General features: G+C 59.4%; 37 protein-coding genes, 2 tRNA genes and 3 rRNA genes (2 of these 42 running past the window's edge). 16 read left to right on the top strand and 26 right to left on the bottom strand.

Features of this window, described 5'->3' with window-relative positions; genetic code table 11:
- From antA to HU773_RS04225, 4 genes are all read left to right on the top strand, one after another.
- On the top strand, positions 1 to 1,139 hold the 3' portion of the coding sequence (gene antA, locus HU773_RS04240; RefSeq protein WP_057960625.1) for an anthranilate 1,2-dioxygenase large subunit. Its footprint begins 253 nt before the window's first position; the window shows 1,139 of its 1,392 coding nt (coding positions 254-1,392); its start codon lies off the left edge, out of view; its stop codon occupies positions 1,137 to 1,139.
- A complete protein-coding gene (antB, locus tag HU773_RS04235; RefSeq protein WP_057439317.1) occupies positions 1,139 to 1,630 on the top strand; it encodes an anthranilate 1,2-dioxygenase small subunit in 492 nt (163 codons plus the stop codon). The genes antA and antB overlap by 1 nt, the downstream gene beginning before the upstream one ends.
- A 63-nt stretch (positions 1,631 to 1,693) precedes the next feature.
- Complete coding sequence (antC, locus tag HU773_RS04230) at positions 1,694 to 2,701, top strand: anthranilate 1,2-dioxygenase electron transfer component AntC (RefSeq protein WP_128593734.1); 1,008 nt, start codon at positions 1,694 to 1,696, stop codon at positions 2,699 to 2,701.
- Between the two features lie 71 nt (positions 2,702 to 2,772).
- Complete coding sequence (locus HU773_RS04225; protein WP_057439319.1) at positions 2,773 to 4,176, top strand: amino acid permease; 1,404 nt, start codon at positions 2,773 to 2,775, stop codon at positions 4,174 to 4,176.
- 399 nt (positions 4,177 to 4,575) lie between these two features.
- Here the strand turns inward: HU773_RS04225 and kynA are convergent, their stop codons facing one another.
- Both kynA and kynB read right to left on the bottom strand, forming a co-directional pair.
- Entirely contained in the window at positions 4,576 to 5,433 is an 858-nt protein-coding gene (gene kynA / locus HU773_RS04220) for a tryptophan 2,3-dioxygenase (protein ID WP_057960627.1), read from the bottom strand.
- Positions 5,430 to 6,080, bottom strand: a complete 651-nt coding sequence (gene kynB, locus HU773_RS04215; protein WP_057960628.1) for an arylformamidase — start codon at positions 6,078 to 6,080, stop codon at positions 5,430 to 5,432. Before kynB ends, kynA begins: the two co-directional genes overlap by 4 nt.
- Positions 6,081 to 6,443: 363 nt before the next feature.
- On the opposite strand from kynB, the gene HU773_RS04210 reads away from it, so the two are divergent.
- From HU773_RS04210 to HU773_RS04200, 3 genes are all read left to right on the top strand, one after another.
- Entirely contained in the window at positions 6,444 to 6,788 is a 345-nt protein-coding gene (locus HU773_RS04210) for a cupin domain-containing protein (protein WP_057439321.1), read from the top strand.
- Positions 6,789 to 7,233: 445 nt separating this feature from the next.
- Positions 7,234 to 7,434: a ribbon-helix-helix protein gene (locus tag HU773_RS04205; RefSeq protein WP_120731503.1), complete on the top strand. Its 201-nt coding sequence runs from the start codon at positions 7,234 to 7,236 to the stop codon at positions 7,432 to 7,434.
- Between the two features lie 402 nt (positions 7,435 to 7,836).
- Positions 7,837 to 10,725: a UDP-N-acetylmuramoyl-tripeptide--D-alanyl-D-alanine ligase gene (locus HU773_RS04200; protein ID WP_225923836.1), complete on the top strand. Its 2,889-nt coding sequence runs from the start codon at positions 7,837 to 7,839 to the stop codon at positions 10,723 to 10,725.
- 17 nt (positions 10,726 to 10,742) lie between these two features.
- Here the strand turns inward: HU773_RS04200 and HU773_RS04195 are convergent, their stop codons facing one another.
- The 7 genes from HU773_RS04195 to HU773_RS04165 all read right to left on the bottom strand — a co-directional run bounded on the left by HU773_RS04195 (position 10,743) and on the right by HU773_RS04165 (position 23,740).
- A complete protein-coding gene (locus tag HU773_RS04195) occupies positions 10,743 to 11,636 on the bottom strand; it encodes an alpha/beta hydrolase family protein (protein WP_120731500.1) in 894 nt (297 codons plus the stop codon).
- Between the two features lie 14 nt (positions 11,637 to 11,650).
- Positions 11,651 to 12,838 carry a beta-barrel domain-containing protein gene (locus HU773_RS04190; protein WP_178118078.1) on the bottom strand — a complete coding sequence of 396 codons (1,188 nt, stop codon included), beginning with the start codon at positions 12,836 to 12,838 and terminating at the stop codon, positions 11,651 to 11,653.
- Positions 12,839 to 12,867: 29 nt separating this feature from the next.
- On the bottom strand, positions 12,868 to 15,051 hold the full coding sequence (locus tag HU773_RS04185) for a type I secretion system permease/ATPase (RefSeq protein ID WP_120731498.1): 2,184 nt from the start codon (positions 15,049 to 15,051) through the stop codon (positions 12,868 to 12,870).
- Positions 15,048 to 16,499: a TolC family outer membrane protein gene (locus HU773_RS04180; RefSeq protein ID WP_169989843.1), complete on the bottom strand. Its 1,452-nt coding sequence runs from the start codon at positions 16,497 to 16,499 to the stop codon at positions 15,048 to 15,050. Before HU773_RS04180 ends, HU773_RS04185 begins: the two co-directional genes overlap by 4 nt.
- A 131-nt stretch (positions 16,500 to 16,630) precedes the next feature.
- Positions 16,631 to 20,203 carry a BapA/Bap/LapF family large adhesin gene (locus HU773_RS04175; protein WP_217883917.1) on the bottom strand — a complete coding sequence of 1,191 codons (3,573 nt, stop codon included), beginning with the start codon at positions 20,201 to 20,203 and terminating at the stop codon, positions 16,631 to 16,633.
- Positions 20,204 to 21,311: 1,108 nt separating this feature from the next.
- On the bottom strand, positions 21,312 to 22,199 hold the full coding sequence (gene mmsB / locus HU773_RS04170) for a 3-hydroxyisobutyrate dehydrogenase (RefSeq protein WP_120731496.1): 888 nt from the start codon (positions 22,197 to 22,199) through the stop codon (positions 21,312 to 21,314).
- Positions 22,200 to 22,213: 14 nt separating this feature from the next.
- A complete protein-coding gene (locus tag HU773_RS04165; protein ID WP_057439323.1) occupies positions 22,214 to 23,740 on the bottom strand; it encodes a CoA-acylating methylmalonate-semialdehyde dehydrogenase in 1,527 nt (508 codons plus the stop codon).
- 131 nt (positions 23,741 to 23,871) lie between these two features.
- On the opposite strand from HU773_RS04165, the gene HU773_RS04160 reads away from it, so the two are divergent.
- A complete protein-coding gene (locus HU773_RS04160; protein ID WP_057439324.1) occupies positions 23,872 to 24,819 on the top strand; it encodes a LysR family transcriptional regulator in 948 nt (315 codons plus the stop codon).
- Between the two features lie 106 nt (positions 24,820 to 24,925).
- On the opposite strand, the gene yfiB is transcribed toward HU773_RS04160, so the two are convergent.
- From yfiB to aptA, 13 genes are all read right to left on the bottom strand, one after another.
- The gene (gene yfiB / locus HU773_RS04155) at positions 24,926 to 25,441 is read right to left on the bottom strand and encodes an outer membrane lipoprotein YfiB (protein WP_057960630.1); all 516 of its coding nucleotides are present in this window, start codon (positions 25,439 to 25,441) and stop codon (positions 24,926 to 24,928) included.
- Entirely contained in the window at positions 25,422 to 26,690 is a 1,269-nt protein-coding gene (dgcN, locus tag HU773_RS04150; RefSeq protein WP_057960631.1) for a diguanylate cyclase DgcN/YfiN, read from the bottom strand. Before dgcN ends, yfiB begins: the two co-directional genes overlap by 20 nt.
- A complete protein-coding gene (gene yfiR, locus HU773_RS04145) occupies positions 26,687 to 27,259 on the bottom strand; it encodes a regulatory sequestration protein YfiR (protein ID WP_057960632.1) in 573 nt (190 codons plus the stop codon). The genes dgcN and yfiR overlap by 4 nt, the downstream gene beginning before the upstream one ends.
- Positions 27,260 to 27,398: 139 nt before the next feature.
- Positions 27,399 to 29,447, bottom strand: coding sequence for an exodeoxyribonuclease V subunit alpha (recD, locus tag HU773_RS04140; RefSeq protein WP_057960633.1), 2,049 nt, complete (start codon positions 29,445 to 29,447; stop codon positions 27,399 to 27,401).
- The gene (recB, locus tag HU773_RS04135; RefSeq protein ID WP_186625307.1) at positions 29,444 to 33,121 is read right to left on the bottom strand and encodes an exodeoxyribonuclease V subunit beta; all 3,678 of its coding nucleotides are present in this window, start codon (positions 33,119 to 33,121) and stop codon (positions 29,444 to 29,446) included. The genes recD and recB overlap by 4 nt, the downstream gene beginning before the upstream one ends.
- Positions 33,118 to 36,567, bottom strand: coding sequence for an exodeoxyribonuclease V subunit gamma (recC, locus tag HU773_RS04130; RefSeq protein ID WP_186625306.1), 3,450 nt, complete (start codon positions 36,565 to 36,567; stop codon positions 33,118 to 33,120). Before recC ends, recB begins: the two co-directional genes overlap by 4 nt.
- 155 nt (positions 36,568 to 36,722) lie before the next feature.
- Positions 36,723 to 36,838: ribosomal RNA gene (rrf, locus tag HU773_RS04125) — 5S ribosomal RNA — on the bottom strand.
- A gap of 172 nt (positions 36,839 to 37,010) precedes the next feature.
- Positions 37,011 to 39,904 (bottom strand): 23S ribosomal RNA (locus HU773_RS04120).
- A 248-nt stretch (positions 39,905 to 40,152) separates the two neighbouring features.
- Positions 40,153 to 40,228 (bottom strand) — tRNA-Ala (locus HU773_RS04115).
- 30 nt (positions 40,229 to 40,258) lie between these two features.
- Positions 40,259 to 40,335, bottom strand: a tRNA-Ile gene (locus HU773_RS04110).
- Positions 40,336 to 40,416: 81 nt separating this feature from the next.
- Positions 40,417 to 41,953, bottom strand: a 16S ribosomal RNA gene (locus tag HU773_RS04105).
- Together the 16S, 23S and 5S rRNA genes with 2 tRNA genes alongside form the textbook arrangement of a ribosomal RNA operon.
- 619 nt (positions 41,954 to 42,572) lie before the next feature.
- On the bottom strand, positions 42,573 to 44,066 hold the full coding sequence (locus HU773_RS04100; RefSeq protein WP_057958254.1) for a CoA-acylating methylmalonate-semialdehyde dehydrogenase: 1,494 nt from the start codon (positions 44,064 to 44,066) through the stop codon (positions 42,573 to 42,575).
- 74 nt (positions 44,067 to 44,140) lie between these two features.
- Positions 44,141 to 45,490: an omega-aminotransferase AptA gene (gene aptA, locus HU773_RS04095; protein ID WP_128593780.1), complete on the bottom strand. Its 1,350-nt coding sequence runs from the start codon at positions 45,488 to 45,490 to the stop codon at positions 44,141 to 44,143.
- Between the two features lie 125 nt (positions 45,491 to 45,615).
- Between aptA and HU773_RS04090 the strand changes: the two genes are divergently transcribed.
- The 6 genes from HU773_RS04090 to HU773_RS04065 all read left to right on the top strand — a co-directional run bounded on the left by HU773_RS04090 (position 45,616) and on the right by HU773_RS04065 (position 51,591).
- Positions 45,616 to 46,536: a LysR family transcriptional regulator gene (locus tag HU773_RS04090; RefSeq protein ID WP_057958252.1), complete on the top strand. Its 921-nt coding sequence runs from the start codon at positions 45,616 to 45,618 to the stop codon at positions 46,534 to 46,536.
- Between the two features lie 86 nt (positions 46,537 to 46,622).
- The gene (locus HU773_RS04085; RefSeq protein WP_057958251.1) at positions 46,623 to 48,017 is read left to right on the top strand and encodes a uracil-xanthine permease family protein; all 1,395 of its coding nucleotides are present in this window, start codon (positions 46,623 to 46,625) and stop codon (positions 48,015 to 48,017) included.
- 87 nt (positions 48,018 to 48,104) lie between these two features.
- Positions 48,105 to 48,764 (top strand): TetR/AcrR family transcriptional regulator, encoded by a 660-nt coding sequence (locus HU773_RS04080; protein ID WP_057437660.1) that lies wholly within the window; start codon positions 48,105 to 48,107, stop codon positions 48,762 to 48,764.
- A gap of 13 nt (positions 48,765 to 48,777) precedes the next feature.
- The gene (locus tag HU773_RS04075; RefSeq protein WP_057437658.1) at positions 48,778 to 49,359 is read left to right on the top strand and encodes an IMPACT family protein; all 582 of its coding nucleotides are present in this window, start codon (positions 48,778 to 48,780) and stop codon (positions 49,357 to 49,359) included.
- Positions 49,360 to 49,405: 46 nt separating this feature from the next.
- A complete protein-coding gene (locus HU773_RS04070; RefSeq protein ID WP_057437656.1) occupies positions 49,406 to 50,092 on the top strand; it encodes an SDR family oxidoreductase in 687 nt (228 codons plus the stop codon).
- Between the two features lie 140 nt (positions 50,093 to 50,232).
- Entirely contained in the window at positions 50,233 to 51,591 is a 1,359-nt protein-coding gene (locus HU773_RS04065) for an 8-oxoguanine deaminase (protein WP_115127321.1), read from the top strand.
- A gap of 85 nt (positions 51,592 to 51,676) precedes the next feature.
- Here the strand turns inward: HU773_RS04065 and HU773_RS04060 are convergent, their stop codons facing one another.
- Positions 51,677 to 53,002, bottom strand: a complete 1,326-nt coding sequence (locus HU773_RS04060; RefSeq protein WP_057958249.1) for an MFS transporter — start codon at positions 53,000 to 53,002, stop codon at positions 51,677 to 51,679.
- 59 nt (positions 53,003 to 53,061) lie between these two features.
- A complete protein-coding gene (locus tag HU773_RS04055) occupies positions 53,062 to 54,024 on the bottom strand; it encodes an alpha/beta fold hydrolase (RefSeq protein ID WP_057958248.1) in 963 nt (320 codons plus the stop codon).
- 133 nt (positions 54,025 to 54,157) lie between these two features.
- Between HU773_RS04055 and HU773_RS04050 the strand changes: the two genes are divergently transcribed.
- On the top strand, positions 54,158 to 55,093 hold the full coding sequence (locus HU773_RS04050) for a LysR family transcriptional regulator (protein ID WP_128593777.1): 936 nt from the start codon (positions 54,158 to 54,160) through the stop codon (positions 55,091 to 55,093).
- A gap of 6 nt (positions 55,094 to 55,099) precedes the next feature.
- On the opposite strand, the gene HU773_RS04045 is transcribed toward HU773_RS04050, so the two are convergent.
- Positions 55,100 to 56,188: a calcium:cation antiporter gene (locus HU773_RS04045; RefSeq protein WP_186626259.1), complete on the bottom strand. Its 1,089-nt coding sequence runs from the start codon at positions 56,186 to 56,188 to the stop codon at positions 55,100 to 55,102.
- 194 nt (positions 56,189 to 56,382) lie between these two features.
- Here HU773_RS04045 and HU773_RS04040 point away from each other — a divergent pair, with 194 nt between their 5' ends.
- Positions 56,383 to 57,336 (top strand): adenosine deaminase, encoded by a 954-nt coding sequence (locus HU773_RS04040; protein WP_032859755.1) that lies wholly within the window; start codon positions 56,383 to 56,385, stop codon positions 57,334 to 57,336.
- A 31-nt stretch (positions 57,337 to 57,367) separates the two neighbouring features.
- On the opposite strand, the gene HU773_RS04035 is transcribed toward HU773_RS04040, so the two are convergent.
- On the bottom strand, positions 57,368 to 57,671 hold the end of the coding sequence (locus HU773_RS04035; protein ID WP_057958245.1) for an ArsR/SmtB family transcription factor. The gene runs 395 nt beyond the window's last position; 304 of the gene's 699 nt are visible here — the last part of the coding sequence; its start codon lies beyond the right edge, outside the window; the stop codon is at positions 57,368 to 57,370.

The raw sequence follows: 57,671 nt of genomic DNA, 5'->3' as shown, positions 1-57,671 counted from the left end.
GCCAGCTCAACGCCCTGATCAACGCCTGCCAGCATCGCGGCACCACCCTGACCCGGGTCGGCAAGGGCAACCAGTCGACCTTTACCTGCCCGTTCCACGCCTGGTGCTACAAGAGCGACGGCCGCCTGGTGAAGGTCAAGGCGCCGGGGGAATACCCGGAAGGTTTCGACAAGGCCACCCGCGGCCTGAAGAAGGCGCGCATCGAAAGCTACAAGGGCTTTGTGTTTATCAGCCTCGACGTGCACGGCAGCAACAGCCTGCAAGACTTCCTCGGCGACTCCAAAGTGTTCTTCGACATGATGGTCGCGCAGTCCGCCACCGGCGAGCTGGAAGTGCTGCCCGGCAAGTCGGCCTACACCTACGACGGCAACTGGAAGCTGCAGAACGAAAACGGCCTGGACGGTTACCACGTCAGCACCGTGCACTATAACTACGTGGCCACGGTGCAGCATCGCCAGCAGGTCAATACGGAAAACGGCAGCGCCTCCGGCAGCACCCTGGACTACAGCAAACTCGGCGCCGGCGATGCCAATACCGATGACGGCTGGTTTGCCTTCAACAACGGCCACAGCGTGTTGTTCAGCGACATGCCCAACCCCAGCGTGCGCTCCGGCTACGCCACCATCATGCCGCGCCTGGTGGCAGAACACGGCCAGCAAAAGGCCGAGTGGATGATGCATCGCCTGCGCAACCTCAACGTGTACCCCAGCCTGTTCTTTCTCGACCAGATCAGCTCGCAACTGCGCATCATCCGCCCGGTGGCGTGGAACAAGACCGAGATCATCAGCCAGTGCCTGGGGGTCAAGCACGAGTCCGATGCCGACCGCGAAAACCGCATCCGCCAGTTTGAAGACTTTTTCAACGTGTCCGGCATGGGCACCCCGGATGACCTGGTGGAATTTCGCGAAGCCCAGCGCGGCTTCCAGGGCCGCCTGGAACGCTGGAGCGATATCTCCCGGGGCAGCCATCGCTGGGAAACCGGGCCGACGCCCAACAGCGAGGCCATCGGCATCCAACCGGCCATGACCGGTACCGAATTCACCCACGAAGGGTTGTACGTCAACCAGCACCGCAACTGGCAGACATTCCTGCTGGACGGGCTTGAGGCGCAATCGTTGAAACTGCACGAGGTGAAATGATGAACGCGCAATTGCAGTATCAGATCGAGCAGTTTTTCTACCGCAAGTCCGAACTGTGCGACGCCCAGGACTGGGACGCCTACGTGCAGTTGTTCGACCCGCAGAGTGAGTTCCACCTACCGCAATGGGACTCGGAACACGTCTACACCCGCGACCCCAAGCGCGAGATGTCGCTGATCTACTACGCCAACCGCTCGGGCCTGGAAGACCGGGTGTTCCGCCTGCGCACCGGCAAGGCCGCGTCCGCCACGCCGATGCCGCGCACCTTGCACCTGATCAATAACGTACGGATTGCCGAGCAGGCTGATGGCTGCCTGGAAGTGCGGCTGAACTGGCACACGCTGTTCTATCGGCTGGCGATGTCGGAGCAGTTCTATGGCCACGCCACCTACAGCCTCAAGCCCCATGGCGACAGTTGGCTGATCACGCGCAAGCATGCGCTGCTGCTCAACGACACCATCAACTCGGTGCTGGACTTCTATCACCTCTGACCGTGCCCCTGTGGCGAGGGGCAACCTCGCCAGTCATCAATCTATCTACGCGGAGTGCGGTGGATGAATCACAAAGTGGCCTTCAGTTTTGCCGACGGCAAGACCTTGTTCTTTCCGGTGGCCAGCAATGAAATCCTGCTGGACGCGGCGTTGCGCAACGGCATCAAGATCCCCTTGGATTGCCGCGAAGGCGTGTGCGGCACCTGCCAGGGACGCTGCGAGTCCGGAGACTACAGCCAGGACTATGTGGATGACGAGGCCCTGTCCAGCCTCGACCTGCAACAACGCAAGATGCTCAGTTGCCAGACCCGGGTCCAATCCGACGCGGCGTTTTACTTCGATTTCGACTCAAGCCTGTGCAACGCACCGGGCCCGGAACAACTCAGCGCCACGGTGTGCGAGGTGCAGCAGGTGTCGGCCAGCACCGCGATCCTGTCGGTGCAACTGGAGCGCGCCCTGGACTTTCTGCCGGGGCAATATGCGCGGCTGTCGATCCCCGGTACCGAGCATCAGCGTTCCTACTCCTTCGCCAACCGCCCGGGCACCCGCTTGCAGTTCCTGATCCGCTTGCTGCCGGACGGGGTGATGAGCAATTACGTGCGCGAGCGCTGCCAGGTCGGCGATGAAATCAAGCTGCAGGCACCGCTGGGCGCGTTTTATCTGCGGCACGTCACCCAGCCCCTGGTGCTGGTGGCCGGCGGCACCGGGTTGTCGGCACTGTTGGGGATGCTCGATGAATTGGCCGAGCGCGGCTGCGAGCAACCGGTGCATCTGTACTACGGGGTGCGCGGGGCCGAGGATTTGTGCGAGGCCGAGCGCATCAAGGCGTATGCACAAACGATCCGTGGTTTTCGCTACACCGAAGTGCTCAGCGACCCATCGCCGCAGTGGTCTGGCAAGCGCGGTTATCTGACCGAACATTTCGACGTGGCCGAATTGCGGGATAGATCGGCCGATATGTACGTGTGCGGCCCCCCTCCAATGGTCGAATCCATCAAGAACTGGCTGCAAGATCAGGCACTTGATGGCGTTCAGCTGTATTACGAAAAGTTTACCGAGAGTAATATCTGACCCCTCAGCAGTGAGGGGCGGATCTGGCGTGCAGGATCAACCCTGAAAAAAACAAGTAGAAGGGAATGTTAATGGCGGATGACATGGTTAACCCGGTTGGCCTCAAGCGTGGCCTGAAAAACCGGCATATTCAGCTGATTGCCCTGGGCGGGGCGATTGGTACGGGTTTGTTCCTCGGTTCGGCCGGGGTGCTGAAATCGGCGGGGCCGTCGATGATCCTGGGCTATGCGATAGCCGGGTTTATCGCATTCCTGATCATGCGCCAGTTGGGCGAGATGATCGTCGAGGAACCGGTCGCCGGTTCCTTCAGCCACTTCGCCCACAAGTACTGGGGCGGCTATGCCGGCTTCCTCGCCGGCTGGAACTACTGGGTGCTGTATGTACTGGTGGGCATGGCCGAGCTGACAGCGGTGGGCAAGTACATCCAGTTCTGGTGGCCTGAAGTGCCGACCTGGGTCAGCGCAGTGGTGTTCTTCGTTGCGGTGAACCTGATCAACACCCTGAACGTGAAGTTCTTCGGTGAGACCGAGTTCTGGTTCGCGATCATCAAGGTGGTGGCGATCATCGGCATGATCGTGCTCGGCTGCTACCTGCTGTTCAGCGGTACCGGTGGCCCGCAAGCCTCGATCAGCAACCTGTGGGACCACGGCGGTTTCTTCCCTAACGGCGGCATGGGCCTGCTGATGGCAATGGCGTTCATCATGTTCTCGTTCGGCGGCCTGGAGCTGGTGGGTATTACGGCTGCCGAAGCCAGCGAGCCGCGCAAGGTGATCCCCAAGGCGATCAACCAGGTGGTGTACCGGATCCTGATTTTCTACGTCGGCGCCCTGACCGTGCTGCTGTCGTTGTACCCATGGGATCAACTGCTGCAAACCCTCGGCGCGTCCGGCGATGCCTACAGTGCCAGCCCGTTCGTGCAGATCTTCTCGTTGATCGGTAACGACACCGCCGCGCACATCCTCAACTTCGTGGTGCTGACCGCGGCACTGTCCGTGTACAACAGCGGCGTGTACTGCAACAGCCGCATGCTGTTCGGCCTGGCCGAGCAAGGCGACGCGCCCAAGGCGCTGATGAAGCTCAACAAGCAAGGCGTACCGTTGCGCGCCCTGGGCATTTCGGCCCTGGTGACGTTGCTGTGCGTGGTGATCAACTACGTGGCACCCAAGGATGCACTGGTGCTGTTGTTTGCCCTGGTGGTTGCTTCGCTGATGATCAACTGGGCGCTGATCAGCCTGACGCACATCAAGTTCCGCAAGGCCATGGGCGAGCAAGGCGTGGTGCCGTCGTTCAAGACCTTCTGGTTCCCGTTCAGCAACTACCTGTGCCTGGCGTTCATGCTGGTGATCGTTGGCGTGATGCTGGCAATCCCGGACATGCGCCCATCGGTGTATGCGATGCCGGTGTGGGTGGGGATTCTCTTCCTGGCGTACTGGTTGCGCTCCAGGAAGAACAAGGCCCTGGCTGTCGCGCAATAACCTGTGTAGAAGCCGGCTTGTGCAGGAGCTGGCTTATGTGGGAGCTGGCTTGCCTGCGATGGCATCGACTCGGTCTAACTGAATGACCGAGCCACCTGCATCGCGGGCAAGCCCTAATGCCGATCAATTAAGCGAACGCAATGCTCAAAGCAGTGAAGATCAAATGTGGGAGCGGGCTTGTCGGATCGCCGCATCGCCGCGAAGACGTCGGCCCAGCAAACATTGATGTTGACTGACCCACTGCTTTCGCGAGCAAGCCCGCTCCCACAGGGGATCTGCGCTTAACTGACGGGCATTAGCGCAAGCCCGGCCCCCCATGAACAGGGTCACAATAGGAATGCATTGCCAACAAAAAGCCCCGGTACTCAATGAGTGCCGGGGCTTTTTGTTGGGTTTCAATCAGAGCGTCGAACGCACCCGCCACAACTCGGGGAACAGCACGGTGTCGAGCATCTTGCGCAGGTAACCCACGCCCTCAGTGCCACCGGTGCCAGGCTGGAAGCCAATGATCCGCTCCACCGTGGTCACATGGCGGAAGCGCCATTGGCGGAACGAGTCTTCCAGGTCGATAAACTTCTCGGCCAACTGATACAGGTCCCAGTAACGGGTCGGATCGCGGTACACCTCGCGCCACGCCGCCTCCACGGATTCGTCATGAACCGTAGGCGCCGTCGGATCGCGTTGCGCACGCTGCGGGTCAATCGCCAGGCCCGCCTTGATCATCAGGTTGATCGCTTCGTCATACAGCGACGGCGTGGCGATCGCCACTTGCAGCTCCTTGAGCAACTCCGGGCGATGGGCGTGGGGCCGCAACAGCGCCGCGCTTTTATTGCCGAGGATGAACTCGATTTCCCGGTACTGGAACGACTGGAAGCCCGACGACTGCCCCAGGTACGGGCGGATCGCCTTGTATTCCGACGGTGTCATGGTCGCCAGGACCGCCCAGGCGTGCACCAGTTGATCGAAAATCCGCGAGACCCGCGCCAGCATCTTGAACGCCGGCGCCAGCTCACCCAGGCGCACATGTTCGCGGGCAGCCTTGAGTTCGTGGAGCATCAGCTTCATCCACAGCTCGGAGGTCTGGTGCTGGATGATAAACAGCATCTCGTTGTGGTCCGGCGACAGCGGGTGCTGGGCCGTGAGCACTTTGCCCAGGTCCAGGTAGTCGCCATAGCTCATGGACTCGGAAAAATTCAGCTCGGCGTTATGCCATTCTTCCGGCGGCTGGTAATCAGGGGAGAAAGGACACTGGCTCATCGCGTGGGCTCCTTGAGCGGGCGCAGGATTGCTCGTACCGGGCTGGCATCGAGGTTGGCAAAGCGCAGCGGCAGCGCGATCAACTCGTAATCGCCCTGCGGGACGTCGTCGAGCACGATGCCTTCGAGAATCGCCATGCCATGACGGGCGACGGCGTTGTGGGCATCCATGGTCTTGGACTGTTGCGGGTCCAGGGACGGCGTGTCGATGCCGATCAGGCGCACGCCGAGGCTGGCCAGCAGCTCGATTGTTTCCTTGGCGACGGCGGTGAAGTTCGCGTCCCAGGTGGTCAACGGCGCCTGTTGATAAGTGCGCAGCAGCACGCGCTCCGGCAGGTTATCCAGGCGACCTTGCAACTGCTCGGGCTGCACCAGCGCGCCGCTGTCCAGGCAATACAGCACCCGACACGGCCCCAGGTACACATCCAGCGAGACTTCGCCGATGGGCGCACCGTCGACGCTGTAATGCAACGGCGCATCGACATGGGCGCCAGTGTGGGGCGACAGCGTAATGCGGCCGACGTTTACCGGGCATTCGGGGCCGAACTGCCAGACGCGCTCTTCCTGGAAGGGCGTATCGCCCGGCCAGGTCGGGGTGGCGGTGCTCAAGGGTGGGCTGATATCCCACCACGTTTTTATTGGGTTCATACGAGGCTCTCGGTCGTTTCTAAGGTGAATGATACGAGGGCCAGCGGTAAATATTCTTGCGAATTCCAGCGCGAAGGCTGATTTCTTTCGTAGTTACTGCGAAGAAACGCCTGATTATTGAATGGATCCATCAGCCACCCCAGATCAAATGTGGGAGCGGGCTTGCCCGCGATAGCAGTGGACCAGTGAAAAATGCGTCACCTGACACACCGCCATCGCGGGCAAGCCCGCTCCCACAGGGACGGTGTAGGTTTTAAGATCGTATTCCGATGCGCTTCTGGGCATCCCAGTGTCGAGTTCAGACCACTGGCATCCGACCTGGGGTTATAGGGTAGAACTTCATTTCCCTGCCTTGGAGCCATCATGTCCCAGCCGATCACCGTACTGCGCGATACCCATCCCCTACCGGTCCTGGATGCCTGCAAGTGGGAGAAGCTCGAAGGTGACCCGCACACCGTCAACCTCAACGCCTACACCAGCGAAGACGGCAGCAAGATCATGGGCACCTGGATCTGCACTCCGGGCAAGTGGTACGTGGAGTACGTGAAGTGGGAATACTGCCATTTCCAGGAAGGCTACTGCGTGATCACCCCGGACGGCCTGGAGCCGATTCACTTGCGGGCCGGTGATATTTTTGTGGTTGAGCCGGGTATGAAAGGTACTTGGGAGGTAGTCGAGACCGTGCGCAAGTACTTCGTTTTTGCCTGAAACGTACCGCCATCCTTAAAAAGGGGCCACCAGGTTAATGCTGGTCAGGTCCCTTTTTTATGCCTCGTAGCATGAGTAAAAAACTCATGCACACAGCAAAACAACCTCCTACCCGATCAATCATAAGCCACCCACCACTACTTTAGTGTTAGACACTATTCACTTTTGACTCCAGGTTCCTTTTCGTCTAACTTTCTTGAAACGCAGTTAATATAGACACCTCATACAGTTATAACGAAATGATAACAAATGACCAAAAAAAAGGTGGTTAACCTCACAGAATGGAAACTTTCCACCTGCTTCCATAGAAAATACGATTTGATTGATTTAGACTTTCAACCAATCAAATTACAACCTCATTGGTTTGTCTCAAGCGTTCTTCACTCCATTTAGCAATTACTTCATGCGACAGTCGAGGCCGCATTTTTCTAGAAGGATCAAGAAAATGTCAGAAAAAACCACACGCCTGACCATACTCATCGACTCCCCCACCAAACAGAGACTGGAGGCGCTGTCCGAAGAGATTGACCTTACTATTTCCCAGGTCATTCGCAAGCTGATCAGAGACCATCTCCAGCAATATGAAAGTCCAATAGTTCCAAAGGCAATAGAACAGGCACGTGAAGACTCATCCACCTACACTTGACATATAATTTGGATTAACAGTCTCATCCCCGAGCCGCTGGGTTTCATTTACCCTTTCTTTTATTGGCGGGTCAATCAGCTATAAAACACGCAACCGTCCTTGAATATTTTAATTAACGGACATCCTATGCCTGTGAAACAGCAATTGCTCGATTGTTATGCTCTCCTGAGTAAAGACACCGATGAGTTAGCTGTCTCATCGGGCACAGTACAACCCTGCGTGCTATTTTTCTCGATCAGTGACAGCACAAAACGTGCATATGTTTTCCATGTCATCGCTGACAACTTCGAAGCGGCATGGCAAACAGGGGCGAATGAACTACAACGAACTCATGATCAGCTGTTGATGCAGTCGGGTAATAACCCTGAATGTACGTGGATACGTATTGAACGTGCAGTTAACGTGAAGCCAATCACTTGGGCAAAGCTCAACGAACGCTTCAAGCACCACAAGCGTAATTACTTTCGCAGTGGCATCGCGCTCGACAGTAATCTGCAAATAGCGCTCACCGAACAGGAACTGAACGCTAACGCAATCCTCTACGGCGGCAGCGAAATTGCCCATGCAACCTTCAATACAGGCAATTTTTCTGTCTATGCCAAACGCCGTTTTGCAGGGTCAACGGCATCGAACGCAATTGCCACGTTGCAACCCGATACCTTGGTCTATCTGTTCGACACGGCGGGCGTGTTCTGCGCCGAAGATGGCGTGCCCCATAGACTCAACAGCAACGCCGCAGAGGTCGGCTGGCGCACCCTGGCGGCCCTGGAGCCTGACGACGTCAGGCGGCCCATCTGCACCGCTGCCACGTATCTGGGGGAGCAGGTGCAGGACAGCGGCCAATTCGTCTACGGCTACTTTCCGTGTTTCGACCGACCGATCAAGAACTACAACACCCTGCGCCATGCCAGCAGCACCTACGCGATGATCGAAGCCTGGGCCTTGAACGGCGACGAGACGTTGAAGTCCGCGATTCAACGGGCATTGGACTATCTGACCCAAACGCTGATCAGGCCCAGCCTGCTGCCCGATGGTAGCGTGGCCGCCTTCCTGGTGGACACAGGCAACGAGATCAAACTGGGCGGCAACGCGGTATGCCTGCTGGCCCTGGTCAAGTACAGCGAAGTGACCGGCACCCGCCAGTATTTACCACTGCTGGAAGCCCTCGCCAACGGTATGGCCTGGATGCAGGACCCCACCACCGGTGCTTTCGTACACGTATTGAACGCCCATGACTTGAGCCTCAAAGAGCCGTTTCGCATCATCTATTACGACGGTGAGGCCGCGTTCGGACTGATGCGCCTCTATGGGCTGACCCACAATGAACGCTGGATCAATGTCGTAGAAAAGGCCTTCGATTACTTCATCGGCAAAGAGCACTGGCGCGAGCATGATCACTGGCTCAGCTACTGTGTGAACGAGTTGACACGCTATCGCCCCGACGAGAAATACTTGCGCTTCGGCCTGAACAACGTCGCGGGCTACCTGGGTTTCGTCCAACAGCGCATTACCACCTTTCCCACCCTGCTCGAGCTGATGATGGCCGCACAGCAAATGCTGGAACGGATCGCACAACAGCCATCGCTACATCACCTGCTCCAGGACATTGACCTGCACGCTTTCTATCGGGCCTTGCACCATCGCGCCCGTTACCTGCTCAACGGTTATTTCTGGCCGGAGATAGCGATGTATTTCGCCAACCCGGCACGCATCGCCGGCGCATTCTTCATTCGGCATCACGCTTTCCGGGTGCGTATAGACGACGTCGAACACTACCTTTCCGGGCTGATTGCCTATCACCGGTATCTGCTGGATGGTGCGCCGCAAGTGAGCCAGCCTCCACCGACTGAAGCCACATCCGACTGGACCTGGGACGCCGTGACCGTGGCCCGTGTAACGCAAGGGACATGGGTACCACAGCCACCCTCGGACTGGAGGGCCACTGGCTTGACGCCCTCCATGCAGTTCTTCAAGCCGGGACGCATGCTCAATCGCCACCCCACCAAAGTCGGTCCGAACGAGGCGCAATCGGCCCTGCGCTGGGCACAGGCCAAGCCTGAGCGGCGGCCCTCGGCCTTCTTGTGCGTGGACCCGACCCCCTATCTGGACTGCGGCTTGCCGGCGCTGCAAGTCGCCGACACCAGCGAAGCGATGTTGCAGTTGGGCAGGCACGCCCGACAGCACTTCAGCGGGCAGGTGTTCGGCGTGACCGGCAGTTTTGGCAAAACCACGGTGGTGGCCATGCTCGCCCACGCGCTGAAACACTGGGGTGAGGTCGGACAAACCGAAGCCAACGCCAACCTGCCGCATGGCATTGCCTGGAACCTGGCAAGCATGCCCCCTGCAACTAGGTTCTGGGTTCTGGAAATGGCCGTGGGACGGATGCCTATCAACTCGGAACTGGTTCGCCCACACATCGCTATCGTCACCGGCCTGGCCCCCGCACACCTGGAATACCACGGCACGCTGGAGAACCTGGCCCGCAAGAAAAGCGCAATCTTCCGCTCCATGGCACCGGGCGGCCACGCGGTGCTCAACCGGGGCATGCCGTATTACGAGCTGTTCGCCCAGGCAGCAGAAACCGCGCGTCTGCAGGTGATCAGTTACGGCGAACACGTCGATGCGGATCTGCGCCTCCTGGATTGGCGCAGCGAATCGCAGCTGGTTTACGTCCGCGCGCAACGAGGCTCACAGGCACTCAACTTCACCCTGCAAGCCCGCGGCCGGCACATGGTACTCAACGCACTAGCGGTGCTGGCGTCGTTGTTCGCAGCGGGTCTGGAAGCTTGCCAGGCGCTCGAAATCCTGACTGGATTCGAACCCGTTGAAGGACGTGGCAATGTCATGCAGATCCCATGCGCGGGTGGTCATTTCCAGATGATCAACGACGCCTACAACGCCAACCCAGGCTCCATGGCCGCAGCACTGCAATCCATGGCGGACCTCCCTGTACCCTCACGACACCGGGTGCTGGTATTGGGGGATATGCTGGAGCTCGGTCCTGACACCCAGCGTTATCACCTGGAGCTGGCCACACCATTGCGTATGGCAGCGCCACGCCATGTGCTGTTGTGCGGCCCATTGATGCGCGCGCTGTACCTCGAGCTGCGCGGTGAACTGTCGGTCCAGTGGTTCGAGAATGCCAAAGCGCTGAACCTGGCCTTGATGCAGAACCCGGCGCAGTGGTTTCAACCAGCAGATTGGGTGCTGGTGAAAAGCTCGGGCGGGACCGGTTTGTCGCAAGTCTGCGAGTGGTTGAGGACGATGGAGCAGACGGTACTTGCCGAGTAACCCGCCAAGCGAAAAGCTTACTTTGCGCAACCGGCCGCCGTTTTAAGCGCGATATCGTTGCGCAATTGATGAAACGCCGGCGCCACGGCGTCAGCCTTGATCAATTGCGCCCGATGCCCCGCTTTAATCAGCGCCAGGAAAAAGCCTTCCTGCAACACGAACGGCGCCACCTGATCATCGACGTTGCCTATCACGAACAGCTGCCGCTTGGGCGCTGCGACAATGCCGTCAATGTGCTGGCCGGGATCATAGGGGTGGAGTAATCCATTGGTGTCGCGTCCCGGCCTGGAAGGCAGGCCTTTGCTCTGGCGAATCATCTGCGCACGCTGCACCAGGGCGAACGCGCCGGAGCTCATCACCGCGCATTTCACATCGTCGCGCCCCAGGGTCAATAACGCAGCAGCCACGGTCGCGCCACCGCTATGGCCCAACAAAACATACTGCCCAATGCCGTGGAGCTCACGCAGTTCATCCAGAGCGCCATTCAGCGCCATGAATTCCCGGGCCTGGCGCCGCTGCCCATGATTGCCGCTGGAGCCGTAGGTACCAGGCCGAGCCACAATCACCAGCGGTACGCCAGCCCTTTTGCTCAGTGCTTTTGCCGCAATTACCTTGGCGGCCAGGGTGTTGCCGCGGATCGCCTCGGGCGCCTGATGCATCTCGATATTTCGATCACCATGGAACATGACGATCACCACTGGCGCATGATCGAGGATAGCCCCTGCAAAGTAGCGGATGCATTCCTCACCCTGGGCAAACTCGACCCACAATGCCGAGTCCGGGTCGCTACATGTCGCCTTGTCGGCGGACGTGTTCCAAGGCAAAGGCGCTGAGCTGTCGTCGAGCGCCAAGGCACAAGGCGCGCCGACAACACTCAACCCTAGCAGCAACAGCCTGAGGGCTTTGCCCATCAGCACGTCCTCTGTCAGCGCTCGCGCAAAGCTTCACGCGCACGGTTCATGGGCTTGATCAAGTAGTCGAGGACAGTTTTCTGCCCGGTCTTGATATCCACTGAAGCAATCATCCCCGGCACAATGGAGAACGACTTGCCAGCCTTGTTCTTCAAGGTGTCGGCGTCGGTGCGGATAAACACCCGGTAGTAGAAAACCTCGGGTTTGACTTCGTCCTGGATGGTGTCGGGCGAGATGGTCACCACCTTACCGTCCATGCCGCCATAAATCGCGTAGTCGTAGGCCGTGATCTTGACCTTGGCCACTTGGTCGGGATGGATAAAAGCGATGTCCCGCGGCGAAATACGCGCCTCGATCAGCAGTTGTTCATCCAGAGGAACGATCTGCATCAAGCGCCCATTGGGTGGGATGATCCCGCCGATGGTGGTGACTTCGATGTCTTTGACGATACCGCGGACCGGAGAGCGCAAGGTCAAGCGAGTCACTGAATCCGAGCGCCCGCGCATGATCGATGACAGCGTCTCGACATCGGCATTCGCCTTGGCCAGTTCCTCACCGGCGCGCACCATGTAATCGGAGCGGGCCTGGGTCAGCTTCATCTCCAGCTCTGCCTTCTGGCGTTTGAGGCGCAGTACTTCAACACTGCTGGCGGCACCGACTTTGGCCAGGTTCTGGGTAATCTCCAACTCGCTGCGCACCAGCCCCAAGGATGAACGTAAACCCGCCTGGGTGTCCTCCAGCCCCTTGCGCCGGGTACTGAACAAATCGGTTTCGGCTCGGATCAACTCGGGGTGGCGCTGTAGTTCAACAGGAAACACCAAAGGTTTGCTGTTCACCTCTGCCTGCAAACGCGCGACGCTGGCCAGGGATGCCCGGAACTTGGAAGCGCTTTCATCGAAGTTGGATTCGGTCTTGGTCGGGTCGAGTTTCGCCAACGTCTGGCCACTGTTGACGATATCGCCCTCGGTCACGTTCAGTTCAGTGACGATGCCGCCTTCCAGGGACTGGATAATTTGCTCGCGGGAGGTTGGGATTACCTTGCCGCTGCCAGTCGAAACCTCATCGATCTCAAAAAAATAACCCCACGCACCAAACGCAACCAACAGGACAAACACCCAGAAAACCACCCGCGTCGAGCGCACTACTGTGTTGTCATCAACACCGTCGTTATAGGGTTGGGCGCCCTTGTTCTCGAGGCCCAACAGCGGAATTCTTTTGCGCTCATGGGTGTTCACTGATTCTTCCCCTTGGTTTTGGAAAGCCGGGCAATCGCGTTGTCCTTGGTGTCATCGACAAGGATCTGTCCGTTGTCGACGACGATGATCCGGTTCACCAGACTCAACACACTCATGCGGTGGGTCGCGATGACCAGCGTGCGGTGGGCCGCCCACTTGTCCAGGTTGTGGATCAATTGGCGCTCGGTCGCTTCATCCAGAGACGCCGTGGGTTCGTCCAACAGGACGATGTGCGGCTGACGGATGATCAAGCGCGACAGCAGCAACGATTGACGCTGCCCGCCTGACAGTCCGAGGCCGCCTTCCAGAATCATGTGGTCCATGCCGTCGGCGAACTTACCGATAAAGTCCGCTGCGCCCGTCAACGCCAGCGCCTGGAGGATTTCCTGATCAGAGGCATGGGGCGCACCCATGATCAGGTTGTCTCGCAGAGTGCCGTGGAACAGGCGCGAGTTTTGCGTCATCAGCCCGACATCCCGGCGCACGTCCGCCGGGTCGATATGACCGAGCGCGACCCCATCGAGACTGATGCTGCCGCTCTTCAGATCGAGCATGCCGGCCAAGGCCTGCAGCAAGGTGGATTTGCCTGCACCATTGCGACCGAGAATGGCGATGCGCTCACCCGGTTGTATCTGCAAGTCCGCCACCAGCAATGCCGGCGCCGGCGCATCGTCGGAATACTGGAATGCCGCCTGCTTGAGAACGTAATGGCCGCTCACCACTGGCAAGTGCACGCGCTTGCTGCCTTCGGCATGGTCCACCGGCAATTCCATGAGCCGGTTCAGGCTTTGCAGGGCCACCTTGGCCTGCTGCCAGCGGGTCAACACCTGGGTGACCTGCGACATCGGCGCCATCATGCGCGAGGCCAGGATCGAGGCCGCCACCAAACTACCGGTGGTCATGTCACTGGCCATAACCATCGGTGCACCGAACACCACCACCACGGCAAACACTGAACCTTGCACGTTGTTGGTCCAGGCCATCAGCTTGTTGGTCAACATCCGCAGCCGCAGGCTGGCGTCGCCACAGGTGGCGTTGTAGTGATTCCACTGGTGCTCGAAGCGCTGCTCGGCTTGCAGCGCCTTGATATCGTCCAGGCCCTGAATGGTCTCCACCAACATGGCGCTGCGCAACGAGCTTTCGCGCATGGATTGGTTGGCCAGCACTGCGAGTTTCTTCTGCGACAACACACCAGGCACCACCAGAAACAACACTGCCACCATCGGCACCGCTACCAGAGGCCCGGCGATCAGCCAGTAAATCACCAGGAACAACAGAAAAAACGGCAAGTCTGCCAAGGCCGTTGCCGTACTGGAGGTGATCAATTCACGCAGTTGCTCCAGTTCCTTGAGCTGGGAAATGAACGAGCCGGTGGACTTGGGCCGGGCGCTGTTACGCAGGCGAATGGCATGCCCGAACACCAGGTCGGACACTCGCATGTCTGCCCGCTTGCCAAGCATGTCAGTGATCCGCACGCGGGTGATGCGCATGATGAAGTCGAACACCAGCGCCAGCATGACACCACCAAACAACACATACAGGGTGGGCATCGACTCGGCCGGGATGACCCGATCGTACACCTGCATGGAAAACAGCACCCCGGCCAGTCCGAGCACACTGGTCACCAGCGAAGCCAGCATGACATAGCCATAAGGCCGCATGTCCCGCAGCACGATGCCTTTGAACCAGTCCTTCTCATAAGGTTTGATGTAGTCATCGACGCGAGTATCGCGTACGGCACTCATGGGTCGCAAAATCACGCTCTTGCGCGCCGAGTCGAGCAACTCCAGGCAACTGAGCCGGCTTTGCAGACCGCCATCGCCACTGTAGGCGATGCCCACGTGCTCGCCATCGCCCAGGGTTTCCAGGACGCCGACCTGGCCGTCACTGAACTGCAAGATCATCGGCAGTTGCCGCTGCATCAAGGTCGAGGCGTTGAAGTCGGCGATCGCACAGTTTAATCCGGCCTGGCGGGCCATCTGCCGCACCACGTCTTCCACCGAAGCGCCTTCGGTCCACTGCGCGGCAAGCCGGACACTTTGCGCCGAGCACTCCAGTCGGTAATGCCGGGCGATGCTCAGTACCGCCTCCAGCCACACCTCATAATCGAACGCCGGCGCCGGATCGGGTGCCGCGTCCACTGCACTCATGTCGCCCTCAAGCATCACGGCATCATTCATGGCCGAATCTCCACACCTTGCAAGGTGCTGTTATCTAGATGGAACGCCGCGCGCAACCCGCCGGTGTTGTAGAGACAGTCGATTTTCAGGCGCCGCAGGTCAGCCGCGGTGTTTTCCCGGTCCATGCGGGCCTGGTGGATTTCCTGCTCGGCATTGAGCAAGTCCAGCAGCGGCCGGGTGCCCAGTTCGAGGTACTGCTGACGATAAAGGTCGCGGGTCTCGGAAATGCTGCGCTCACGAAAATCCAGGGTGGAGAGCCGCTGGGCCAGACTCGAAATCTGATCCCGCGCTTCCAGCAGCCCCTGGCGTACAGCGAGCCGGGCGGCGTCGTTGGCCGCTTCGGCAGAACGCAGGGCTTGTTGTGCGGCGGACTTGCGCGCAGTAATGGCGCCGCCCTGGTACAACGGCATCTTCACGTTGAGGAACACACCGTAGCGGGTCCGGTCCCGACCGCCGGGGATGCCGGTGTCGTCGTTGTTGTCCAGATACTGAGTCACCGATGGGTCCAACGATACAGTCGGCAACGCTTGCGCCCGGGCCTGGGCGATCAGTGCCAAGGCATCGGTCCGTTGCGCCTGGGCAATCAACAGCGCCGGGGTGACCGCTTCATCAGGCGCCAGACCTTGACAGGATTGCTCCAGGCTCGCCGGAAAGTCCTGCGTAACGCTCACCGGAGACTGCGCCCCCAGCAAGCTGCTCAAGGCGCTGCGCCAGCGATTGAACTGCGCCTGCAGTTGTAACTGTGTCGCCTGCGACGCCTCGACTCGCGAACGGGCCTGGATCAGGTCTGAGCGGGTGCTGGCGCCCATGTCGCTGCGTTGCTTGGCCAGTTGCGCAATCGCCGAAATGCCCTTGATCTGGTCACCCGCCAGCGCCACCAGCAGCTGCGAACGCTGCAACTCGATCATGGCGTACGAGGTATCACGGGCCACTTGGTCGATTGACAGCAAAACCGCCGCCTGACTGCCACTGACCCTGGCCAGAGCACTGTCCACGGAACTGGACACCTTGCCGAAGTCGTAGAGCATCTGCGATGCCGACAAGGAAAAGGTCTGGCTTTGGCCGTTGCCACTCAGTCCGCTGTCGTAGCCGGAATTGAAACCGCCGCTCACTTGCGGGTAGTAACCGGAACGGGCAATGGTCACGTTCTCATTCTGCTGGTACAGCTGACCGATCGCCTCGGCAATGGCCGGGTGCCATTCCACGGCTAATTGAATAGCCCGTGTCAGGTCGAGGTTTTTCGGTATGGTCCGTTGCGGTGCCACCGGTGCGCTGACGCCCGTTGGACCACCCGGTAAATTCGTGCCCAAGTCACTGGGGCTGATGATGTTGACGCTTTCTTCGTCGTCGATAAACGACTTGGCCATGACCTGCCCTGTCGCCGGTGCAGTCAATGCCGCTGCCAGGAAAACCGCAGACAGCTGTTTAGCCAGGCTCTTGTACCTCACGTCACGTCCCCTGCTTGTTATCAACTTGTTGGGTACAACCATGGACCGTGACTGACACCTGTCACGGTCCATCGCTGCATTACCGTTGGTGAGGGAAACCGGGCCTTGCGGCCCGGCCGTCGGGTGCGTGGTTACACCACGCTGATGCCGCTTTGTATCCAGAGCTGATGGGTCTCATCTTCCTGGCTCGTGTAGATCACGTACTCCAGACCGTTCTCTACCTGAGTCGCACCAGCAGACCAGTCGCCTGTCAGATGAACGCTGTCCTGATCATCGCCCTGGATCATCAAGCGATCCGACTCGGGGCCTGTGATGGATACCAAGTCCTCCAGGCTCAACGTCAGTTCAACCGCGCTGACGTCGTTCAGGTCAATGCTCTGCACACCGCTGGCAGTGCCGATCAGGTCGCTCAGGTTGATGGCAGCATCACCACCCTCCCACAACCACCCCTCTGCCCCCGCGCCACCATCGACGTGGGTGAAGTCAGTGCCGTCGACTACCACAGGGTCGTCGCTGCCACTGTCTGCGCCGCCTTCAGTGCCCGTACTGTCATCGCCTGACGCGGCCTCATCCACCATGATGCTGGCGGCGGCGAAACCGGCGCCCTCAGTGGCAGGTGAACCAGGGTTGGCGTCGTCCCAGACCAGATCGCGGTCTGGCGAGTCGATGCGGATGTACAGATTGGCCGTGTCCTCCTGGCCGGCGGGTGTGGTGAGCTTGTAGGTGAATGTATCCACCTGGCCGATGTCCGCAAGCGCCAGACCCGGGGTTGGCGTGTAGCTATAGGAACCATCCGCTTGCAACGTCAGCGTGCCGTAGAGCCCCTGGACTTGCGCTCCAGCTTGACCGGGTATGACGTAGAGCCCGTTGACCAGCACACTCAGGACGGTCAGCGTCGAGCCGAGGCTGTCTGCTGGCGATAGATCACTGAGTTCAAGGACATTACCCGTTGCGGCGACTGCAGCCCCCGTGACGAACTCGGTCAGGTGGGTAGTGGACAACGTCAGGTCAACCGTCACAGTTCCGGCCGATACAAGCGCACCAGTCGTCGACGTCACTCGGTACTCACCCGCATCCAGCCCCGTGAAGGTATGAGCGGCCGTAGTCGTGGTCTGCTGCGTTGTCCAGACACCGTCGATCAGTTTCTGCAGGTTGATGGTCGTCGTAGGCAGCACACCGATACCTACGAAGCTGCGGCTGATTTCCAGCTCTGCCGTCGTATCGACAGCGACCACAAAGCTCTCGCTGGTATCTGTAGTGCTCCCGATTACTGGCGGCGAGTAGCTCAGCTCCGTCAGGCTTTGCGTGTCGACCAGGTTGTCGATATCGACCTGTGCAGCACCGATATCATCCGTGGCAACAACATCCACGACACCCGGTGCCGCTGGATCGGTAGGACTCCAGACAATCGTCGTATCGTTGCTGTCTATGCGGATGTACAGGTTGGCCGAAGCCACACCGCCAGCCGCCGTCACCAGTTGATAGGCGAAGCTATCGACCTGACCAATGCTCGCCACATCGCCATTTGGCGTGTAGCTGTAATCACCATTGGCAAAGATCGTCAGCTCACCGTACTGCCCTTGCAGGACCGTACCGACCGTCGCATCTGCATCGACAAACACGCCGCCGACTTCAACCTGTACTGTCGCATCACCCAGAGCCCCCGTGGAGTCCGGTTGCCCATTGAAACCTGGGTCGGTGATGACGTTACCTTCAACATCAGCGCCGGGTTCGACAATGAAGTCGGTCAGGCTTGCGTTATCGACACTCAGGCTAGCCGTTGCAGAAGCCCCAACCGCTACCAGGTTCGGGTCAAGGCTGAGCGTGAAGCGATATTCACCTGCGGCCAGACCGTCGATTTGCGCGGTCGTACCCGAACCGAACAGCCCCAGCAGATCGAGCAGGCCCGTACCACCGCTAGCCTGGTCGATACCGACCCAGCCGCCAGCACCATCGCTGACTTCAAGCACTCCAGTAAAGCCACCACCCAAGACAGACAACAGGTCCCCTTGACTGAAGGACAGGTTCAGCGTCCCGGAACTACCAGCATCCACAGAGAACTCTTGAGTCAGCGAAGGCTCCCCGACCTGGATACCACCGACTCCCAGCAACGTGAATACTCGCATATCGTCCAGTGCTGTCTGCGTAGTCACCGGCGTAACGATGAGTTCAGCAGTACCGACGTCGTCGGTTGCTTCCAGGTCGGCGTCAGCATCCGCGTCAGCGTCGGCATCGGCGTCCGCATCGGCATCGGCGTCCGCATCGGCATCCGCGTCGGCGTCGGCGTCGGCGTCCGCATCAGCATCAGCATCAGCGTCAGCGTCGGCGTCGGCGTCGGCGTCAGCATCGGCATCGGCATCGGCATCGGCATCGGCATCGGCATCGGCATCAGCATCAGCGTCAGCGTCAGCGTCAGCATCGGCGTCGGCATCGGCATCGGCATCGGCGTCGGCATCAGCGTCCGCATCAGTTTCATCAATGTCGTGTGCAACTACCGAGCTTGGGCCGGACTCGTTCCCCGCCGCATCCTTCAGTGTCACTCCCAGCGTTTCGCCGTTGACCTGAGGGATGTCCAGCGTGACCTGGAAGTTACCGTCAGTACCGACTGTGCCCGTCCCGATCACGTTGCCAGCGGCATCCTTGACCGTGGCGGTTGAACCCGGCTCGCCCTTGCCACTGACGGTGGTGCCATCCGTGCTGACGGCCAAGTCTGTTGGCGCATCGGGCGCTGTGGTGTCGCCCGCGCTGACAGTGCCAGTCGGCGACTCATTGCCTGCAGTGTCTTTGAGGCTGACCTGCAGGGTCTCGCCATTGGTTTGTGGCGTGTCCAGCGTGACCTGGAAGTTACCGTCAGTACCGACCGTGCCCGTCCCGATCACGTTGCCAGCGGCATCCTTGACCGTAACGGTTGAACCCGGCTCGCCCTTGCCACTGACGGTGGTGCCATCCGCGCTGACGGCCAAGTCTGTTGGCGCAGCGGGCGCTGTGGTGTCGCCGGCTACGACAGTGGCGGGCGGTGATTGATTGCCCTGAGCGTCCTTGAGGGTGACCTCCAGGGTCTCTCCATTGGTTTGTGGTGTATCCAGCGTGACCTGGAAATTACCGTCAGCGCCCACAGGACCGGAGCCGATCACATTGCCAGCAGCATCCTTGACGGTCACCGTAGTGCCCGGTTGCCCTTTGCCGATGACGCTCTTGCCATCGGCACTGACGGATAAACCAGTTGCTGCACCCGGTGCCGCCGTAACTCCCCCACCGGTACCGCCGCCACCACCGCCACTGCTGCTGATTGCGGCCACTGCACCACCCACGGCAAGGAGGCTAAGCCCCCAGAGTACCCAGTCCGGTACCGCGCTATCTGCCACTATGCCTGCCGCGGCCAGGTCGTCGAGCGTAGAGATCTCGCTGAATGTAAAGCCCGAATACGGCGATGAATAGTTGCCCAACAGCAACGTTCCGTCAGCGTTAGTCATTACCAGCTGGTTAGCCGCACCGTCAGCGCCAACTACAAAAAAATTCTGAATGGTGATGGTTTCTCCAGACTTTAGCGTCACCACCAAGTTCTGACCGGACTGCTGAAAGGACTGAACGCTTTCAGGCCCAACGGGTAGTTTGACAATGCTTGTGCCCTTCAGGCTGACATTGCCAAGCGTATGCTCCGTTGCCGCTCCCGTTGCTTTATCGACAATTGTTATATTTTTCATCTCACACCTGTTCTCTCTTCGATAAATGGACACACAGATTTCAGCGCGAGCGAATACTCCACGACGGTAATAACCGCCGAGCGCTCAACTTTATTTTTGCGTTATTGAAAACCAACCAGGTGCCAGTAGTTTCAGCCCACACCGGTCTCTTCACGGAGTTGCAGGCGCATTCCCCTTTGATTGCAAAGCGCGGGAGTCTCAAGGCGTGATGTGAACAGGGTTCTTGAAGGGCGTTGCGCTAGCACTTTTGTCGTGCATTGCGCCATTGTCATGAGGTCATGCAGAGAGATGCCGGACTGTCGTGGAGCCATTGGCAAAGGGCGACCGCTGGCCCAGAGGTGCAGTAACGAGCAGAGACGGCGGGCCAGTTTTTGTGCTCTCTCGAGCTCCCTGGCCTCGGCAACCTGTTCGGTTGCAAGCCCGAAACTATTTGATGTACGCATCCATTCATCAACCATCTCAGATACACCCGCACAACTTAGAAAAATTACAGCTATTCGGTTGTGACTTTCGAGGCACAACAACAGTGCCAACACTTGCCTGATCGATACTAGCGGGGAGGAAACTCAACATCAAAGGAGAAAACAAGCACGATGCAAACACTCACTAAACATAAGTGTTTGTTCTGTTAACCCATCGCATACCTACGTTAAATAACCCATACACCCGTTATCAAAGGATGATAATCACATGTAACTACAGGGCTAACCCCATGAATATTCGATGAACAGAATCACAAACTTTACTAAAATAAAAAGAAATTGTAATACTTTATTTCGCAACTTTAATAACCCACTAAAAACCCTTCCAACTAAATAGTAGATTAGTGATAGAAACCCTATATACCGCTGTAAATACGAAATAAATGGCAAGCGACAAGGCTTGCCACATTTAGTTCTTTCAGGATGGGGAGTTGGCCAGTATTTGATGAGCTGACCAGGCTGGCTCAGCCACGGACGACCGCTACGCACAAGAGGTGCTTCGGCTAACGCTGACCAACGGAGGGAGTTGAATATCTCGTTGAGAAACAACGGAGATGGAAGGGATCGGAACTGTGTACAGCGCCAAAAACCCGAGAACCCGCCCGACGCAAGTTCTCGGAAAAAACCTATTGGGGTTTGCGGTAGCTGTTAATGATTGCCGAGAAGTCCTTGCTGCCTTCCCCACGCTGGCTCATCGCCTGATACAACTGCTGGGCCACCGCACCGAGAATTACCGGCTGGTGCGCCTGACGCGCTGCCTCAGTGGCCAGCCCAAGATCCTTGAGCATCAGTTCCGCACCAAAACCACCGGTATAACCACGAGACGACGGTGCCGTCTCGATAATGCCCGGCCATGGGTTGTACGTGTCGGAACTCCAACAACGCCCGGTTGAACTGTTGATAATCCCGGCCAGTACTTTTGTGTCGATACCCAATGCATCGCCCAGGGCCATGGCCTCGCTGACGCCGACCATGGTGATGCCCAGCAGCAGGTTGTTGCAGATCTTGGCGATTTGCCCGGTGCCGACTTCACCGCAATGCACGATGTTGCGGCCCATCTGCGCCAGCACCGGTTGCAGGGTGGCGAACAGTTCCGGGGTGGCGCCGACCATAAAGGTCAGCGTCCCCGCCTGCGCCCCGCCCGTGCCGCCGGAGACCGGCGCATCGGCCATCGCCACGCCGTGCTTGGCTGCCGCAGCCGCCACATCGCGGGCGGTCTGAGGGTCAATGGTGCTGCAATCCACGGCCGGCACGCCTTTGCCGATACCGGCGAGCACGCCGTCTTCATTCAGCCAGACGCTGCGCACATGGGCGGCAGCGGGCAGCATGGTCAACACCAGTTCGGCGCCTTCTGCTGCTGCGCGCGGTGAGGCACTGATGGTGCCGCCCAATTCGGCCAGTTCCTTGAGCACGGTCTGGTTCAGGTCAAACAGGTTCAGCGCGTGGCCAGCCTTGATCAGGTTGCGGGCCATGGGTGCGCCCATGTTGCCCAGGCCGATAAATGCAATCTTCATGGTCGTCTCCTTGATCAACGCAGGTTGATGGTGGTGTTGACACCATCATTGACGCTGTCGTCGTCGAACCAGCGGCTGGTGACGGTTTTGGTCTGGGTGTAGAACTGCACCACTTGCTTGCCGTACGGGCCCAGGTCGCCGAGTTTCGAACCACGGGAACCGGTGAAGCTGAAGATCGGCACTGGCACTGGGATCGGGATGTTGATGCCGACCTGGCCGACGTCGATTTCGCTCTGGAACTTGCGCGCCGCCGCACCGCTCTGGGTGAACAGGCCGGTGCCGTTGCCGAACGGGTTGGCGTTGACCAGGGCGATGGCTTCGTCGAGGGTATCGACTTCCAGCACCACCAGCACCGGGCCGAAGATTTCCTGGGTGTAGATCTGCATATCGGTGGTCACGCCCGAGAACAGGGTCGGGCCGACGAAGTTGCCTTGCTCGAAGCCCGGCACCTGGATGTCGCGGCCGTCCAGTTCCAGCTTGGCGCCTTCTTTCACACCGCTTTCGATCAGGTCGAGGATACGCGCCTTGGCGCGCTTGGAAATCACTGGGCCCACGTCGGTCCCGGCTTCGCTGCCAGCGTTGACTTTAAGCTTCAGCGCCAGGGCCTTGAGGTCCGGCAGCCACTGCTTGGCCGCGCCCACCAGCACCACCACCGAGGTGGCCATGCAGCGCTGACCGGCCGCACCGAAACCGGCGCCGACCAGTGCGTTGAGCGTCTGTTCACGGTTGGCATCGGGCAGCACCACCGCATGGTTCTTCGCGCCCATCATCGACTGCACGCGCTTGCCGTGCTTGCCCGCCAGGTCGTAGACGTGGGTGCCGACGGCGGTCGAGCCGACAAAGGACACGGCCTTGATATCTTTGTGGGTGCACAGGGCATCCACCACATCCTTGCCACCGTGGACCACGTTCAACACACCGGCCGGCACCCCGGCTTCCAGCGCCAGTTCCACCAGCATCAGGGTCGACAGCGGATCCTGTTCCGAAGGCTTGAGCACGAAGGTGTTGCCGCAGGCGATGGCCATCGGGAACATCCACAGCGGGATCATCGCCGGGAAGTTGAACGGGGTGATGCCGGCGCAGACGCCGATGGGTTGGCGCAGGGTGTAGGTGTCGACGCCACCGGCGACGTTCTCGGCGAACTCGCCCATTTGCAGGGTGCCGATGGAGCACGCGTGCTCGACCACTTCCAGGCCACGGAAAATATCACCCTCGGCATCGGCAATGGTCTTGCCCTGCTCGGCACTGAGGACTACGGCAATGCGTTTGGAGTGTTCACGAATCAGCGCCTGCAGCTTGAGCATGATGCGCATGCGCGCGCCGATCGGCGTCAGCTTCCAGGTCTGGAAGGCGCGATGGGCAGCGTCGATGGCCGCGTTGACTTCATCGGCCGTGGCAAAGGGCACACGGGCCAGGACTTGTTGGGTCGCCGGGTTGACGATGTCTTGCCATTCGGTGGTCTTGGACTCGACCCATTCACCGTTGATCAACAGTTTGGCCTGTTTGACGGTGGTATCGGCAGACGTAAGCGATGCGTTCATTGTGGTCTCCAGATCTTGTAGTTATGCAGAGAGCCAAGGCGTGAAGCGCCTTGAGGATGAGGCGTTCGGACGATTTTTGGAGTATAGATGTGCAAACTTCCAATAAGAACCCACATAAAAGCCGGTCCAACATGCAAAAAAACATCACGTCTTTAGGCTCGCTGAACTGGGATGACCTGAAGTTTTTCCTCGAAGTGGCGCGTACCCGCAAGGCCAGCGTCGCTGCCAAGCGCCTGGCGGTGGACTACACCACCGTGTCGCGGCGCATCAGCTCGCTGGAAGGCTCGCTGGGCACCCTGCTGTTCGAGAAATCCCGGACCAGCGGGTTTGTGCTGACCAATGAAGGCCAGCGTTTACTGGGTTACGCCGAGTCCATCGAAAGCACCCTGCACATGGCCTGCGAACAAGTATCGGGCTCCGGCGTGGCGCTGTCGGGGCATGTGCGCATGGGCTGTACCGAAGGGTTCGGTAGTTTTTTCGTCACCCCGCAACTGAGCCACTTCGTCGATACCTACCCGGCGATCTCGGTCGACATCCTGCCCCTGCCCCACTTCATCAGCCTGTCCAAGCGCGAAGCCGACATCGTCATCGCCCTGGAACGCCCGGAACACGGGCCCTACGTGTGCTGCAAACTGTGCGACTACAAGTTGCAGCTGTACGCGACCCAGGAATACCTCGACCAGCACCCGCCCATCCGCCGCCCGGCCGATTTGGCCGACCATCCGTTTATCAGCTACGTGGATGACCTGGCGTTCAGCTCAGAGCTGCTGTACCTGGCCAATGTCGTCCCGGGCGCCAGCGCCAGCCTGCGCAGCACCAGCGTGATTGCGCAGTACGTGGCGGCGCAGCAGGGGCGCTCGCTGGCGATCTTGCCGTGCTTCCTGGCCGCGCAGGACTCGCGGTTGCTGCCGGTGTTGGGAGAGGAGATCAATATTACGCGGCAGTTCTGGATGTATTGCCGCGAAGACCTGCGCAAGCTCAAGCGGATTACCCTGTTGTGGGATTACATCCGGGAGGTGACGGAGCAGAACCAGGGGTTGTTGATGGGGGAGACGCGGGAGATGGTGTTTGCAGACTGAATGGCTGCTGCGGGCGCAGAACGTTGGGTCGGCACTGATAAGTGTGGGAGCGGGCTTGCCCGCTCCCAAAGTTGAGCGTGTTTGAAATTCAGACCGGCCTGTCGGCTCAGTCGGCGATCACTACAATCGACACCCGGCGATTCTCGGTACGGCCCGCAGAAGTGCTGTTGGAGGCCACCGGCTCGCTGCTGCCCAGGCCGCGCAGTTGCACGTTTTCTTCCTTCATACCCACGTCCACCAAGACCTTGCCCACGCTTTTCGCCCGGCGCAGGGACAGTTGCTGGTTGTAGGCTTCCTTGCCCGAGGCATCGGTGTGGCCGTCTACGCGCACGCGTTCGATGCCCACGCCGGTGAGGGCCTTGCCGATGCGTTCGACGATCTCGGTGCTGGGCGTGTTGAGTTTTTCGACGTCGCTGCCAAACAGCACTTTGCCCGACAGGCCAAACGCCCAACCTTCGTCGGTCAGTTCGAAGCCTTGTTGTTTGAGCACCGCCACTTGCACCGGGGTCAGGCCTTTGGGGGGGGGAGTCTGGCAGCCACTCAGGGCCAGTAGCGCAATAAACAAGGTGATAAACAGAACGCGTGTGTTAGCAAACAAGGGATCAACTCCTGTGTTGAACATTGGCAGCGGGGTGCTCCGACTCCGCCGTGTGCTGGCCGCCCTGGGAAAGGCGTTTGGCCTGGTACATCGCCACATCGGCGGCATTGAGCAAGGCGCCGGGAGTGGCACCATGATCGGGATATACCGCGATACCGATACTGAGTGAGGTCAACACTTCGGTGTTGCCCGGCAGCGGGATGGGCTGGTCCATGCTGGCGATGATTTTGTCGGCGATGCGCTGGGCATCTTCGAGCTTGTGCAGGGGCGAGAGCAGGATGGCGAACTCGTCACCGCCCAGGCGGGCCACCAGGTCGCTCTCGCGCAGTTGCGCCCGCACGCGCGCGGCGACCGCAACCAGGACGGCGTCACCGGCGGCATGCCCGAAATTGTCGTTGATGTCTTTGAAGCGGTCACTGTCGAGGAACAGCACCGCCACTCGCTCGTTGAGCTTGGCCGCGCTGCGCAAGGCGCGAATCAGGCGGCCCTCAAAGAAGGCGCGGTTGGGCAGCCCGGTCAGGCTGTCATGGCTGGCCTGGTGGGCAAGGGTTTCGTTTTCGCTTTGCAGGTGGGTTTGCCAGGCTTCCAGCTCGTCAAGCAGGGCATTGAAGTCGTTGCCCAGGCTGTCGAGCTCGGCGATCTGCGCCGGCGGCACACGGCGGTCGAAGGCCCGCTCGCTGCGCGCAGCGTGGGCGACGTCGGCCAGGCTGTGCAGGGGGCCGATAATGCCGCGCAACATGCGCCGTGCCAGGTAAATCGCGACCCAGCCACTGATAGCGGTACAGATGATGATCCCCGCCAGGCCACTGAGCAAAAAGCGCAACAGGCTACCGCCGTGGCCACTCAACTCGACGGTGCCAATTTTCTGGCCTTGATGCAGGATCGGCTGGCTGATGGGCTCTTCCAGCAGCGTGTGGGCCAACTCCAGCTCGATCCTGGACAGCACCCCCGTTTCCGGACGCACCCAATGGGCCAGGGTGTTGCCGTTGAGGTCCAGCACCCGGGCTTCAGCGACTTCTTCAGTGGAGGCAATCAGCGCCAGGGCTTCGGTGGCCGCCACGCGGTCCTTGAACACCACTGCGGCTCCTACGGTGTAGTTGATCGAGCGGGCGATCAGGTGCAGGTTGTGGTCGGCATATACCCGTAGGGCCAGCACCCCCAGCAGGGTCAGGGAGACGCTGGCCATGGCTACGGCCACCAGCGCCACACTCAGGTGCCCGCGACCAAGGACCGAACGTAATGTAGGGCGGGTTTTGGCGTTACGCAGCTTCATGGCTCCGGCGCCCGACGACGGGATAACTGCAGGACGCTGGGATGGATGCGCACACCGCTGCGGGCGACGGAGTCGAGGTTGACCTCGAACGAGACTTGCTCATCAGTGACCCGCAGGCAAAACAGGCTACCCACAGTGCATTGATCGCCGCCTTCGCTGATGCTCAGCACCGGATGGCCAGTCAACGCGGTGAACAGGCGGCCACGCTCGTCAGGAGTGAGCTTGCCGATGTACAGCGCGTCGCACGCATTGACGATATTGGGGTTGTCCGCCAGCAAGCGCTGGACCACCACCGGCCGGCCGGTGGCCTGGGTGGTACCCTTGACCAGGTCGTCGGTGTATTGGGTCGGGCCAACGATGCACAACCGCAGTTGTGCGGGCTCCACCGGCCAACGGGCGTAGCTGAGAATCCCCAGTACCACCTGGGTGACGGCCTGGGCCCGCTGGTCGGCTGCACTGGCTGTGGGCGCCTGGGCAAAAGCCAGAGGCGTGACGAGACACAAAACGGCCGATAGCAGCAATCGTCTCCAGCTCCAACTACGCTCTGCGGGCGAGACAGCCACGTTCATGCAGCGATTCTCTATGATCTTCTCGGGATAATGCCGCAACGATAGCATATTGGCGGAAACCCCATCGAGACGGGCTCTAGGTAGATTCTGCCATTCATCACGAAAAACCCGACATATCGGTCAGGTTTTTCCCACATTCTCACGCACCCAACTCCAACATCAGCCCGCTCAACCGTTTTACCTTGCGCCGCACCGCCTCTTCGAAAACCCCGCCACGGGTCTCGATCAAGCTGAAGCGATCCTTGGCGCGGGTGATGCCGGTGTAGATCAGCTCCTTGGTCAGTACCGGGTTCAGTGCATCCGGCAAGATCAAGGCCGTGTGGGCAAACTCCGAGCCCTGGGACTTGTGCACGGTCATGGCGTAGACGGTTTCCACATCATTGAGGCGGCTGGGCAGCACAAAGCGCACTCCGCCCTGGCCATCGTTGCGCGGGAAGGCCACGCGCAGCACCTGCGGCCCACCGTCGCTTTCGGGCAGCTTCAAGGCGATACCAATGTCACCGTTCATCAAGCCCAGGCCATAGTCGTTGCGGGTCATCAGCACCGGGCGGCCTTCGTACCATTGCTGGTCGCTGTCGATCAGCCGGGCCTTGAGCAGCGCCGCGGTGATGCGCTGGTTGAGGCCTTCCACGCCCCAAGGGCCCTTGCGCACCGCGCACAGCAACTGGAAGGCATCGAAGGCTTGCAACAACTGGCGCGCCCAGTCGGTCCAGCGCGAGTCGTCGCGGGGTGTCTCGGCTGCCGGGCGCGTGGTGCGCAACAGGTTCAGGTAGTAGCGATAGCCCTGGGCATCGCTGCCCTGCCCGTCCAGCACCAGGCGCTCCAGGGCGCGGTCATGCTCGCCCTTGAGGTGCAGGCAAAACAGGTCGTGGCTGCCGGCGTCCAGCAGTTGGCGAGCCTGCTCGGGGTTTTGCTGGTTGACCCAGCGCGCCAGTTGGCCGATGCCGCTGCCTTCGCCGAAACGCCGGGAATAACGCAGCATGACCACTTGTTGCGCCAGCGGATGACTGGCCTCGAGATCCTCCAGCAGGCCGCTGCCCGCCAGGGTCTCGCCACTGACGTTTTCCAGCCATTGGCGGGTGTCGGGGCTGTACCAACCCGCTTCGGCATCGCGGCACAAATCGCCGAGCACCGCGCCGGCTTCCACCGAGGCCAATTGGTCCTTGTCCCCCAACAGTACCAGGCGCGCATGGGGCGGCAAGGCATCCAGCAGGTTGGCCATCATTTCCAGGTCGATCATCGAGGCTTCATCCACCACCAGCACATCCAGCGGCAACAGGTTGCCCGCGTGATGGCGGAAATGCCGGGTGCCGGGGCGGCTACCCAACAGGCGGTGCACGGTGGTGACCTCGGTGGGGATTTTTTCGCGCACAGCGTCGGGCACTTGCAGCGAGCGTACTTGCTGGCTGATGGATTCGGTCAAGCGTGCCGCCGCCTTGCCGGTAGGCGCCGCCAGGCGGATGCGCAAGGCCGTGCCCTGCTCCACTGCGGGTGCCTGCAGCAAGGCCAACAGGCGCACCACCGTGGTGGTCTTGCCGGTGCCGGGGCCGCCGGTGACGATGCTGAACGCACCGCGCGTGGCCAGGGCACAGGCGAGTTTCTGCCAATCGACCACGCCGTCCGGGGGCGGTTGGTCGAACAGGCCATTCAAGCGCTGGGGCAGGTCGGCCGAGACCGCTTCCTGCACGGCAAGACGCTGACGCAAGGCGCTGTCGATGCGTCGCTCATAGGTCCAGTAACGCCGCAGATACAGGCGCTTGCCCGACAATACCAATGGCCGGCTTTGCGCCGCCGCACTGCCATCGACGGCCAGCGCCACCAGCGGGCTTGCGGCCAGGGCATGGCACCAATGGGCGCCGTCCAGGCCCTCGAGCAATTGCGAGGGCAGCAGCATCACGCCACTTGAAAGATCCCCTTCTGGGGGCAGCGACAGAGCGAAATCCGGGGCCTTCAGGGTTTCGAACAGGTCCAGGCACACATGGCCGTGGCCCAGTTGGTGACTGGTCAGGGCGGCGGCCAGCAGCACCAGGGGATCGGCCTGTGGATCCAGTTCGTGGAGAAAGCCGACGAACGCCTTGTCCAGCGCCCGCAGCCAGCCGCGCTCGACCCAGCGCTCCAGCAGGTGCATTAGGTCGTCAGCGCGATCCAGCGGTGCCAGTGCCTCCAGCGGCATTGTCGAGAGGCTCATAGCAGGACTCCTTGTTCCCAGGCCGGTTCGACCTTGGGCGGTTGCGGCTTGCCCTGGAACAGCAGGTCCAGGCGTTCGATCAGCTCCCGTGGCGGCCGGGTGAAATACGCGCCCTGGCTCACGGCTTGGCTACCGCGCAGGAACAGATAGAGCGCGCCGCCCACATGCTGGTCGTAATCGTAATCCGGCAGGCGCGCCTTGAGTTGGCGATGCAGGGCCAGCAGGTAGAGGACATATTGCAGGTCGTAGCGATGGTCGAGAATCGACTGTTCCATGGCCTCACGGGTGTAGGCCGCGTCGTCGGCGCCGAGCCAGTTGGATTTGTAGTCAGCCACGTAGTAGCGGCCGTCATGTTCGAAGGTCAGGTCGATAAAGCCCTTGAACATGCCATTGAGCAACACCGGCTCGGCGGCGACCCGCGACACGCCGTCATGGGTGTATTGGCAGACCAGTTGGTCGAGGGCGAGCACATCGACTTTGTGGCTCGCGAACCAGAACTCCATTTCAATCTGATACTGCTGCAGGTCGCTCAGGGTCACGGAGGCCTGCCCATGGCCCAGGCCCAACGGCACTTGCAACAGGTGCCCGAGCCAGCCGCTGAGGGTGCCAATCCAGCCTTCCCAACCACGTCGGTTGCAGCGCCGGGCGACGGCATCTTCGATGGCTTCGGCCGTTACGTTGAAGCCTTCGTTACCGGCCCACTCCAGCAGGCCGTGGAGAAAGGTCCCGGGGTTGGGGCCCCGTGGGAAACGGTGAATATCCCCGCCAGACGCGGCGACTTCGCGCGGTGCATCCGGGTCCAGGCGTTCGTCGTCGAACAGCTTCTGTGCCTGGGGGCTTTCCGGGGCTTCCAGGCTGGCGGCGCTCATGCTTTCGCCGATGCGCAGGGCGCTGTAGGACGCGATCCACCAGTTTTCCGCGGCCTTGCGCTTGGGCAGCAGCGGCGCAAGCAAGGTCGCGTCATTGCGCGGTGGTTGGTAGGTACTGGTGTCAGCTTCCGGCATTTGCCCGTAGGCAATCGCCGCGCAGCCGTCCTGCAAATCCATCAGCCAGCGGGCCAGGGCTGCGGACTCACCCAGGGCCGCGCCGCCGCCCAGCAGATAGCCCAGGGCTGACAGGTGCAACACCGAACTGTTGTTATTGCCGCGTTTGAGGTCGGCCACGCCCAGCCAACAGGCATGCTTGGCCCGAGTCAGCGCCACATAGAACAGACGCAGGTCTTCGGCCAGGCGCTCGTCATCAGCCTGGGCGATCAGTTCGACGGTGGGTTTCAGGCTGACCTGGGACTTGCCGTTGGCATCGTGGTAATGCAGCGGCAGGCGGCTGCCGTCGACCGGCTTGGCCGAGCAGATAAACGGCAGGAAGACCAGGTCGTATTCCAGGCCCTTGGACTTGTGGATAGTCACCACTTTGACCAGTTGCTCATCGCTTTCCAGGCGCAGGATCTGCTCTTCGCCGGCCTGGCCCGAGAGCGCTAGGTGCTCCGCAAGATGGCGGATCAGCGCTTGTTCGCCGTCCAGCTCTGCGGCGGCCTGTTGCAGCAACTCGCACAGGTGCAGCAGGTTCGTCAGCACCCGTTCGCCATCGCTGCGGGCAATCAGGGTTTGCGGCAACTTGAAGTCATGCAGCAGACGCCGCAGCATCGGCAGCACGCCCTGGGTGCGCCAGATCACGCGGTAATCGCGGAACTGCATGACTCGCTGCTCCCAGACCAGTTCGTCCTGGTTCAGTTGTTCCAGCTCGGGCAGCGACAGGTTGAGGGTGACGCAGGCCAGGGCCGCGCGCAGCGGGCGCTCGACATCCGGTTCGGCACAGGCTTTGAGCCAGGCGAGCAGGTCATGGGCTTCCTGGGAGGCGAATACCGAGTCCTTATCGGACAGGTACACGCTGCGCACACCCCGCGCGGCCAGCTCACCGCGTACGGCCTGGGCTTCCTTGCCGTCACGCACAAGGATGGCGATGTTCGACGGTTGCACGGGAGTGAAGTCTGCCCCCTTGATAAACCCTGCCGTGCCCTGCTGACCGCCATTGAGCAACGCGACAATCTGGCTGGCGCACGCGCCTGCCAATTGCTGGCGATACCGCACATTGGAGATCGGCTGGTCGGTGGGCAGGTGCCAGATATTCAGGGCTGGCAGTGTGTGGCCATCGACCTGCAACTGCTCCTTGCGACCCTGGGACGACACTGGCTGGAAAGGCACCGGGTTGTCGCCGTCGGGCGTACGAAACAGAAACGCCCCACGCCCGGACTCCGCACGCTCGAACACGTGGTTGACCGCCTCGACCATCGCATGACTGGAGCGAAAGTTGGTGCCCAGGGTATGCAAGCGCCCGGCGGTGGCCTGGCGGGCGCGCAGGTAGGTGTAGATATCGGCGCCGCGAAACGCATAAATCGCCTGCTTGGGGTCGCCGATCAGGAACAGGCCGCTGCGCGGGCTGTTGTCTTCGATGCGGTAGATGCTTTCGAAGATCCGGTACTGCACCGGGTCGGTGTCCTGGAATTCGTCGATCAGGGCCACCGGGAACTGCTCGCGGATTACGCTTGCCAGACGTTCGCCACCCTCGGTTTGCAGGGCGGCGTCGAGGCGGATGAGCATGTCGTCAAAACCCATCTCGGCACGCCGGCGTTTCTCTTCTTCAAAGCGTTTGCCGACCCAGGCCGCCGCGTGTTGCAACACTGCAGCATCGGGCGTGGGCAAGGCGTCGAGGCTGGCTTTGAGGCCCGCCATGGCATCCAGGCCGGGGTGATGGGGGGCGTCGCCCTTCCAGGCTTCGGCCATACCCTCGGGGGTCAGGCGGGTGAAGCCGGTGCCGATGTCCAGTTGTTCCAGGGTTTCGTCAGCGGCCCAGGCGCTGATTTTCTCGAACCAGGGCTCGAAATAACGGGCCTGCATCTTGCGACCATCCACAGCCTTGGCGGCGACAGCTTGCAGGCAGATCTCGCGCAACTCGGCGGCCCATTGCTGCCAGGGGGCCTTGAGCGCCACCAGGGCCTCGCGGCGCTCGTGCAAGCAGGCCTCGATCAACTCGGCGGGCTCACGGGGTTCATCACCGGGGCGCTCGCTACCGAACAACGCGCGCACTCGGGGCATCAGCGCCGCAGGGCCACCCCAGTTGCTGCGGACCCAGTTCAGGGCATCGCCGTGCATCGGGTAGCAGAACAGCCGCCAGTAGTCGCGCAACACTTCGCCAAGCAAGTCGCTGTGGTCGGTTTCCAGGGTCTGGGTAAACAGGCTGCCACTGTCGAAAGCGTGCTCGCGCAGCATGCGCTGGCACCAACTGTGGATGGTCGAGACGGCGGCCTCGTCCATCCATTGCGCGGCGATGTCGAGGCGGTTGGCGCAACCCTGCCACTGCTCGGCGCTGTACTGATCACGCAGCTCGGCGATCAGGGCATCGGGCTGTTCGATTTCGTCACGAAAGAAACGCGCCGCTTGTGCCAGGCGGGTGCGGATGCGTTCACGCAGCTCTTTGGTGGCGGCATCGGTGAAGGTCACCACGAGGATTTGCGGCGGCAGCAATTCGCGGCCAAAACCCGCCTCATCGCCACCGTGGCCCAGAACCAGGCGCAGGTATAACGCGGAGATGGTGAAGGTCTTGCCGGTACCGGCGCTGGCTTCGATCAGTTGGCTGCCACGCAGGGGGAAGGCCAGGGCCAGGGGTTTGGTGCTCATGAGCGGGCCTCCTCGCTGGTCAGTGATCGCCAGGGGGCGGTGATGAGTGGGCGGTACAGGGTTTCGCACCAGCCTTCGAAATCTTCACTGGCGACCAGGGCCGCGTAGTCGGGGAATTGCCGGGTGAGGGCCGGGCTTTCGCGGCGCTCGCCATCGCTGGTGATGCCATCGCCTTCGTAGGCTTTAAGGGCGGCGGCCTGGGCTTTGTCCGGGTCAGTCTGGCCGAGCCAGGCGAAGGCGGTCTTCACCGCGATCGGTAGTGGTTCGCTCATGCCGGCCCGCCAGGCCAGGAGCAGGTTGCCAAGCACATCCTGGGCAAGGTTTTGCTCCAGTGGCGCCAGTAGGAGCGTGTCATCACTCGCCACCAGGCCGGTGCTCAAGGGCAGGCCACAGGCGCAGGCCACCAGGTGGTTGACCCATGGGCGGATCAGGCGATGCCACTTGCGGGTCTTGATCGAGCCGATGCTGTTGGGGATGGTGGTCACGCTGAGCAAGCCGCCATCTCTGCGCCGGTGCAAGCCGCTGACCCAGCCGTCGAGTTGAATACCCTGGTGCGCGAAGCTGACGGGCTCCGCCGTATTGTGTGGCGTGGGCCAGAGTGCCAGGAGTTGCTGGTAGCGTTGCAGCAAGTCAGGCAAGGGTTCGATCAGCTCGTTGCGCAGGCATTCGCCGAAACCGACCATGGGCAGCAGGCCACTGCCTTGAAGACGTTGCGCTTGGGCCTGCAGGGCTTGTTCGAGATGATCCGGGTCGGTCAGCGCGGCGGCGAGCAGGCTGTCGCTCAAGGTGTAGCGCTGCAAGGCGTCGAGGACGAAGGGTTCTTCATCGGCCAGGGGCACTTCAGCGGCTTCGAAAAATACTTTGAGGCGCTGGCTGAAGAAATGCCTGACAGGGTTACGCAAAAAGTCCTGCAACTGACCCAGGCTCAGGGGTTCTTCCTGGATGTGGGGTGCCAGACCGGTCGTTTCGAGGGGCTGGTCTTGAACTTCGTGTAACAGTTGCCATTCGCGGGCGTAGCTGAACAGTGGATCGCCCTCGTGGAAGTAACGCGCACTGAAGGGTTGCAATGGGTGCTCCTGGGTCATCGCCTCCAGCAACGGTTGCTCCTGGGCATGCTGCCAGCCGCTGGCGAGGTGATCGCGCAGTTGGCCGATCAGCACGGACGCCGGGCGCTCGCTGTTATCGCGGATGCTGCGGCCGACCCAACTGATGTAGAGCTGGTCGCGCGCCGAGAGCAGGGCTTCGAGCAGCAGGTATCGGTCGTCTTCACGCCGGGAGCGGTCGCCGGGGCGGTAGTCGCTGCCCATCAGGTCGAAATCCAGCGGCGGTTGCGCGCGGGGATAGTCGCCGTCGTTCATGCCCAGCAGGCACACCAGCTTGAAGGGGATGGCCCGCATCGGCATCAGGGTGCAGAAGTTCACGGCACCGGCGAGAAAGCGCTGGGACAAGCGGCCCTGATCGAGACCGGCGAGCCAGGCCTCACGCACGACAGTCAGCGGTAATTCGTCGTACAGGCCGACGGACTCGCAGGTCTCCAGCCAGTCTTCCCGCAGTTGCTCCAACTGACCCAGCAGATAGTCATCGTGTTCATTGCTGGGCAGGAAGAAGCGCTGCATCAAGTCTTGCAGGCGTGTGCCCCAGGCTTGCGGGGTCGCGGGCTGTGACAGGGCTTGGTGGGCATCGTGCAATGCGTCAAGCAGGGCGACCAAGGGCCCGATCAGCGCCGCGTCGAGGCCGCCGATTTCGTCATAGGGCTCAATGCCGGCGCAGGCTGCGCCACTGCCGACGGCGTAGCCCAGCAGCATGCGGCGCAGGCCGAATCTCCAGCTGTTCTGCTCCAGCGCACTGGGCAGGCCCAGGCCTGCGCGCTGTTCAGCATCGAGCCCCCAACGGATGCCTGCGCCTTCTATCCAACGGTGCAGCGTGGGCAGGTCGCGCTCCTGGATGGCGAAGCGTTCGCGCAAGGCGGGAACGTCCAGCAAGTCGAGGATTTCGCTGACCGGGAAACGGCTGTCCGGGAGTTTCAGCAGGTGTTCGACGGCGATCAACAGCGGGTCGCGGCCCCGTTGGCCCTGGTCCGTCAGGGTGAAGGGGATGAAACGTGGGTCTTTCTTGTCCAACTGGCCGAACACCGCACGGATATGCGGTGCATAGCTGTCAACGTCCGGGACCATGACGATAACGTCGCGGGGGCGCAACGTCGGGTCCGCGCTGAAGCGTTGGAGCAGTTGGTCGTGAAGGATTTCCACTTCGCGCTGGGCGCTGTGGGCGATGTGGAAGCGGATCGAGGTGTCGTGCTGCAGATCGACGGCCGGCCAGCGCTCGCGGGTTTCCGGGAGCGGGCGCAGTTCGAGGATATCGTCCTGTAGCTGGTTGAGAATGGTGGTCGGCTCGCTGTCGCTGAACAGGTCGATGCGCCCGTCACGGAAGGCCGACCGGTAGCTGTTGGGATCGTCGTAGCTGTCCAGCAGGTTGATGTAGTCGCGACCTTGCTTGCCCCAGGCGGCCAGCAAGGGGTGGGCGTGCTGGTGCAAAGTTTGCGGGTCGATGGTGACAGGCATCCCGGTCTTGCGCGCCTGGCGTTTGTATTCGTTTCGCAGGAGGTCTTTGTCGGCGACGATGTCGGACCAATGGTGACGGCAAGGGTTGTGCACGCAGAGCAACACCTGGCTGAAACGGGCCAGGCCGGCCAGGGCTTCAAGGGCCTGGGCGGGCAAGGAAGAAATGCCAAACACGATGACGCGGGACGGCAGGCCTTGGGGGGCGGTGTCCAGGTTATTAATGCGTTCGATAAAACGCTGGTGAACCCCGGCACGGCTTTGCGCCATGCCTTCCTCACCCACGTCCAGCAGCAACGCGCGCCATAACTCGGCCTGCCAGCAGTTGGCCGGGCTCAAGGGCTTGGCTTCGCCTCGGCCATTGCGCAACTGGTGGCGGCCAGCGGCCCAGTCTTCCAGCCAGTCGGCACGGTACACCTGATATTGATCGAACAGGTCGGCCAGGCGCTCCGCCAGTTGGTAGCGTTTACGCAGGTCAGTGTCATGGGTGAGGAAGCGTTGCAGGGGCTCGAAGTGCGGCTGGTCGATCAGCTCGGGCAACAGGCGCATCAGGCGCCACGTCAGTGGGGCTTTATCCAGCAAGGATTTGGCCGGGATTTCATCGCGGCCCAGGACCATGCGATAGAGCTGCCACATAAAGCTGCCGGGCAGTTGCACGTCGATTGCCGCGGCTATGCCGCACCCTCCCAGATCGTCCTCTTCCGGGTCTTCAGCAAGGGCCAGCTTGAGCCATTGGGCGATGCCGTTGCTTTGCACCAGAGCGATTTCGTTTTCCAGGGGAGCCAATGGATAACGACGCATCCAACTGACGACCAGGCTGCGCAGTTCATCCAGGCGATTGCCGTGGACGACCATAAATCCAGCACTGAGGGACGTTGCATCCGGCATAACGGCTTCCTTGGGAAAAGCAAAATCGAGGGAGCGACTTTAGCATTGAAGGGCGTTACAGGCGGAGTTGGACTGCGCGCCAAATCGCCTCAGCGCTTTTCGCCCGCCCAAAACAAAACCCCAACTGCTTTCGCAATTGGGGTTTCGGAATTTAATCTTGACGATGACCTACTCTCACATGGGGAAACCCCACACTACCATCGGCGATGCATCGTTTCACTACTGAGTTCGGGATGGGATCAGGTGGTTCCAATGCTCTATGGTCGTCAAGAAATTCGGGTACTGAGTCGTGACCAAATGGCCTCGCTTCAGCAAATTGGGTATGTGACAGCTTTCGGTGTTTTGTGAGATTCGAACTTTCGGTTCATTTCGTCTTCACACACCGCAATCTGATGCTTTTGCTTGTTTCCAAGTCAAGAGTAGTCAAATTGCTTGGGTGTTATATGGTCAAGCCTCACGGGCAATTAGTATTGGTTAGCTCAACGCCTCACAGCGCTTACACACCCAACCTATCAACGTCGTAGTCTTCGACGGCCCTTTAGGGAACTCAAGGTTCCAGTGAGATCTCATCTTGAGGCTAGTTTCCCGCTTAGATGCTTTCAGCGGTTATCTATTCCGAACATAGCTACCCGGCAATGCCACTGGCGTGACAACCGGAACACCAGAGGTTCGTCCACTCCGGTCCTCTCGTACTAGGAGCAGCCCCTCTCAAATCTCAAACGTCCACGGCAGATAGGGACCGAACTGTCTCACGACGTTCTAAACCCAGCTCGCGTACCACTTTAAATGGCGAACAGCCATACCCTTGGGACCGGCTTCAGCCCCAGGATGTGATGAGCCGACATCGAGGTGCCAAACACCGCCGTCGATATGAACTCTTGGGCGGTATCAGCCTGTTATCCCCGGAGTACCTTTTATCCGTTGAGCGATGGCCCTTCCATACAGAACCACCGGATCACTAAGACCTACTTTCGTACCTGCTCGACGTGTCTGTCTCGCAGTCAAGCGCGCTTTTGCCTTTATACTCTACGACCGATTTCCGACCGGTCTGAGCGCACCTTCGTACTCCTCCGTTACTCTTTAGGAGGAGACCGCCCCAGTCAAACTACCCACCATACACTGTCCTCGATCCGGATAACGGACCTGAGTTAGAACCTCAAAGTTGCCAGGGTGGTATTTCAAGGTTGGCTCCACGCGAACTGGCGTCCACGCTTCAAAGCCTCCCACCTATCCTACACAAGCAAATTCAAAGTCCAGTGCAAAGCTATAGTAAAGGTTCACGGGGTCTTTCCGTCTAGCCGCGGATACACTGCATCTTCACAGCGATTTCAATTTCACTGAGTCTCGGGTGGAGACAGCGCCGCCATCGTTACGCCATTCGTGCAGGTCGGAACTTACCCGACAAGGAATTTCGCTACCTTAGGACCGTTATAGTTACGGCCGCCGTTTACCGGGGCTTCGATCAAGAGCTTCGCGTTAGCTAACCCCATCAATTAACCTTCCGGCACCGGGCAGGCGTCACACCCTATACGTCCACTTTCGTGTTTGCAGAGTGCTGTGTTTTTAATAAACAGTCGCAGCGGCCTGGTATCTTCGACCGGCATGAGCTTACGGAGCAAGTCCTTCACCCTCACCGGCGCACCTTCTCCCGAAGTTACGGTGCCATTTTGCCTAGTTCCTTCACCCGAGTTCTCTCAAGCGCCTTGGTATTCTCTACCCAACCACCTGTGTCGGTTTGGGGTACGGTTCCTGGTTACCTGAAGCTTAGAAGCTTTTCTTGGAAGCATGGCATCAACCACTTCGTCATCTAAAAGATGACTCGTCATCAGCTCTCGGCCTTAGAATCCCGGATTTACCTAAGATTCCAGCCTACCACCTTAAACTTGGACAACCAACGCCAAGCTGGCCTAGCCTTCTCCGTCCCTCCATCGCAATAACCAGAAGTACAGGAATATTAACCTGTTTTCCATCGACTACGCTTTTCAGCCTCGCCTTAGGGACCGACTAACCCTGCGTCGATTAACGTTGCGCAGGAAACCTTGGTCTTTCGGCGTGGGTGTTTTTCACACCCATTGTCGTTACTCATGTCAGCATTCGCACTTCTGATACCTCCAGCAAGCTTCTCAACTCACCTTCACAGGCTTACAGAACGCTCCTCTACCGCATCACCCGAAGGTGATACCCGTAGCTTCGGTGTATGGTTTGAGCCCCGTTACATCTTCCGCGCAGGCCGACTCGACTAGTGAGCTATTACGCTTTCTTTAAAGGGTGGCTGCTTCTAAGCCAACCTCCTAGCTGTCTAAGCCTTCCCACATCGTTTCCCACTTAACCATAACTTTGGGACCTTAGCTGACGGTCTGGGTTGTTTCCCTTTTCACGACGGACGTTAGCACCCGCCGTGTGTCTCCCATGCTCGGCACTTGTAGGTATTCGGAGTTTGCATCGGTTTGGTAAGTCGGGATGACCCCCTAGCCGAAACAGTGCTCTACCCCCTACAGTGATACATGAGGCGCTACCTAAATAGCTTTCGAGGAGAACCAGCTATCTCCGAGCTTGATTAGCCTTTCACTCCGATCCACAGGTCATCCGCTAACTTTTCAACGGTAGTCGGTTCGGTCCTCCAGTTAGTGTTACCCAACCTTCAACCTGCCCATGGATAGATCGCCCGGTTTCGGGTCTATTCCCAGCGACTAGACGCCCTATTAAGACTCGCTTTCGCTACGCCTCCCCTATTCGGTTAAGCTCGCCACTGAAAATAAGTCGCTGACCCATTATACAAAAGGTACGCAGTCACCCAACAAAGTGGGCTCCCACTGCTTGTACGCATACGGTTTCAGGATCTATTTCACTCCCCTCTCCGGGGTTCTTTTCGCCTTTCCCTCACGGTACTAGTTCACTATCGGTCAGTCAGTAGTATTTAGCCTTGGAGGATGGTCCCCCCATATTCAGACAAAGTTTCTCGTGCTCCGTCCTACTCGATTTCATGACTAAGAGATTTTCGCGTACAGGGCTATCACCCACTATGGCCGCACTTTCCAGAGCGTTCCGCTAATCTCAAAGCCACTTAAGGGCTAGTCCCCGTTCGCTCGCCACTACTAAGGGAATCTCGGTTGATTTCTTTTCCTCAGGGTACTTAGATGTTTCAGTTCCCCTGGTTCGCCTCTTAAGCCTATGTATTCAGCTTAAGATAACCATCTTATGATGGCTGGGTTCCCCCATTCAGACATCTCCGGATCAAAGTCTGTTTGCCGACTCCCCGAAGCTTTTCGCAGGCTACCACGTCTTTCATCGCCTCTGACTGCCAAGGCATCCACCGTATGCGCTTCTTCACTTGACCATATAACCCCAAGCAATCTGGTTATACTGTGAAGACGACATTCGCCGAAAATTCGATAATACTCAATTTGAGTAACTCACAAATTTTACCTTAGCCTGATCCGTTACCAGTGAAAGTAACGTTCAGTCTATCTTTCTATCACATACCCAAATTTTTAAAGAACGAACTAGTCAAAGACTAGAAATCAACATTCACCATCGCATGGATGGAATGCTCATTTCTAAGCTTTATACAAACAGAAGCAGTAGTGGTGGAGCCAAGCGGGATCGAACCGCTGACCTCCTGCGTGCAAGGCAGGCGCTCTCCCAGCTGAGCTATGGCCCCGTATTTCTACAGGCGTTTCCCACACAAAATTGGTGGGTCTGGGCAGATTCGAACTGCCGACCTCACCCTTATCAGGGGTGCGCTCTAACCAACTGAGCTACAGACCCAATTTCGGGCTGCTTCTTTCGTCTTCTTCAATGAATCAAGCAATTCGTGTGGGAACTTATGGAGCAGCTGATGTCGTCGATTAAGGAGGTGATCCAGCCGCAGGTTCCCCTACGGCTACCTTGTTACGACTTCACCCCAGTCATGAATCACACCGTGGTAACCGTCCTCCCGAAGGTTAGACTAGCTACTTCTGGTGCAACCCACTCCCATGGTGTGACGGGCGGTGTGTACAAGGCCCGGGAACGTATTCACCGCGACATTCTGATTCGCGATTACTAGCGATTCCGACTTCACGCAGTCGAGTTGCAGACTGCGATCCGGACTACGATCGGTTTTGTGGGATTAGCTCCACCTCGCGGCTTGGCAACCCTCTGTACCGACCATTGTAGCACGTGTGTAGCCCAGGCCGTAAGGGCCATGATGACTTGACGTCATCCCCACCTTCCTCCGGTTTGTCACCGGCAGTCTCCTTAGAGTGCCCACCATTACGTGCTGGTAACTAAGGACAAGGGTTGCGCTCGTTACGGGACTTAACCCAACATCTCACGACACGAGCTGACGACAGCCATGCAGCACCTGTCTCAATGTTCCCGAAGGCACCAATCTATCTCTAGAAAGTTCATTGGATGTCAAGGCCTGGTAAGGTTCTTCGCGTTGCTTCGAATTAAACCACATGCTCCACCGCTTGTGCGGGCCCCCGTCAATTCATTTGAGTTTTAACCTTGCGGCCGTACTCCCCAGGCGGTCAACTTAATGCGTTAGCTGCGCCACTAAGAGCTCAAGGCTCCCAACGGCTAGTTGACATCGTTTACGGCGTGGACTACCAGGGTATCTAATCCTGTTTGCTCCCCACGCTTTCGCACCTCAGTGTCAGTATCAGTCCAGGTGGTCGCCTTCGCCACTGGTGTTCCTTCCTATATCTACGCATTTCACCGCTACACAGGAAATTCCACCACCCTCTACCATACTCTAGTCAGTCAGTTTTGAATGCAGTTCCCAGGTTGAGCCCGGGGATTTCACATCCAACTTAACTAACCACCTACGCGCGCTTTACGCCCAGTAATTCCGATTAACGCTTGCACCCTCTGTATTACCGCGGCTGCTGGCACAGAGTTAGCCGGTGCTTATTCTGTCGGTAACGTCAAAATTGCAGAGTATTAATCTACAACCCTTCCTCCCAACTTAAAGTGCTTTACAATCCGAAGACCTTCTTCACACACGCGGCATGGCTGGATCAGGCTTTCGCCCATTGTCCAATATTCCCCACTGCTGCCTCCCGTAGGAGTCTGGACCGTGTCTCAGTTCCAGTGTGACTGATCATCCTCTCAGACCAGTTACGGATCGTCGCCTTGGTGAGCCATTACCCCACCAACTAGCTAATCCGACCTAGGCTCATCTGATAGCGCAAGGCCCGAAGGTCCCCTGCTTTCTCCCGTAGGACGTATGCGGTATTAGCGTCCGTTTCCGAACGTTATCCCCCACTACCAGGCAGATTCCTAGGCATTACTCACCCGTCCGCCGCTCTCAAGAGAAGCAAGCTTCTCTCTACCGCTCGACTTGCATGTGTTAGGCCTGCCGCCAGCGTTCAATCTGAGCCATGATCAAACTCTTCAGTTCAAACATCTTTGGGTTTTTAAGAAACCCTAAACTTGGCTCAGCAATCGTTGGTTACATCTTTGATTTCTCGCGGAGTAACTTGTGATGCTGATAATCTTGTTGACTATCAGTCTGACTCCACAAGCACCCACACGAATTGCTTGATTCAGTTGTTAAAGAGCGGTTGGTTAAGATCTTTCGTCTCAACCGAGGCGCGCATTCTACAGCAGCCTCATTTGCTGTCAAGTGATTATTTTCAGAAGCTTTCAAGGATTTCCTCAACAACTTCAACCACTTGCGCTTCCGATCTCTCGTTAGCGGGAGGCGAATTCTACAGCGTTACACGCTGCTGTCAACACCTCTTTTTCTCCGCTTTCGACCGAGAGGATCGAAACGTTAATAGAGCCAAACAACACTGCTCTACCAACTCCTTCTGGGCTTCGATGAACTGAAGCAACTCGCTGTCGAATTCTGCGTAACTCTTTGTTTACCAAGGAGTTTTCCGTTTCGACTGCGCCGGAAGTGGGGCGAATTATAGACTTCCAGAATCTGCCGTCAACCCCTATTTTTCATATCGGTCAAAAAAGCCCCGAAAACGCGAAAGCCGGCCCCCAAGGGCCGGCTTTCTATTAATGCAACCTTACAAACTAGGGAACGCGAACTGCGACGCTTCATGGCTAGCACGCTGCGGCCAACGCTGAGTGATCGCCTTGCGACGGGTATAGAACCGCACCCCATCCGGCCCGTAAGCGTGCAAGTCGCCAAACAGCGAACGCTTCCAGCCACCAAAGCTGTGATACGCCACCGGCACCGGCAATGGAACGTTGACCCCCACCATGCCCACTTCAATCTCGTCACAGAACAACCGCGCCGCTTCACCGTCACGGGTAAAGATGCAGGTGCCGTTGCCATATTCATGGTCATTGATCAGTTGCATCGCCGCTTCCAGGCTGTTCACCCGGACGATGCACAGCACTGGGCCAAAGATCTCTTCTTTATAGATGCGCATTTCAGGTGTCACGCGATCAAACAGGCAGCCACCGAGGAAGAAACCGTCCTCATGGCCACTGACGCTCAGGCCACGCCCATCGACCACCAGCTCAGCACCCGACGACACACCGTCTTCTATATAGCCACTGACCTTGTCCCGCGCCTGCGCAGAAACCAGCGGCCCCATGTCCAGGCCACAGGAAGTACCCGCACCAATTTTCAGCGCCTTGACCTGCGGCACCAGCTTGGCGATCAGAGCATCCGCCACCTGATCACCTACACACACGGCCACCGAGATCGCCATGCAACGCTCGCCGCAGGAACCGTAGGCTGCGCCCATCAAGGCACTGACCGCGTTATCCAGATCCGCATCCGGCATCAGCACCGCGTGGTTCTTCGCCCCGCCCAGCGCCTGTACACGCTTGCCGCGCTTAGTCGCTTCGGAATAGATGTACTCGGCAATCGGCGTCGAACCGACAAAACTCAAGGCCTTGACCTCAGGCGCCTCGATCAGCGCATCCACCGCCCCCTTGTCACCATGCACCACGCTCAGCACGCCTTTGGGCAAACCGGCTTCCTGCAACAACTGGGCAATCAGCAGCGTCGAGCTTGGGTCGCGCTCTGATGGCTTGAGGATGAAGCAGTTACCGCAGACGATGGCCAGCGGATACATCCACAGCGGCACCATGGCCGGGAAGTTGAACGGCGTAATACCTGCCACTACGCCCAACGGCTGGAAATCGGACCAGGCATCAATGTTCGGGCCGACGTTGCGGCTGTATTCGCCCTTGAGGATTTCCGGTGCCGAGCACGCGTACTCGACGTTCTCAATCCCGCGCTTCAGCTCGCCGGCAGCGTCTTCCAGGGTCTTGCCATGCTCTTCGCTGATCAACTGGGAGATGCGTGCTTCGTTCTGCTCCAGCAATTGCTTGAAACGAAACATCACCTGGGCACGCTTGGCCGGTGGTGTGTTGCGCCAGGCCGGGAACGCCGCCTTGGCCGAGTCGATGGCTTGTTGAATGGTTTCACGGCTGGCCAATGGCACCTGGTGAATCACCTGGCCGGTGGACGGGTTGTACACATCGGCACTACGACCGCTGTCGTTGACCAATTCGCCGTTGATCAAATGCTGGATAAGGCTCATGCAAGGCTCCTGAAAAGTTGTCCACAGGCGCGACACGTGTCGCGCCCGACAGTTGTTCTATATAGAAGAAGAAATCAGTCGATCTTGTTCAGCACTTCGCCGACCGCATCGAACAAGCGATCCAGGTCCTGCGGCTTGCTGTTGAAGGTTGGGCCGAACTGCAGGGTGTCGCCGCCAAAGCGCACATAGAACCCAGCCTTCCACAACGCCATGCCCGCCTCGAATGGACGCACGATGGCATCCCCATCACGCGGTGCAATCTGGATCGCACCGGCCAGGCCGTAGTTACGGATGTCGATCACGTTCTTGCTGCCCTTGAGGCCATGCAGCGCATTCTCAAAGTGCGGCGCGACTTCAGCCACGCTCTGCACCAGGTTTTCCTTCTGCAACAGATCCAATGCCGCCAGCCCCGCCGCGCACGCTACCGGGTGCGCCGAGTAGGTATAGCCGTGTGGGAATTCCACCGCATACTCAGGCGTCGCCTGGTTCATGAAGGTCTGATAAATCTCGCTGCTGGCAATCACTGCCCCCATCGGGATCGCACCGTTGGTGACTTGCTTGGCGATGCACATCAGGTCTGGGGTCACGCCGAAGCTGTCTGCGCCGAACATCGAGCCGGTACGACCAAAGCCGGTAATCACTTCGTCGAACACCAGCAGGATATTGTGCTGATCACAAATTTCACGCAGGCGCTTGAGATAACCCTGCGGCGGCACGAGCACGCCAGCGGAGCCCGCCATCGGCTCAACGAACACCGCAGCGATATTCGACGCATCATGCAACTCGATCAGCTTGAGCAACTCGTCAGCCAAGGCAATACCGCCCTGCTCCGGCATACCGCGGGAGAAGGCATTGCTCGCCAGCAGGGTGTGCGGCAGGTGATCGACATCCATCATCGCCTGGCCAAAAATCTTGCGGTTACCGTTGACGCCGCCCAGGCTGGTGCCGGCGATGTTTACCCCGTGATACCCACGGGCACGACCAATCATCTTGGTCTTGGTCGCCTGGCCCTTTAGGCGCCAGTACGCACGCACCATCTTCACCGCCGTATCGGCGCACTCGGAGCCGGAGTCGGTGAAGAACACGTGATTCAGGTTACCTGGGGTCAGGTCGGTAATCTTTTCTGCCAACTGGAAGGACAAAGGATGACCGTATTGGAAGCCCGGCGAGTAGTCCAGGGTGCCCAATTGCTTGGCGACCGCTTCCTGGATTTCCTTGCGCGTGTGCCCTGCGCCGCAGGTCCACAGGCCCGACAACGAGTCATAGACCCGGCGCCCCTTGTCATCGATCAACCAACTGCCTTCGGCCCCCACGATCAGGCGCGGGTCGCGCTGGAAGTTACGGTTGGCGGTGTAAGGCATCCAGTGGGCATCCAGTTTCAATTGGCTGGCCAGGGTGGATGGGGCGTTTTCGGGCATGTTCATCAGCAAAACCTCGCAGGGCAAAAGGCAGCGTCGGGATTGAAAAGCGTTGTTGCAGCTAAATTGCCACGGAGATAAAGTCTAAGAAATGCAACTCTTCTAACCTTCAGTCAGGCCTTTACTAAACTATGAGCAGCCGCCGACCCGATCCACTGGCCCAAGTCAGCGACTTCGATATCCGTTTGCTGCGCATCTTCCGCAGCGTGGTGGAGTGCGGCGGCTTCTCGGCGGCAGAAACCGTGCTGGGCATCGGCCGTTCCGCCATCAGCCAGCAAATGAGCGACCTGGAACAACGCCTGGGCCTGCGCCTGTGCCAACGCGGGCGCGCCGGCTTCTCACTGACGGAAGAAGGCCGCGAGGTCTACCAATCGGCACTGCAACTACTAAGCGCGCTGGAAAGTTTCCGCACCGAGGTCAACGGCCTGCACCAACACCTGCGCGGCGAATTGACCATCGGCCTGACCGATAACCTGGTGACCCTGCCCCATATGCGCATCACCCATGCATTGGCGCAGTTGAAAGAGCGCGGTCCCGACGTGCAGATCCAGATCCGCATGATCGCCCCCAACGAAGTGGAACAAGGTGTGCTCGACGGGCGCCTGCATGTCGGCGTGGTGCCCCAGGCCAGCGCGCTGTCGGGCCTGGAATACCAACCGCTGTATAGCGAGCGCTCGCTGCTCTACTGCGCGGTGGGTCATCCGCTGTTCTACGCCGAAAACAAACAACTGGACGACCTGCGCATCAATAGCCAGGACGCCATCGCGCCGACCTTCCGCCTGCCCGCCGAGATCCAGGCCCACTATCAAGCGCTCAACTGCACCGCCAGCGCTTCCGACCGCGAAGGCATGGCCTTCCTGATCCTCACCGGGCGCTTCATCGGCTACCTGCCCGACCACTACGCCAGCCTATGGGTGCAACAAGGCCGACTACGCGCGCTGAAACCGGCTACACGCTTTTACGATTTAAGCCTGGCTTCGGTCACGCGCAAAGGCCGTCGCCCTCATTTGGTGCTGGAAAGCTTCCTCGAAAGCCTGGCAGCGACCCGCTGATACGGGCCCCATACAAAACCTGAGCAAGTGGACAGCTTTTTGCAAGGCACAGGGACCATGAACCGTCAGCCCTGAGTCCACATGCCATGCCACCAGAATCCTCCAGCGCCAGCGACCTGATCTACGGCCTCAACGACCGCCCCAAACCATTGCCCGCCCTGCTCGCCGCCCTGCAACATGTACTCGCCAGCTTCGTCGGCATTATCACCCCGCCGCTGATCATCGGTTCGACCCTGGGCCTGGCCGCCCACTTGCCCTACTTGATCAGCATGGCGCTGATGGTTTCCGGTGTCGGTACCTTCATCCAGGCCCGTAGGCCATTTGGGATTGGCGCCGGGATGATCTGCCTGCAAGGCACCAGCTTTGCCTTTCTCGGCGCGGTGTTGTCGGCGGGCTTCCTGGTCAAGCAGCGTGGCGGCAGCCCGGAAGACATTCTGGCAATGATCTTCGGCGTGTGTTTTTTCGGCGCGTTGGTGCAGGTCGTGTTGAGCCGGTTTATCGGCCAGTTACGCCGGGTCATCACGCCGCTGGTAACCGGGATTGTCATTACCCTGATTGGCATCAGCCTGATCAAGGTAGGTATCACCGACCTGGGCGGCGGCTTCAATGCGCCGGACTTTGGCGCGCCGACCAACCTGGCCCTGGGCCTGTTCGTGGTGCTGACGATTATCCTGCTCAACCGCTCGAACACGCCGTGGGTACGCCTGAGCGCGATCATCATCGGCCTGCTGCTGGGCAGCGTCGCCGCCTGGTTCAGCGGCAAGCTGGTGCCCCAGCCCCTGCCCGACCTGCCCTTGATCAGCCTGCCGACGCCATTCCATTTTGGTTTCAGTTTCGATTGGAGCGCCTTCCTACCGGTAGCGCTGATTTATCTGATAAGCAGTATCGAAACCGTAGGCGACCTCACTGCCAACTGCATGATCGCCCGCCAGCCCATCAGCGGCCCTTCCTATATAAGCCGGCTCAAGGGCGGCGTGCTCGGAGATGGCGTCAGTTGCATGATCGCTGCCACCTTCAGTGCCTTCCCCAACACCACCTTTGCCCAGAACAACGGGGTGATCCAGTTGACCGGCGTCGCCAGCCGCTATGTGGGCCTGTACATCGGCGTGGTGCTGTTCTGTCTCGGGTTGTTTCCACTAATTGGTGCAGTCTTGCAGCAAATCCCCAAACCCGTGCTGGGCGGCGCGACCCTGGTAATGTTCGGCAGTGTTGCCGCCGCCGGCGTGCGCATCCTGGCCCAGGCCCCGCTGGATCGGCGCAGCATGCTGATCATCGCCACCTCGTTCGGGGTCGGCCTGGGCATCGCGGCGCAACCGAACCTGTTGCACCTGATGCCAACCCTGGTGCAGAACCTGTTCGATTCGGCCATCACCAGCGGCGGGCTGACGGCAATCGTGTTGTGCCTGCTCTTGCCGGAGTCCAAGGCCGCAACACCTGCCGCAAATCCAGCTCTGGAAAGCGATACGCTGGAACCGCTTTGACGCTTTTATCGTATCGGGACTTGTCTGAGGCTTGAGGGTGGGTTATCTGTGCAGCAATCGCATTCATCGATCTGCACGGAAACCTCCATGAGCCTCGAAGTTCCTGCCCACAACAGCCACGCCGGAAAACCCGCCAGCCGCATTCGGCAAAAGAACGAACAAGCGATCATCCAGGCCGCCGAAGACGAATTCGCCCGGCATGGCTACAAAGGCACCAGCATGAACACCATCGCCGCGAGCGCCGGGCTGCCGAAGGCCAACCTGCATTACTACTTCACCAATAAGCTGGGGCTGTATATCGCGGTACTGAGCAATATCCTCGAGCTGTGGGACAGCACCTTCAACACCCTGACCGCCGAGGATGATCCCGCCGAAGCACTGACCCGCTACATCCGCACCAAGATGGAATACTCGCGACGCCAGCCACAGGCCTCGCGGATCTTCGCCATGGAGATCATCAGCGGCGGCGAATGCCTTACCGAATATTTCAGCCAGGACTACCGCACCTGGTTCAGCGGCCGCGCCGCCGTGTTCCAGGCCTGGATAGATGCCGGCAAGATGGACCCTGTCGATCCGGTACACTTGATCTTCCTGCTGTGGGGCAGCACTCAGCATTACGCTGACTTTGCCACCCAGATCTGCCGCGTGACCGGCCGTACCAAGCTGACCAAGCAGGATATGGAAGACGCGGGTAACAACCTTATCCACATTATTCTCAAAGGCTGTGGCATCAAGCCGGCCCTCTGAACGAAGCGACTCAATGCCTTTCACCCTTACGGGCTTTTGCGAATTTCGCGAAGAAATCCGCAAAAGCCGCTTCATCACCTATGCCGCGCCGATTAGCAGCCCGCAAGACGCCCAGGGGTTTATCGAGCAGCACAGCGACCTCAACGCCACACATAACTGCTGGGCCTGGAAACTCGGTGGGCAATACCGCAGCAACGACGACGGCGAACCCGGCGGCACTGCTGGGCGACCGATCCTGGCTGCCATCGAGGCCCAGGGGTTCGATCAGGTCGTGGTGCTGGTGGTCCGCTGGTACGGCGGCATCCAACTGGGTACCGGCGGCCTGGCCCGGGCGTATGGCGGTGGCGCGAATAAATGCCTGCAAAACGCCGAGCGTATCGAGCTGATCAGCCGTGTGCCGTTGAGCTGCGCCTGCGGCTTTGCTGAACTGCCCCTGGTCAAGCTGCGTGTCGCCGAACTGGGCGGCCTGGTGGTAGAAGAAACCTTCACCGCCAATGGCGTGGAGCTACAACTGGCCCTCGGCGAAGCCCATATCGACACCTTGCAAACCCAGTTGGCCGACCTGAGCCGCGGACGAATCCTGCTGCAACGCTGAACCTGATAAGGTTGTTCACTGAACCTCGATGCCATAGGAAGCCTTCATGTCTACGCCAAAAACCGCATTGATCATCGGCGCCTCGCGCGGGCTGGGCCTTGGCCTGGTCAAGCAATTGCTGGCTGACGGCTGGCAAGTCACCGCCACCGTGCGCAACCCGCAAAAAGCCGACGCCCTCAAAGCCCTCGGCCCGGTACAGATCGAGCAACTGGACATGGACGACCAACAGGCCGTCATCGCCTTGAACCAGCGCCTGAAAGCCCAGACCTTCGACCTGCTGTTCGTCAACGCCGGCGTCAAGGGCCCGGCCAACCAGACCCCGGGCCATGCCACCCAGGCCGAAGTCGGCCAACTGTTTTTCACCAATGCTGTGGCACCGATCAACCTGGCCCAGCGCTTTGCCCCGCAGATTCGCCAGGGCAGCGGCGTGCTGGCGTTCATGAGTTCGGTACTGGGCAGCGTGACCATGCCCGACGCGCCGGACCTTGCGCTGTACAAGGCCAGCAAGGCCGCGCTGAACTCCATGACCAACAGCTTCGTGACGCAACTGGGCGAGCAGAAGCTGACCGTATTGTCGCTGCATCCGGGCTGGGTCAAGACCGATATGGGCGGCGAAGGGGCCGACCTGGACGTGGAAACCAGCGTGCGCGGCCTGATCGCCCAAGTGAACGCCTACACCGGCAAGGGCGGCCATCACTTCGTCAACTACAAGGGCCAGACCATTCCCTGGTAAGCCAGCAGATAAGCGGTGGATAGACCCCACCGCTCACTCCACGTAAACTTCCCACCTCGCCCTTACCGGCGACCCTGGATCAGCAGACAGGGCAACACTGAGCTGGCAAACCTGAACCCATCATTCAGAGGAGCCGGCCAATGCCTGCGACCCGTATCTGGTTAAAAAACCCTCTCGCGATTTTCACTGCCAACACCCTGGACGCCCGTGGCGGCCTGGTGCTGCAAGACGGTGTGATCGTCGAAGTGCTCGCCCTCGGCCAGCAACCGAGCATCGCCTGCGAACAAACCTTCGACGCCCGCGAGCACGTGGTGCTTCCCGGCCTGATCAACACCCACCATCACTTCTACCAAACCCTGACCCGCGCCTGGGCGCCGGTGGTCAACCAGCCGTTGTTCCCCTGGCTGAAAACCCTGTACCCGGTGTGGGCGCGCCTGACCCCGGAAAAACTCGCGCTGGCCAGCAAAGTCGCCCTCGCCGAGCTGCTGCTCTCCGGCTGCACCACCGCGGCCGATCACCACTACCTGTTTCCCGATGGCCTGGAACAGGCGATCGACGTGCAAGTCGAGAGCGTGCGCGAACTGGGCATGCGCGCCATGCTCACCCGCGGTTCCATGAGCCTGGGCGAAGCCGACGGCGGGCTGCCACCGCAGCAGACCGTGCAGCAGGGCGAAGTAATCCTTGAAGACAGCCAACGCCTGATCCAGCGCTACCACGAGCGCGGCGACGGTGCGCAGATCCAGATTGCCCTGGCGCCTTGCTCGCCATTTTCGGTCACCCCCGAAATCATGAGCGCCAGCGCCGAACTGGCCAACCAACTCGATGTGCGCCTGCACACCCACCTGGCCGAAACCCTCGACGAAGAAGACTTCTGCCTGCAGCGCTTCGGCCTGCGCACCGTGGACTACCTCGACAGCGTCGGCTGGCTCGGCCCCCGCACCTGGCTGGCCCATGGCATTCACTTCAACCCGGATGAAATCGCCCGCCTGGGCGCGGCCGGCACCGGTATCTGCCATTGCCCAAGCTCCAATATGCGCCTGGCCTCCGGCATCTGTCCGACCCTGGACCTGATCGCCGCCGGCGCGCCGATTGGCCTGGGCGTGGACGGTTCGGCCTCCAACGATGCGTCCAACATGATTCTCGAAGCGCGCCAGGCTTTGTACATCCAACGCCTGCGTTATGGCGCGGAAAAAATCACCCCTGAAGGCGTACTCGGCTGGGCCACCAAAGGCTCCGCCAAACTGCTGGGCCGCAGCGACATTGGCGAACTGGCGGTGGGCAAACAGGCCGACCTGGCCCTGTTCAAGCTCGATGAGCTGCGCTTCTCCGGCAGCCACGACCCACTGTCGGCCCTGCTGCTATGCGGCGCGGACCGGGCGGACCGGGTGATGGTGGGCGGCAAGTGGCGGGTGATCGACGGGCAAATCGAGGGCATGGACCTCAAGGCCTTGATCGCCGATCACAGCCAGGCGGCGCGGCAGTTGATCAACGCGTCCTAAGACGGGCCCGAGCTCGAATGCCAAAGCAGCGGCCTGGGTCGCTGCTTTGGCACTTGCACAAAACGCAGGGAAAACAGCGCTCTGGTTACAGGTCTTTATGTTTAAGTTTGTCCGGCAACATAAACATCAGGATCAGGCACGCCAACAAGCTGGTGGCGCTGATCACATACAACGCGGGCGTCGCACTCCCCGTAAACTCGATGATCTGACTGACCATCAATGGGCTGACGATTCCACCGAACTGCCCCAACGTGTTGATCAATGCGATACCTCCCGCCGCGGCCGCTCCCGATAGAATCATCGGCGGCAATGCCCAGAATGCGGGGATGGAGGCAATCACGCCACCGCCCAATACGCCCAGGGCAATCACCAGCAACGTCGTATCGTCATCGAAAAAGCCCGCTAACAGAAATCCGATAGACGCCAGCAACAACAGGCCTGCCACGAATTTTCGGCGCTCGCCTGAACGGTCTGACAGGCGTCCAACGGTAATCATCGCAATTGCCCCACAGACGTAAGGCACCGCAGTCAAAAGCCCCAATGTGCCTGACGACTCCACCCCAGTGGAACGAATCAAATGCGGCGCCCAGAAATTAAGGCCATGGGACCCAAGCTGAATGAGAAAATAGAGAAACCCCAACAACAGAAGAATCGGCGATTTCAATGCGCTTCGAAAGGAGTGCTCTACAGAGGACGATTGGTTCTTTTCCGATATTTTTTGCGCCAACCATGATTTTTCGGCCCGCGTCAGCCATTTAGCGTCCTCCACACGATCACAGAGTACATTCAAGACAACGATCCCCAGTACAACGCAGGGAACACCTCCGAATAGAAACAGCCAATGCCACCCGGGAAGACCAAACACGTTATCCATATGTTCTAACAGGAGCCCCGCCAAGGGTGCGCCTATCAGTCCTGAAAATGCCGAAGCGAGGAACAAGTGCGACGTCGCTCGACCTCGAAATGCAGAAGGAAACCAAAGCGTCAGGTAAAATACGACCCCCGGCCCAAAACCCGCTTCCATTGCGCCGATCAGGAAGCGCAGCACATAAAACTGCCATTCGGTCTGGACAAAGACCATGGCACAAGTAGCAATCCCCCAGGACATCATGATCCTGGCAATCCACCTGCGCGCCCCCACCTTGTAGAGCATCAAGTTACTGGGCACTTCGAAAATCACATACCCGACAACAAATAAACTGGCCCCCAGCCCATACACCGAATTACCGAACCCTAACTCGCTTTCCAGCTGAAACTTTACAAAACTGATATTGATCCGATCAAAAAATGCAAAAAAAAAGCAAATTATAATTAATGGCATCAAGCGCCAGGTTATTTTTCTTATCAGTGCCTGGCCCTGAACATCATCCGAGACACTGTCTTGCGCCAACTCTGCCTTTGCAGCCTGCATACTTCCCCCCATTGAGAGATGTAAACCCTCTCAAATTATTATTTTTATTATTCAACGTTTCAAGCAAGACTAACCAACCACTCATCAATCATTCCGGCCACTTGATTGCTGTTAGCATCCATCATCAACATATGACTGTTACCCGACACTCCGACCGTCGGCAACTCCAAGACCCGGGAATCTACCGATTTATTTTGCAGTTGCTCAAAGTACGCCTCACATCTGTGAAGGTAGCTCTCCCACATGACACTTTTATCGCGAATGAAATCCCCCCAAATGGCTAGATGCGGAGGAAGCGTCAGTACACTTTTGGATAGTTCGGGAACTGCCGATGGCTCGATAGCAACCACCCCTTTCACCGTTCCTGCAAACTCCTGCGCCAGTTGCAGGGCGTAGTAAGCGCCCTGGCTATGCCCGATCAATACACAAGGTCCAATTTTTTCCAGCAAGGCTCTATAGCCGGCAAGTGCCCGGTGATCGGTACCTGCCCAGCGAGGCACGAACTGTTGGCCAAAAACATCCAGGTGCTCCACCGGGAACTGCTGCCCGGGGTAAGCCTGCTCTTCACGGGCCTCAGCGCAGTAACTGGACGCCGGACCGAAGCGGAAATGATGCCATACCGCATCCAGCGTCCGGTGTTCAGGCTTGCCTGCGAGGATCTCGGGATAGGCAGGCCAGGATGCACGTCCACGCTCAAACGCATCGCACAAGCAGGCGTCGTATCGGGCCTTCAGAAAAAACGTCAACCACCCCGGCCGGCCATCCGGTGTGTTTTCCCAACAGGCGCCGGTCAGGCCGCCGCCATGCAGGAAAACCAGTGGATAGGGGGAGCGCGGGTTGCTTTGTGTATACCGCTGGCAATACATCTGGCCAACCATGTGATGCCCATTCATCGACACCCGGATAGGCGCGGCGCCGGGAACCTTGGTCATCAGTTGTTCCGGAAAGCCGTCCATATACACGCGCTCTCCGCCAACATGAAAACCCTCGATAGACTTCAATGCAATGTCCTGGATCGTCATTGTGATTACCTCTGCTTTTTTTTAATACACAGCTTGTTTAATCACTTGAGATTGATCCTACTCAGGCTATATTGGAAATACCGTTTTTTGATTGACCCATATATAAGATATATACCCCATGACAGGCTAACCCATGAAAAATGCCCGAAAGCTCGATATAGGCAGGCTCATTGCATTTGTGACTGTATGCGAAGAAGGCAGTGTGACGGCCGCATCGCGCAAACTGGGCATTGCACAACCTGCTCTTACTGTAACGTTGACCAAACTCGAACAAGCTATTGGTGTGCAATTGTTAACGAGAGATGCCAGAGGGGCTTCGCCGACTGCATTGGGCCAACGTTTTTTAAGCAGCGCTTATGAACTACTGGGCATGGCCGAAATGGCCTACAAAAAAATACATGAAGATTCTGATTTTCCCGAAGGAGAAGTCGTCATAGGCGTGCCCTACTCTTGCGCCAATGTATTGGTCGTCCCACTCCTGACCCGACTGGCAGCCGCCTACCCGGGAATCCGCTTGCGCGTCGTAGAGTCCCCGTCCGCTTATCTTTGGGATTGGCTGAGCGACGGGAAACTGGACATCGCGCTGCTGTTCGACCGCAAATCCTCCACCGAGGTGGTCTGCGAAGACTTCGCCCAGGAAGATCTCTACTTGGTGGGCAGTCACAGCCTGCTCAATCTGCAGGAGATCAACGTCAAAAGACTCTCGGAGTTTCCGCTGGTCATGGCCTCGCGCCTCAACCGTATTCGCACCCTGTTGGACAATCATTTGGCGGGCCACGACCTCACCCTCAATGTGAGCATTGAAATAGATTCCGGCGAATTCCAGGTGCGCTTGATAGAAACCGGCAACTGGTTCGGTATCCAGGCCGCCAGTTCCGTTGCGGAAAAACTACGCACCCGGCAATTGCAGGCCGCGCTGATAGTCCCTCGGGTTACTCGCACCATCTGCATCGCCCGCCACCGGGGAAAGTTGACGGACCCTTGCGTCGCACGTGTGATTACCGAGTTGAAACAGGAAAGCGAGAGGATGTTTGAAAACGGGCTCTGGCCCGCGCGCAAAATCACCTAGCCAGGCCTATACCCCCAGCAGCGACAGCATGATAAAGGTCGCAAACAATACAAAATGGGTCATCCCTTCGATGGCGTTGGTTTCGCCATCGTTGAGGTTGATCGCACTGACAATCAGCGTGATAAACACCATCACCGTTTGCACCGGGGTCATCGCCATCTGAAACGGCTGGCCGGTGTACAGCGCCATGGCTTCCATCACCGGCACCGTCAGAATCACCGTCGACAACGAAGCCCCCAGCGCGATGTTGACCACCGACTGCATGCGGTTGGCCAAGGCTGCGCGCAAGGCGGTCAGAATCTCCGGGGCGGCGGAAATCGCCGCCACCAGGATCGCCGTGATCACCGGCGGCGCCCCCGTGCCCTCCAGGCCAAGGTCCAGGGTCTTGGACATCACCTCGGCCAATGCGCCAATCACCACCACACCAAACACCAGGGTCGCGATGGAGAACGTCAGGTTGACCGGCGAGGCGTGCTCTTGCGGCGATGGCTTGCGACGTTTTTCCGGATAGCTGTAGCTGAAGAAGTAACTGTGTGGCCCCACCTGCATACGCAGGAACAAGGCATACAACACCACCATCGCACCGATGGTGAAGGCCGAGTAGATTTTCCAGTCGGCCTCGGGGATAAATTCCGGCACCACCATGGACACGCCCATGGCAGTCAAGATCATCACGCTGTAGGTCCGCGCCGAATCATCGTTGTAGGACTGCTCCCCATGCTTGATGCCGCCCATCAACGCAGCCAGGCCAAGGATGCCGTTGATATCCAGCATTACGGCTGAGTAGATCGTGTCACGCACCAGGGTCGGCGATGCCTCGTTGCTCATCATGATCGCCAGGATCACCACTTCCACCAGCACCGCCGCCAGGGTCAGGATCATGGTGCCGTAGGGGTCGCCGACCTTTTCGGCGAGCAGCTCGGCATGGTGGGCCACGCGCATCGAGGCCATGACGATAAAACCGATCAGCACCAGGCCGCCGAGCAGGGCCGTCATCTGTCCACTGTGCAACAGCCAGTGCTCCAGAGGGTAGGCTGCGAGGGCGGCGATCAGCGCCAGCCACATGAACTTTTCTTGCTTGAGGGATGTGAGCATTACAGGCCTTTTCGAGCGGCAAATCAGTCATTGATGGGGTACAGACTGCGGCGTATCGCTAACGTTTCGTTACACCTTAGTTCATTCGCCCATTGCCGCAGGCACGAACAATGCTTACCGCTCGGTCAGGTTTTACCGATTATTTGCGCCCTGGCCTGTAGAATGCCGCCATTGCACCTGATGAGAATGCCCCCATGTACGACTGGCTCAATGCCCTGCCCAAGGCCGAACTGCACCTGCACCTGGAGGGTTCGCTGGAGCCCGAGTTGCTGTTCGCCCTGGCCGAACGCAACAAAATCGCGCTGCCGTGGAACGACGTCGAAACCCTGCGCAAGGCCTACGCCTTCAATAACCTGCAGGAGTTTCTCGACCTCTACTACAAGGGCGCCGATGTATTGCGCACCTCCCAGGATTTCTACGACCTGACCTGGGCCTACCTGCTGCGTTGCAAGGCGCAGAACGTGATCCATACCGAACCGTTCTTCGACCCGCAGACCCACACCGACCGGGGGATCCCGTTTGAAGTGGTGCTCAACGGCATCGCCAGCGCGCTCAAAGATGGCGAGCAGCAACTGGGCATCACCAGCGGCCTGATCCTCAGCTTCCTGCGCCACCTGAGCGAAGAGCAAGCGCAAAAAACCCTCGACCAGGCGCTGCCGTTCCGGGACGCGTTTGTCGCCGTAGGCCTGGACAGCTCGGAAATGGGCCACCCGCCAAGCAAGTTCCAGCGCGTATTCGATCGCGCCCGTGGCGAAGGTTTCCTGACCGTCGCCCATGCCGGTGAGGAAGGCCCGCCGGAGTACATCTGGGAAGCCCTCGACCTGCTGAAGATCCAGCGTATCGACCATGGTGTGCGCGCCATTGAAGACGAACGCCTGATGCAGCGGATCATCGACGAGCAGATCCCGCTGACCGTGTGCCCGCTGTCCAACACCAAGCTGTGCGTGTTCGACGACATGGCCCAGCACAACATCCTCGACATGCTTGAGCGTGGGGTGAAGGTCACGGTGAACTCGGATGACCCGGCGTACTTCGGCGGTTATGTCACCGAGAACTTCCACGCGCTGCACACCTCGCTGGGCATGACCCAGGACCAGGCCCGCCGCCTGGCGCAAAACAGCCTGGATGCACGCCTGGTCAAGCCCTGACCAAACCTTGTAGGGGCCGGTTTTCCGGCTCCTACAAGGCCGCCATCCGGGCAATTTCCAGGCGCCCGGTCTCGGTGACCTGCAGTACGCTCGACTCATTGATCACCGTCAGCCAGCGTGACTGCATGAACAACTGCAACAATCCCGCCCCCAATGCCCCGCCCAGGTGCGGTTGCTGCTCGCTCCAGTCAAAACAATCACAAGCCATCGTCGAGTAACTGTGTTGCGCCAGGGCCTGGGTGTAAATGCCACGCTCGGCCAATTGGCGTGCGCCCAACGGCGTCACGTGAAGCCGCTGTTCGAAGCGTTCAACCCACTTCGCCAGCACCATGCGT

It is taken from the genome of Pseudomonas shahriarae (genome assembly GCF_014268455.2).
In the GTDB taxonomy this organism is placed as follows: domain Bacteria; phylum Pseudomonadota; class Gammaproteobacteria; order Pseudomonadales; family Pseudomonadaceae; genus Aquipseudomonas; species Aquipseudomonas shahriarae.
The sequence above is the reverse complement of the archived record's forward strand: the minus strand, read 5'-3'. Positions and strand labels throughout refer to the sequence as shown.

Coding starts and splice junctions, on each gene's coding strand:
- antB (WP_057439317.1), top strand. CDS start 1,139: ATGAACGCGCAATTGCAGTATCAGATCGAGCAGTTTTTCTACCGCAAG.
- antC (WP_128593734.1), top strand. CDS start 1,694: ATGAATCACAAAGTGGCCTTCAGTTTTGCCGACGGCAAGACCTTGTTC.
- HU773_RS04225 (WP_057439319.1), top strand. CDS start 2,773: ATGGCGGATGACATGGTTAACCCGGTTGGCCTCAAGCGTGGCCTGAAA.
- kynA (WP_057960627.1), bottom strand. CDS start 5,433: ATGAGCCAGTGTCCTTTCTCCCCTGATTACCAGCCGCCGGAAGAATGG.
- kynB (WP_057960628.1), bottom strand. CDS start 6,080: ATGAACCCAATAAAAACGTGGTGGGATATCAGCCCACCCTTGAGCACC.
- HU773_RS04210 (WP_057439321.1), top strand. CDS start 6,444: ATGTCCCAGCCGATCACCGTACTGCGCGATACCCATCCCCTACCGGTC.
- HU773_RS04205 (WP_120731503.1), top strand. CDS start 7,234: ATGTCAGAAAAAACCACACGCCTGACCATACTCATCGACTCCCCCACC.
- HU773_RS04195 (WP_120731500.1), bottom strand. CDS start 11,636: ATGGGCAAAGCCCTCAGGCTGTTGCTGCTAGGGTTGAGTGTTGTCGGC.
- HU773_RS04185 (WP_120731498.1), bottom strand. CDS start 15,051: ATGAATGATGCCGTGATGCTTGAGGGCGACATGAGTGCAGTGGACGCG.
- HU773_RS04175 (WP_217883917.1), bottom strand. CDS start 20,203: ATGAAAAATATAACAATTGTCGATAAAGCAACGGGAGCGGCAACGGAG.
- mmsB (WP_120731496.1), bottom strand. CDS start 22,199: ATGAAGATTGCATTTATCGGCCTGGGCAACATGGGCGCACCCATGGCC.
- HU773_RS04165 (WP_057439323.1), bottom strand. CDS start 23,740: ATGAACGCATCGCTTACGTCTGCCGATACCACCGTCAAACAGGCCAAA.
- HU773_RS04160 (WP_057439324.1), top strand. CDS start 23,872: ATGCAAAAAAACATCACGTCTTTAGGCTCGCTGAACTGGGATGACCTG.
- yfiB (WP_057960630.1), bottom strand. CDS start 25,441: ATGTTCAACACAGGAGTTGATCCCTTGTTTGCTAACACACGCGTTCTG.
- dgcN (WP_057960631.1), bottom strand. CDS start 26,690: ATGAAGCTGCGTAACGCCAAAACCCGCCCTACATTACGTTCGGTCCTT.
- yfiR (WP_057960632.1), bottom strand. CDS start 27,259: ATGAACGTGGCTGTCTCGCCCGCAGAGCGTAGTTGGAGCTGGAGACGA.
- recD (WP_057960633.1), bottom strand. CDS start 29,447: ATGAGCCTCTCGACAATGCCGCTGGAGGCACTGGCACCGCTGGATCGC.
- recB (WP_186625307.1), bottom strand. CDS start 33,121: ATGAGCACCAAACCCCTGGCCCTGGCCTTCCCCCTGCGTGGCAGCCAA.
- recC (WP_186625306.1), bottom strand. CDS start 36,567: ATGCCGGATGCAACGTCCCTCAGTGCTGGATTTATGGTCGTCCACGGC.
- HU773_RS04100 (WP_057958254.1), bottom strand. CDS start 44,066: ATGAGCCTTATCCAGCATTTGATCAACGGCGAATTGGTCAACGACAGC.
- aptA (WP_128593780.1), bottom strand. CDS start 45,490: ATGAACATGCCCGAAAACGCCCCATCCACCCTGGCCAGCCAATTGAAA.
- HU773_RS04090 (WP_057958252.1), top strand. CDS start 45,616: ATGAGCAGCCGCCGACCCGATCCACTGGCCCAAGTCAGCGACTTCGAT.
- HU773_RS04085 (WP_057958251.1), top strand. CDS start 46,623: ATGCCACCAGAATCCTCCAGCGCCAGCGACCTGATCTACGGCCTCAAC.
- HU773_RS04080 (WP_057437660.1), top strand. CDS start 48,105: ATGAGCCTCGAAGTTCCTGCCCACAACAGCCACGCCGGAAAACCCGCC.
- HU773_RS04075 (WP_057437658.1), top strand. CDS start 48,778: ATGCCTTTCACCCTTACGGGCTTTTGCGAATTTCGCGAAGAAATCCGC.
- HU773_RS04070 (WP_057437656.1), top strand. CDS start 49,406: ATGTCTACGCCAAAAACCGCATTGATCATCGGCGCCTCGCGCGGGCTG.
- HU773_RS04065 (WP_115127321.1), top strand. CDS start 50,233: ATGCCTGCGACCCGTATCTGGTTAAAAAACCCTCTCGCGATTTTCACT.
- HU773_RS04060 (WP_057958249.1), bottom strand. CDS start 53,002: ATGCAGGCTGCAAAGGCAGAGTTGGCGCAAGACAGTGTCTCGGATGAT.
- HU773_RS04055 (WP_057958248.1), bottom strand. CDS start 54,024: ATGACGATCCAGGACATTGCATTGAAGTCTATCGAGGGTTTTCATGTT.
- HU773_RS04050 (WP_128593777.1), top strand. CDS start 54,158: ATGAAAAATGCCCGAAAGCTCGATATAGGCAGGCTCATTGCATTTGTG.
- HU773_RS04045 (WP_186626259.1), bottom strand. CDS start 56,188: ATGCTCACATCCCTCAAGCAAGAAAAGTTCATGTGGCTGGCGCTGATC.
- HU773_RS04040 (WP_032859755.1), top strand. CDS start 56,383: ATGTACGACTGGCTCAATGCCCTGCCCAAGGCCGAACTGCACCTGCAC.